The following is a 40,409-nucleotide window of genomic DNA, read 5'->3' on the forward strand; positions in this document are numbered from 1 at the left end:
GAAACGTAAAGGATGTCCCCGGTTTCAATCGTAAAGGATGTGTCCGTTTCTACACCGCGATGGCCTCAACTCGGTTTCCCTCTCTGCCCGGTCCGACGACCGGTTGTACATCCGGTCAATGCTTTCATCGGCGAAAGCTCGGTGAAAGCTTCCCCGATTAGGATCGCCCCACTACCGGCAACAGACCGGTCGGCCAATGCCAGCGTTTTATCGCTCGCACAGCCCTTTAACAACAACAATGGTGACCCTGATGTCCTTTACAACCCGCCGCTTCGCTGCAACTCCTCCCGTACGCCTCGTGCTTCCCGTTCTGCGCTGACCCACCCGGTTCGCCCATTCCCTAGCCGCGCTACGCCTGGAGTATTCCCATGCTGACTTTCCTTGGCTTCGCCATGGTCATCACGTTCATGTTCCTGATCATGACCAAGCGCCTGTCCGCGCTGATCGCCTTGATCATCATCCCGATCGTCTTCGCCCTGTTCGGCGGTTTTGCGCCGAAGATCGGCCCGATGATGCTCGAAGGCATCACCAAGCTTGCGCCGACCGGCGTGATGCTGATGTTCGCCATCCTCTACTTCGCCCTGATGATCGACTCCGGCCTGTTCGACCCGGCCGTGCGCAAGATCCTCAAACTGGTCAAGGGCGACCCGTTGAAAGTTTCGGTCGGCACCGCCGTACTGGCGCTCGTCGTCTCCCTCGATGGTGACGGCGCGACCACTTACATGATCTGCGTGGCCGCCATGCTGCCGCTGTACAGCCGCATCGGCATGAGCCCGCGGATCATGGCCGGTCTGATCATCCTCGCCGGTGGCGTGATGAACATGACCCCATGGGGCGGCCCGACCGCCCGTGCCGCGAGTGCGCTGCACGTGGACCCTTCGGCCATCTTCGTGCCGATGATTCCGGCGATGGCTGCCGGTGTCGTGGCCATCCTGGCCATCGCTTACTTCTACGGCAAGCGTGAACGTGCACGTCTGGGTGAGCTGCACCTGGTGGGCGACGAAATCGACCACAGCGAAATCAGCGTTTCGCAGTTCCCGGACGCCCGTCGTCCAAAGCTGATCTGGTTCAACGGCGCCTTGACGTTCGTCCTGATGTGCACCCTGATCGCTGGCCTGCTGCCGTTGCCGGTGTTGTTCATGGTGGCGTTCAGTATTGCGATGATCGTCAACTATCCTTGCCTGCAACAGCAGAAGGATCGCGTCGCGGCCCACGCCGGCAGCGTGCTGGCAGTGGTCGGTTTGATCTTCGCGGCAGGCATCTTCACCGGTATCCTGTCGGGCACCGGCATGGTCGATGCGATGTCGAAGAGCCTGCTGGCGGTCATCCCGGATTTCCTCGGCCCGTACCTGGCCGTGATCACCGCGCTGGTGAGCATGCCGTTCACGTTCTTCATGTCGAATGACGCATTTTATTACGGCGTGTTACCAGTACTTGCCGAAGCTGCCAGTCATTACGGTATAACCGCGGTTGAAATGGCACGTGCCTCGATCGTCGGTCAGCCCGTCCACTTGCTGAGCCCGCTGGTACCATCGACGTATTTGTTGGTGGCCCTGGCCGGCATCGACTTCGGTGACCATCAGCGCTTTACCCTGAAATGGGCAGTGCTGGTGTGCATGTGCATACTGGTTGCAGCATTGCTGATGGGGATTTTCCCACTGTTCAGCACTCTATAAGCCCAAGACTCACCATAACGGGTCCAGGCTTTGCTGTTTAAAGCCTGGGCCCGTTCTGGTTTAACACTCGCTCAAAGGAATACACATGGAATGGCTGACCAACCCTGAAATCTGGGTTGCCTTCTTTACCCTGACCGCCCTGGAAATCGTCCTGGGTATCGATAACATCATCATGATTTCGATCCTGGTCAGCCGCATGCCCAAACACATGCAGCAGCGCACCCGGATTTTCGGCCTGGCGCTGGCCATGGTCACGCGGATTCTGTTGCTGCTGTCGATCACCTGGGTCATGCGCCTCACCGCAGACCTGTTCGAGGTTTTCGGCCAGGGTATTTCCGGGCGAGACCTGATCCTGTTCTTCGGTGGTCTGTTCCTGCTGTGGAAGAGCTCGCAGGAGATGTACCACGCGCTGGAAGGTGAAGACGAAACCAACGAGGAGCCGGGCGGCAAGGGCGGCAACTTCCTCTACACCATCATCCAGATCGCGATCATCGACATCGTGTTCTCGCTGGACTCGGTCATCACCGCCGTCGGCATGGTCTCCCACGTACCGGTCATGGTTGCGGCGATCATCGTGGCCGTGCTGGTGATGATGCTGGCTTCCGGCACCATCAGCGAGTTCATCGACAAGCACCCTTCGCTGAAGATGCTGGCGCTGTCGTTCCTGTTGATCGTCGGTACCGTGCTGATTGCCGAATCCTTCGACGTGCATGTGCCAAAAGGCTATGTCTACTTCGCCATGGCGTTCTCGCTGGCGGTGGAAGCGATCAACATCAAGATGCGCACCGCGATTGCGAAAAAGAAGAAACAGCAGGATCCGGTGAAACTGCGCAAGGATATTCCGGGTCAATGACCCGAATGCTGTGCTGACAAAAAAGGAGCCTTCGGGCTCCTTTTTCTTTTTCTGCATCGAGCTGTTTTCATGACAGTTTTGTTTCAATCGTCTCTTTAGCTATGCGATGCTGGCGCGCAGACCGTTAGCCAACTACAGCTTAAGTACACAACGTAGAAAGTCGCGCGGCACCGTCAACTTGCTCCTTTGGGGCGCTACCACCACAGGGGGCCCGTATGCTCACCCTGCTCAATTTGCTATCTGCCGTGGCCTTGCTGATCTGGGGCACGCACATCGTCCGAACCGGCATTCTGCGGGTCTACGGCTCCAACCTGCGCCATGTGATCGGCCAGAACATGTCCAAGCGCTGGTTGGCGTTCATCGCCGGCATTGTCGTGACCGCCATGGTCCAGAGCAGCAACGCCACCGCGATGCTGGTCACCTCCTTTGTCGGCCAAGGCCTGATGGCGCTGATGCCGGCGCTGGCGACCATGCTCGGCGCCGACGTCGGGACCGCGCTGATGGCACGGGTGCTGACGTTTGATTTGTCGTGGTTGTCGCCGCTGCTGATCTTTCTTGGGGTGATTTTCTTTCTGTCGCGTAAACAGACGCGCCTGGGCCAGATGGGGCGGGTGGCCATCGGTCTGGGGCTGATCATTCTGGCCCTGCAACTGATCGTCGAAGCCGCGGCGCCGATTACCCAGGCCCAAGGGGTCAAGGTCATCTTTGCTTCGCTGACCGGCGACATCCTGCTCGACGCCCTGGTCGGCGCCTTGTTCGCGATGGTTTCCTACTCCAGCCTGGCCGCCGTCCTGCTGACCGCGACCCTGGCCGGTGCCAGTGTGATCAGTTTGCCGGTGGCCATCGGCCTGGTGATCGGCGCGAACATCGGCAGCGGCATTCTGGCGTTCATGAGCACCAGCATGCAGAACGCTGCGGGTCGTCAGGTGGCGCTCGGGAGCTTGCTGTACAAGCTGATCGGCCTGCTGCTGATCATTCCGGTGCTCGACCCGTTGGTGCACTGGATCGACAGCCTCGACTTCAGTCCCCAGGAAATGGTCATCGGCTTCCACTTGCTCTACAACACCGCGCGCTGCCTGATTTTGCTGCCGACGGTCGGCGTGATGGCGCGGCTGTGTGCATGGCTGTTGCCGGAGCGCCCGGAAATCAATGGCACGGCCAAACCGCGGCACCTCGATCCGACGGCGCTGGTCACTCCCAGCCTGGCGCTGGCCAACGCCGCCCGCGAAACCCTGCGTATCGGTGATCTGATCGACAACATGCTCGAAGCCATGCTCGACGTACTGCGCGGCAAGCAAACCGCCGTGACCCAGGAAATGCGCCGCCTGACTGATGATGTGGAATCGCTCTACAGCTCGATCAAGCTCTATCTGGCACAGATGCCCCGTGAAGACCTGAGTGAACATGACAGTCGGCGCTGGGCGGAAATCATCGAACTGGCGATCAACCTCAAACTCGCCAGCGACCTGATCGAGCGCATGTTGCGCAAGGTGCAACAACAGAAAACCTCGCAGCGCCGGTCTTTTTCCGAGGTCGGCCTGGACGAGTTGGCGGGTCTGCACAGTCAGCTGATTTCCAATTTGCGCCTGGGATTGTCGGTGTTCCTCAGCGCCGACAAGGAAAGTGCCCGCCAGTTGCTGCGTGAGAAACGTCGCTTTCGCGCACAGGAACGGCGCCTGGCCCATGCTCACGTCAGCCGGTTGCAACGTAAGATCGTGCAAAGTATCGAGACCAGTTCGCTGCACCTGGAGCTGATTGCCGATATGAAGCGCCTGAATTCTCTGTTTTGCAGCAGCGCTTATGTGGTTCTGGAAACGTCTGACACCGGCGCGCTCGTCGTCGATGATTTGGCTGACATCACACATTCGCCTTGAACGTCTGGCAGTGTGGTCAGTCAGTTACAGTGGTTCAGCCTCAAGACCGTCTTCGCGGGCGAGCCCACTCCCACAGGTGATCCGGGTCGGACATCATTCCAGTTGCACAAAAGATCACTGTGGGAGCGGGCTTGCCCGCGATAGCGACCTAAAGGACGACACGGATCTCCGATTGATTGCCTGGAAGCTTGCTATGCGTTGTCTGTTGTTCGCCTGCCTGTTGCTCGGATCACTGCCCTCGTTTGCCCTGGACCGATTTCAGGTTGAGGGTTACACCCTGCCCAACGGCCTGCAATTGCTGCTCAAGCCCGGCACCGAACGCGGGCATGTAGCGATTCGACTGGTGGTCGGCGTCGGTATCGATGATTTCAGCTGCGCCGAAAAAGAACTGCCGCATCTACTCGAACACCTGCTGTTCAGCGGCATCGACGCCACCGGCGAAGGCGGTCTGGAAGAGCGCATGCAGGCGCTGGGTGGCGAGTGGAACGCCTACACCAGCAATGCCGACACCACGTTCGTCATCGAAGCCCCGGCGAAAAACCAGCGCAAGGTCCTCGACCTGCTGTTGGCGCTGTTGACCCAGACCCGAATCGACGACAACGCCATCAACGCCGCCAAGCAAGTGGTCGAGCGCGAAGACGGCGGCCATTACTCGCATTTGCAACGGTGGCTGGATCGTCAGGACCTGGGCCACACCGCGAGCAATCAACTGGCCGTGGAACTGGGGCTTAAATGCCCGGAACGGGCCGAGGTCGATCACCTGACCCGCGAACAACTGGAGACGGTGCGCAAGGCCTGGTACGCACCCAACAACATGACCCTGATCGTGGTCGGCGATCTCGATCGCTTGCTGCCGGGTTATCTGGAACGGGCCTGGGGTGAACTTGACGCAATTGACCCAACCGAACACCCGCCACTCCCGCAAATCCAGGCCAGCGCGGCACATGAGCGTACCTTGAGTCACGGCTTCGTCGGTGGCGGTGCGAAGTTGCACTGGCTGGTGCCGGAGCCCGTGCTGGAGGATCAGCACGATGAAACCTTCGACCTGCTCAAGGACTATCTGGATTGGGCGCTCTATCGTCAGATGCGCCTCGCCCATGGTTTGTCTTATGGCCCCTCCGCCGAGCGCGAAGTGTTTGGCGGGGTGGGTTTCATGAGCCTCAACGCCGACCTTGAGCGCGACGCCGTGCCGGAGGCGGAGCAGGTGCTGGATGAGTTGAAAGCCAGGTTGCTCAAGGACGGCCTGGATGCCGACACCTTCAACCGCCTCAAACAGGCCGCCATCGCGCGGCAGGCTTGGGCCGTGCAAGGCAACAGTGCGTTGGCCGATTACTACTGGGGCGCGCTGGGTGACTACGAAGACGGCCGTTTCGCCGACCCGGCCAAGGAACTCCAGCGGGTCACGCTGGCAGAAGCCAACAAGGCCATGCGCGAATTGCTCTTGCAACCGGGTTATCTGCGGATCGAGAGGCCGTTGATGAGTTATGATCAGGTCATGTGGGCGATTGCCGGGGTCTTGGGGTTAGGGGTGTTTGGACTGTTGGCCTGGCGCGTCCATCGCAATCGATAACCTCCTTTGTGGGAGCCAGCTTGTCTGCGGGCTCCTACAGTTCGGTGTGTATCCATGAATGCGATTTGACCTCGCCACACCGCCCTCCTCGGCGGTAACCTGTCGGGGATATTTCCTACGACTATTGTGAATCGCCGAATGCCTACCCTGACCTTGTTCGTACAGCGCATCCTCGAGTTGATGAAGCGCTACCCAGGGGTCATTGCGCTCGGCGGTTTCATCTCCGGGGTCGGCAGCTTCATGCTGGTCGATCGCCAGCAAGGCCTGGCGACCTGGATCACCATCATCATGGTGCTCAGCTGGATCTGGCTGATGCTGGAAAACAGCCTCACCAAACTTTTCACCCGAATCTTCAAGCGCGAAATCCCCCAGCCGCTGCTGCGCTACGCCACGCAGATGATCCACCAGGAAAGTCTGTTCTTTGTCCTGCCGTTCTTTTTCATCACCACGACCTGGAACAGCGGCCAGTTGTTTTTCACCGGGCTGCTGTGCATCGCCGCGCTGATTTCCATCACCGACCCGCTCTACTACAAATGGCTGGCGCCCCGGCGCTGGGCGTTTCTGGCGCTGCACACCCTGACGCTGTTCGCGGCGCTGTTGACCGCCCTGCCCGTCATCCTGCACCTGACCACCTCCCAGAGTTTCAAACTGGCCCTGGGCACGGCTGTCGTGCTGTCGTTCCCGAGCCTGGCGTCGATCTTCCCCATTCGTACCGTGCGCAACGCGCTGGCAATCCTGAGTATCACCGTCGGCATCGGTGGCGTGGGTTGGGTGCTGCGCTCGTGGGTGCCGCCGGCCACGCTGTGGATGACCGATGTGGCGATCAGCACGCAAATGCAGGACCGCACACCCGGCAAAAGCCTGGACGAAGTCAGCGCCGAGCAGATCCGTGGAGACGGCCTGTACGCCTACACCGCGATCAACGCCCCGCGCGGCTTGGACGAGCGGATTTACCATGTCTGGCAGTTCAACGGCAAAGAGGTCGACCGCATCGCCCTGGATATCCACGGCGGGCGCAAGGAAGGCTATCGCGCCTGGACCCACAAGCAGAACTTCCCCGGTAACCCGGCGGGCAAGTGGCAGGTTCGGGTACTCACCGAGGATGGCCAGTTGATCGGTGTGTTGCGCTTCAAGATCACAGACAGCACACCGACCAAAGAAAAGTAATGGGGTTCGTGCTATTACGTAGATCTGTGTAACAGCCGAACAAGCACGGAGCTTATGACCAGCAGCACAATGGCCGGCAATGCCCAACTGGACGCCGCTCACTCCCCCGCTCAATTGCGGGTGACGGGTGATTGGACGCTTGCCCATTACGCCGAACTCAAGGACCTGAGCGAAAAGCTTCGCGGGCAATACGACGACAGCACCCACATCGACCTTAACGGCCTCGGCGCGCTCGACACCGCCGGCGCCTCGCTGCTGGTGGAATTGCTCGGTTCGGACCGCCTCGGCAAATCCGCCGAACATCCCGACTGCACCTTGTCTGTCGCCGATCGTGCCTTGTTGCAGACCGTTTATTGTTCGATGACGGACTTCTGCGTACCGATCAAGGAAGCGGAAATCGGCGTCGGCATTCAACTGCTGACCCGCATTGGCCGCGCGGTAGACGCCGTCTGGCAAGACACCCTGCAATTGCTGGGCTTCGTCGGCCTGATTCTGGAAACCATCGCCCGCGGCCTGTTCCGCCCGAAGCGCTGGCGCATCACGCCCATGGTCGCGCACATTGAACAGACCGGCCTCGACGCCGCCCCCATCGTTGCCCTTCTGACCTTTCTGGTGGGCGCCGTCGTGGCGTTTCTCGGGGCGACGGTGCTGAAGAGTTTCGGTGCGAGCATCTTCACCGTGGACCTGGTGGCGTTCTCCTTTCTACGTGAATTCGGCGTGTTGCTGACCGCGATCCTGATGGCCGGGCGCACCGCCAGTGCGTTTACCGCGCAGATCGGCTCGATGAAGGCCAACGAAGAAATCGACGCCATCCGCACCTTGGGTCTCGACCCGATGGAGTTGCTGGTGGTGCCACGCGTGCTGGCGCTGCTGGTCGCGCTGCCGATGCTGACCTTTCTGGCGATGCTATCGGGGATTGTCGGCGGTGGCGTGGTCTGCGCCGTGGCGCTGGATATCTCGCCGGCGATGTTCTTGTCGCTGCTGCAAACCGACATCGGCGTTCAGCACTTCGTGGTCGGCATCGTCAAAGCGCCGATCTTTGCGTTCCTCATCGCCGCCATTGGTTGCCTTGAAGGCTTCAAGGTCAGTGGCAGCGCCGAATCTGTGGGTGCGCACACCACGTCGAGCGTGGTGCAGTCGATTTTCGTGGTGATCGTGCTCGACGCCGTGGCCGCGCTGTTTTTCATGGAGATGGGCTGGTGAGTCGTCTACCCCGAGCGCCCTCCGAGGCGGTGATCGAAGTCCGTGGGCTGTGTAATCGCTTTGGCCGCCAGAGTGTGCACGAGAACCTCGACCTGGATCTGTACAAGGGCGAAATCCTCGCCGTGGTTGGCGGTTCCGGCAGCGGCAAATCAGTGCTGCTGCGCAGCATTGTCGGCCTGCGCCAGCCCAGCGAAGGCGTGGTGAAGGTCTTTGGCAAGAACCTGCCGACGCTGTCCGAACACGAGCGCTCGAAGATTGAACGGCGCTTCGGTGTGCTGTTTCAGAAAGGCGCCTTGTTCTCTTCGCTGACCGTGACCGAGAACGTCGCCCTGCCCCTGATCGAACACGCCGGCTTGAGCCGCAATGATGCCGAGCACCTGGCGGCGGTGAAACTGGCGTTGGCCGGGTTGCCGCTGTCGGCGGCGGACAAGTATCCCGCCTCGCTGTCCGGCGGCATGATCAAGCGCGCGGCACTGGCCCGTGCGTTGGCACTGGACCCGGACATCCTGTTCCTCGACGAACCCACCGCCGGCCTCGATCCCATCGGCGCGGCGGCCTTCGACCAGTTGATCCTGACTTTGCGTGATGCGTTGGGGTTGAGTGTGTTTCTGGTGACCCATGACCTCGACACGCTCTACACCATCACCGACCGCGTGGCGGTACTGGCGCAGAAGAAAGTGCTGGTGGCGGACGCCATCGACAAGGTTTCGGAAACCGACGACGCGTGGATTCACGAATACTTCCATGGCCCTCGCGGCCGCGCGGCGCTGACAGCCGCTCAACAGTTGAATGAGGTCTGACATGGAAACCCGAGCCCATCATGTATTGATCGGCCTGTTCACGGTGATTGTTGTGGCAGGCGCCCTGCTCTTCGGCTTGTGGCTGGCCAAGTCCAGCGTCGACACCGAGTTCAAGGATTACGAAATCGTCTTCAACGAGGCGGTCAGCGGCCTGTCCAAGGGCAGCGCCGTGCAATACAGCGGGATCAAGGTCGGTGACGTGGTGACGTTGCGCCTGGACCCGAAAGACCCGCGCCGGGTGTTGGCCCGGATTCGCCTGGGCGGTGATACGCCGATCAAGGAAGACACCCAGGCCAAACTGGCGCTGACCGGGATCACCGGAACGTCGATCATTCAGCTCAGTGGCGGTACACCGCAGAGCCCGACGCTCAAGGGTCGGGATGGCAACTTGCCGACGATTGTGGCTTCACCCTCGCCCATCGCTCGGTTGCTCAATGACAGCAACGATCTGATGGCCGGAGTGAACGTGTTGATGCACAACGCCAATCAGATGTTTTCGACGGAGAACGTCGAGCGCATCAGCAAGACCCTCGAACATCTGGAACAAACCACCGGCACCATCGCCGATCAGCGCGGTGACCTCCGTCAGGCGATGCAGCAACTGGCATCGGTCGGCAAGCAGGCCGGTGCGATGCTGGAACAAACGTCGGCGCTGATGCGCAACGCCAACGGTCTGCTCAACGACCAGGGCAAGCACATGTTCGGCAGCGCCGAGCAGGCGATGAAGTCGCTCGAGCAAAGCAGCGCGACGATCAACAAATTGCTGACCAACAATCAGGATTCGCTCAACAGCGGCATGCAAGGCCTCAATGGTCTGGCCCCCGCTGTACGTGAGTTGCGCGATACCTTGACCTCGTTGCGCGCGATTTCCCAGCGCCTGGAAGCCAACCCGAGCGGTTACTTGCTGGGCAATGACAAGAACAAGGAGTTCACGCCATGAAGCTGACTCACATCGCCCTCCTCGGCGCTTTTGCGCTGACCAGCGCCTGCTCGATCCTGCCCAAGTCCGAGCCGTCCGATGTGTATCGGTTGCCCTCGGCCCAGAGCGTTTCTCCCAGCCACGGCACGCCGCAGCGCTGGTCCTTGCGCCTGACCAAGCCGCAGGCCAGCGAGGCGTTGAACAGCCCGCAAATCGCCGTAATTCCGCAAGGCGATCTGATCAGCAGCTACAAGGCTTCCCGCTGGAGTGATCCGGCGCCGGTGCTGCTGCGCAATCGCCTGCTCGATGGTTTTCAGCGTGACGGTCGGGTTGCGTTGTTGAGCACCGACGACAGTAATTTCCAGGCGGACCTGGAATTGGGCGGGAGTTTGCAGGCGTTCCAGACTGAGTATCAGGGGTCGGCTGCCAGCGTGGTCGTGCGGCTGGATGCGTTGTTGGTTCGCGGTTATGACCAGCGCATCCTCGCCAGCCGCCGCTTCGAAGTGCGCCAGCCATTGAGCGATGTGCAGGTGCCGGCAGTGGTGGCCGGGTTTGGCCTGGCCAGTGATCAATTGACCGCGCAGGTGGTGAGCTGGGCGGTGGAACAAGGACAGAAACTCGCGCCGCCACCAAGGCCTTGAAGCCAACACAACCCCAATGTGGGAGCGGGCAAGCCCGCTCCCACAAGGGTTTTCGGTTAGCCGAAGAACCAGTAGCAGACACCGATCGCGCCCAGTACACCGGCCAATTCAGCCAGCAACGCACACCCCACCGCATGCCGTGCCCGCTGAATCCCTACGGCGCCGAAGTACACGGCCAACACATAGAACGTCGTCTCTGTACTGCCCTGAACCGTCGCCGCCACCAACGCAGGGAAGCTGTCGACCCCAGACGTTTTCATGGTTTCGATCAGCATCGCCCGTGCGGCGCTGCCGGAGAACGGTTTGACCATCGCCGTCGGCAGCGCGTCGACGAAGCGCGTGTCCCAGCCAGCCCATTCCACCAGATGACGAATCCCGTCGAGACCGAAATCCAGCGCGCCGGACGCCCGTAATACGCCGACGGCACAGAGCATCGCCACCAGATACGGCAGCAGATTCTTTGCCACGTCGAAGCCTTCTTTCGCACCCTCGACGAAGGCCTCGTAGACCTTCACTTTGCGCAGCGCGCCGATCACCAGGAACAGCATGATCAGCCCGAACAGCGTCAGGTTGCCGAGGATCGATGACAGGCCGGCCAGCGCGGTCGCCGAGAGCGTCGCCAGCAGCGCCATGAAGCCACCGAGCGCCAGGGCGCCGGGGATCAGATAGGCGAGCACCACGGGGTCCCACAGGCGCAGACGCTGCATGAAGGCCACCGACAGCAAACCCACCAGCGTCGAGCAACTGGTGGCCAGCAGGATCGGCAGGAACACCAGCGTCGGATCCGGCGCACCTTGCTGCGCGCGGTACATGAAGATCGTCACCGGCAGCAGGGTCAGGGAGGAGGCGTTGAGCACCAGAAAGAGGATTTGCGCATTGCTGGCGATGGTGGCGCTGGGATTCAGCTCTTGCAGCGCCTTCATGGCTTTAAGGCCGATCGGCGTGGCGGCGTTGTCCAGGCCCAGGCCGTTGGCAGCGAAGTTCAGGGTGATCAGGCCGATGGCGGGGTGACCGGCCGGCACTTCCGGCATCAGGCGCAGGAACAACGGGCCCAGCGCCTTGGCCAGCCATTCGACGATCCCGGCCTTCTCGGCAATCCGCAGAAAGCCCAGCCAGAGGGTGAGGGTGCCGAACAGCAGGACCATGACCTCGACCGACAGCTTGGCCATGGCGAAAATGCTTTCCACCATCGCCGCGAAGATCCCGGCATTCCCGCCGATCAGCCACTGCGCCAGCGCCGACACGGCCGCGACGATGAAGAAGCCAAGCCACAGGCCATTGAGCATCAGTTAAATCCCCCGAAGAATGCGGCGAATGATAGCGGGGTAGCCAGAAACGACAAACCCCGGATTTCTCCGGGGTTTGTTTGTGTGGCTGGCTCGGGTCACTGTGGGAGCCAGCCTGCTGGCGATGAGGCAGGCACGTTCAACATTTCTGTTGTTTGATACACCGCTATCGCCAGCAGGCTGGCTCCCACATAAAAGCCAGATTCCACAGGGTTCAGCTATCAGTTGCGGGAAATCTCGCCAGCCGGCAATTTTTCCTTGCTGCGCCAGTGCGGCAGCGAGTTCCAGTAGCGCTGGCCCTTCGCATCGTCGTACATGCCTTCCCAACGGGAGATGACCAGTACGGCGAGGGCGTTGCCGATCACGTTCAGAGCGGTACGCGCCATGTCCATGATGCGGTCGACACCGGCGATGAACGCCAGGCCTTCCAGCGGGATACCCACGCTGCCCAAGGTCGCCAGCAGCACCACGAAGGACACACCCGGAACACCGGCGATGCCTTTGGAGGTGACCATCAGCGTCAGTACCAGCAGCAATTGCTGGCTGATCGACAGGTCGATGCCGTAGAGCTGGGCAATGAAGATGGCCGCGATGCTTTGATAAAGCGTCGAACCGTCGAGGTTGAACGAGTAACCGGTCGGCACCACGAAGCTGCAAATGGCTTTCGGCGCGCCGTAGGCTTCCATCTTCTCGATCACACGCGGCAGCACGGTTTCGGAGGAGGCGGTGGAGTAGGCCAGCACCAGCTCATCCTTGAAGATGCGCATCAGTTTGATCACCGAGAAGCCGAACAGGCGAGCGATCAGGCCCAGCACCATGAAGGCGAAGAAGGCGATAGCGAAGTAAACCAGGATGACCAGTTTGGCCAGCGGCAGCAGGGACGCGAAGCCGAAGTTGGCGACGGTCACCGCGATCAGGGCGAAAACGCCGATCGGGGCGTAGTTCATGATCATGTGGGTGACCTTGAACATGCTTTCCGAAACGCCCTGGAACATCGTTACCAGCGGGTCGCGCAACTCGGGCTTGAGGCTCGACAGGCCGAGACCGAACAGCACCGAGAAGAAGATGATCGGCAGCATTTCACCGCGAGCGATGGCCGCGAAGATGTTCGACGGGATCAGGTTGAGGATGGTTTCGATGAACGCATGTTCATGCTGTACCTCGGCGGCCGTGGCCTGATACTTGGAGATATCCACAGTACCCAGCGTGCTCATGTCGATGCCGGCGCCCGGGTGGAACACGTTGGCCAGCACCAGACCAACGACGATGGCGATCGTGGTGACGATCTCGAAGTAGATGATGGTCTTGAGGCCGATGCTGCCAAGTTTCTTCGCGTCACCGACGCCTGCAATGCCGACGATCAACGACGAGATCACGATCGGGATCACGATCATCTTGATCAGACGGATAAAGATATCGCCTGCCGGTTGCAGAACGTTGCTGATCCACCAGGCCTTCTCGGCACTGAAATGGTTGAGCAGCGCACCGATTGCAATCCCCAACACCAGACCGATGAGGATCTGCCAGGCGAGGCTAAGCTTTGCCTTCTTCATATCTTTACCCTTACTTGCGTTTGACTCAGGCAGATGCAGCAACTGGAACGCCGGCGGCGAAAAAGTCTTGTGCATCTGCCCCCGTATAAGGTGCCCCGGAGCGAGTATTTATGGCTCTCTGGCAGGCGAAAAAAGGCGCAACTATTCCGATGCAAGGATGCGACGTCTAATGCCGTAAACGCCTACCCTATGCCGAATCGGCATGAGGTTTTTTTACTGAAACCGACGTCGCAATCGGTTCGAATGTGACATTTCGGCAGGCATAAGTGCCGTGAACCGGCCATTTCAGGGCCGGTCGAGTGTTTTTTGATCAGTTGTGCAGGAGGGGTATTTCAGAAAAATCGGACGATGACAGGCGAGAAATCGCTACGAAAACAGGCGTTTTTTTCTCGATGTACGGTCACGCAAGAAACACCGGGAAAAGTATTTTCCAGTGATCCTCAGTAACCCTGTGAGGGTAGAGAAGCGAAACCGAGCGGATCGCTCTAATACAACGCTTTGCGCGGATAAGCTCTTCGCAAGCCCGTCGAGCGCTGGAGGCTCGGCGAACTTGCGTCGCAGCTTTTTCCTGACCCGGCCCTTTCGCAGGTACTCCCTGTACCCGTAGGTCACTCCGCCCCTGAAACAGGCAGAACGTCCCGACCCCTTGGTCATGCGTCTACCTTCCTCGGGTAGCGCATTGGAGAGAAGCAATGCTGCTTCTTTCGTGTGACAAATTCAGTACCAGTTCGGATCTTTTTTCAGTTGTTCCATCAACAGGTCCTGCATACCTTGGTCAGGCTTGCCGAGGAAGCGGTAATCGGCGTGCCGAGTCGGCGACTTGTCGGCCGGCAACCCGGCAGGCACTTCGACCAGCATGGCATACGCATCCTTCTTGTCGAAGCTGACGGCCACGATCAGGCGTTCGTTGAGGCATGTGTCATGCGATTCGCAGAGCGGCCCCACCAGATACTTGTCGCCATCTTCTTCCACCGCATTCATTTGCTCGGCATCGCCGGACAGGTTCATCACCCATTCCGGCAGGCGTTCTTCCTTCTTCACCACGCCTTGCCAAGTGTCGTGAAACTGCGGGTCTGCGCTTAACAACTCGTTGACCCGCGCCTGGCCATCATTGGCCGCCATCACGGTGGCACTGCCGCCCAGAAGCAGGGCGGCTGCCATCGTTTTCAGTGAAACGTTCATCTTCAACCTCGACCGCGACGGCCAAAGAAGAACGAAGCAATGAACATCACCAGGAACACGACAAAGAGAATCTTGGCGATACCCGTGGCGGTGCCCGCGATACCACCGAAGCCCAGTACCGCAGCGATGATGGCAATGATCAAGAATGTGATTGCCCAGCTCAACATGGTGATTCTCCTTACGCTTCTATTTAGAGGTGTTGCTCGTGATGCTTATCCCGGCGCAGCGAGCGCGCCAAGTTCGTGTGTTTAGAACACCCAACGTTCCTGACGTGGCATCTCGTCCGCAGGCTGAGCCTGGTCGACATCCATCATTCGCATCGGGACGCTGTCGGCGAAGCTGCTGCTGACGGCGCTGAAGTGGGTTTGGGTCGGATGCTGAATCGGCACGCGTGGCACTTCTTGCTGCTGGCTCTGCTCCCAACGCTGAAACTGCTGGCCGCCGATCAAAGTGATCAAGAGCGCCAGAACAGCAAACAGACCTTGCTGGATATGCAGTGGCGAGATTCGCAATTGGGCGGCACGTTGGCGATTCATCCTGAAGCTCCTCCCACTTCTGTGGTGATCTTGTAATGGGCTAGGTGTTGCTGAATGCCCTGGTTATTCAGGTTGTTGCAGCCTGCGTGCCAGTTTTTTATGATTAAAAATTCTATAAAAATCAATTAGTTACTTTATTTATAAAAATCGTGTCGGACGCATCCTGCACGATGGCCCTTTCGCAGTCGTGCGTAATGCACGATAGATCCGTAGGTACTTTCACTTTTTTTGAATTGCGGGGAGGGCGCGGATGTCACAAGGGGAGATGGGGAATCTCCTGAAAACCGGCTATCTGATAAAAAAACAACAAAATCAGGCGATTAGCCGTAGGGTGAGGAGAGAGCTACCCTGCTGTAGTCGGAATCGACCAGAATCAACCATGCAACTTGCCCGATTATTCCGGGACTAACCAAGATCATTCTTTAAGGAGCGTAGGAAAATGGAATCAGCCACTGAGCACCAAGGCCGCATTCTGCTGGTGGACGACGAGTCCGCCATCCTGCGAACGTTCCGATATTGTCTTGAAGACGAAGGCTACAGCGTCGCCACTGCCAACAGCGCGGCCCAGGCTGATGCGCTGCTGCAACGCCAGGTGTTCGACCTGTGCTTCCTGGATTTGCGCCTCGGTGAGGACAATGGCCTCGACGTGTTGGCGCAGATGCGCATTCAGGCGCCGTGGATGCGCGTGGTGATCGTCACCGCACATTCGGCTGTGGACACCGCGGTGGATGCCATTCAGGCCGGCGCCGCTGATTATCTGGTCAAGCCGTGCAGCCCCGATCAATTGCGCCTGGCCACCGCCAAGCAACTGGAAGTGCGGCAACTGTCGGCACGTCTGGAGGCGCTGGAAGGTGAAGTGCGCAAACCCAAGGACGGTCTGGATTCCCACAGCCCAGCGATGAAAGTGGTGCTTGAAACCGCACGCCAGGTGGCCAGCACGGATGCCAACATCCTGATCCTCGGCGAGTCCGGTACGGGTAAGGGTGAACTGTCTCAGGCTATTCACGGCTGGAGTAAACGCGCGAAAAAATCCTGCGTCACCATCAACTGCCCATCGCTGACCGCCGAATTGATGGAAAGCGAGCTCTTCGGCCACAGCCGTGGCGCGTTCACCGGCGCCAGCGAAAGCACCCTCGGGCGAGTGAATCAGGCTGACGGAGGAACGCTGTTTCTCGACGAGATCGGCGATTTTCCCCTGACGTTGCAACCAAAATTACTGCGTTTCATTCAGGACAAAGAATATGAGCGCGTTGGCGATCCGGTCACCCGCCGCGCCGATGTGCGCATCCTCGCGGCCACCAACCTCAACCTTGAAGACATGGTCCGCGACGGCCGTTTCCGCGAAGACTTGCTCTATCGCCTGAACGTCATCACGTTGCACCTGCCGCCGCTGCGCGAACGACGGGAAGATATCCTGAACCTGGCTGACCGTTTTCTGGCCCGGTTCGTCAAGGAATACGCACGTCCGGCGCGGGGTTTCAGTGATGAAGCCCGTGAAGCGCTGCTCAGCTATCGCTGGCCCGGTAACATCCGCGAGTTACGCAACGTGGTCGAGCGGGCAAGCATCATTTGTCCACAGGAGCGGGTCGAAATCAGCCACTTGGGCATGGCCGAAACCCCGGTCAACAATGCGCCACGCATCGGCGCAGCGTTGAGTCTGGATGAGCTGGAGAAAGCTCACATCGGTGCGGTCCTCGCTACCGCCGACACCCTGGATCAAGCCGCCAAGACGCTCGGCATCGACGCTTCGACGCTCTACCGCAAACGCAAGCAGTACAACTTGTGAGCCTTGCACGATGAAACTGGCGATGAAGTTGCGTACTCGGCTTTTTTTGAGTATTTCCGCCCTGATCACCGTAGCGCTGCTGGGACTTCTGCTCGGCCTGGTCAGCGTGATGCAGATGGCGGGAACCCAGGAAGCGCTGATTCGCAACAACTTCGTCACCCTGGACCTGGGCCTGAAGATGCGTCAGACCTTGGGCGATCAACTGATCCTCATGCTGGGTGACAAACCCGATGCTGCAGCGTTTGAAGCGTCCAAACAGCATTATTTTCAGCTGCTGGATGAAGGCATCGCCCATGAGCAGAGCCAGGCGAGCAATCCATACGGGTTCAGAAAGGCCAAAGACGATTACCTGCGGTTTCTTGAGGCGCTTGACCAGACACGCGATCCGTCTCATGTCCTGAGTGGCAACGAAGACCTCACCGAAAAATTCAACGTGTTGCGCAACGGGCTGATTACCGAGCACAAGCGAGCGCTGGATAACATCAATCAAACGCAACGTCAGGCGCGGGAACGAGCGCTGCTGATTGCCGGCCTGCTCGGGCTGGTCGGACTGGCGGTGCTGATCATCGGTTTTGTCACCGCTCATGCGATTGCACGCCGTTTCGGCGAACCGATCGAGGCCTTGGCCCAGGCCGCCGACAACATCGGCCAAGGCAATTTCGAGGTAACCCTGCCGATTTCCTCGGCAGTGGAAATGAACCTGCTGACCAAGCGATTCGGGATCATGGCCGAGGCTTTGCGTCAGCATCAGGCCACCAACATCGACGAGTTGCTCGCGGGCCAGCAGCGTTTGCAGGCGGTGCTCGACAGCATCGACGACGGCCTGCTGATGATCGACCGCGATGGCCATCTGGAACACCTCAACCCGGTGGCGCAGCGCCAGTTGGGTTGGGACACCGATCGTCTTGGCCAAGGGCTGGGCACCGCGCTCGAACGACCCGAGCTGGATCAACAGCTGCAATTGGTGCTGCGGGGCGGTACGTTGGAGCGGGCGCCGGAGGACCTGAGTATCGAAGTCGATGGCGAGTCGCGGTTGCTCACCTACAGCCTCACACCGGTCAGTCATACGCAGGGCCATATTCTGGGCGCGGTGATGGTGTTGCATGACGTCACCGAGCAGCGTGCTTTCGAGCGGGTGCGCAGCGAGTTTGTGTTGCGCGCTTCCCATGAGCTGCGCACGCCGGTCACCGGGATGCACATGGCATTCGGCCTGTTCCGTGAGCGCGCGCATTTCCCGCAGGACTCGCGAGAAGCTGATCTGCTGGACACGGTCAATGAAGAGATGCAGCGTTTGATGCAGTTGATCAACGACTTGCTGAACTTCTCCCGCTACCAGAACGGACTGCAGAAACTCTCGCTGGCGCCGTGCTCCATCGAAGAGCTGCTGGAGCAGGCCCGGTCGCGATTTGCCGATTCGGCGCAAGAGAAGGGCATCGACCTGCTGGTCGAGGTACAAGGGCCGTTACCGTGGTTGCAGGCCGATCAGCCGCAACTGGAGCGAGTGCTCGATAACTTGATCGACAACGCTCTGCGCCATACCGGCCCTGAGGGCCAGATACGCTTGCAGGCACGGCGTCATGGGGAGCGGGTGATCATCAGCGTCGAGGATAATGGCGAAGGCATCGCCTACGGCCAGCAGGGGCGTATCTTCGAACCCTTTGTTCAGGTTGGGCGCAAGAAGGGTGGCGCAGGGCTCGGCCTGGCGTTGTGCAAGGAAATCGTGCAGTTGCACGGTGGACGGATGGGCGTTTATTCGAGGCCGGGGCAGGGCACGCAGTTCTATATGGCGCTGGCGGTTTAACGCGCGTTTACGCCTCGTCATCAAGGCGTCGCCCGGCCAGTCGCCTACCCCGGGTAATCAGCTCGATGAACTGAACGGCGCTCAATGCATGGGCGAACAACCAGCCCTGGCCGAACTTCACCCCTTCACTGCTCAAAAATTGGGCCTGGGCCTCATGCTCGATGCCTTCGGCAATCACCTTCAGGTGCAGTGACTGGGCCATGCGAATGATGTGCGGTGCCACGCCACTGCTGGCGGCGTCATGCCCCAGCGCATCGATGAAGGCTTTGTCGATTTTCAGGCAGTCCACTGGCAGGGTTTGCAGGTAGGCGAGGCTGCAATAGCCGGTGCCGAAGTCATCGATCAACACCTGATGCCCGACATCGCGCAGGGCTTGCAGGTTTTCCCGCGCCACCACCACGTCAATCAATCCCCGCTCGGTCACCTCAAAGGCAATCTGTTTGGCCGCAACCCGGTGCAAAGTCAGCAGGCGCGCCATCACCTGACCGATTCGCGGCACCATGACATCGCACGCCGCGAGGTTCACCGAAATGTACAGTTGCGGATTGGCCCGCAACAACTGCCCCAGCTGTTCCAGCAGGCGTTGCAGGACGAAGTCGGTCATCTGGCGGATCTGGCCGGTGTTCTCCGCCATCGGAATGAACAGATCGGGGCTGGTCAGGGTGCCGTCCGGCCGACGCCAGCGCAGCAACGCTTCGGCGCCGACACAGTTGCGGCTGTCGAGGTCGAAGATCGGTTGATACAACACCTGCAACTCGCCTCGTCGTATCGCACCGGTCAATTCGGCGTCCAGCGACTGCCGCTGGCGCACCAGCAAAAACACCATGAAGCCCACACACACGCCTAGTGCCAGGCTGGCCGGCAGTAACCACCACCAGACGCTCGCCACATGCTTGCCGGTGCGCGGGGTGATCAGCACCAATTGGTACTCTGGGTTGTTGGTCGGCATGCGGTAGATGAGGTGACTCTGAGTGATCTGCAAGGCATCACTGCTTTTCGGTGGCCAGGGTTCGGTCGGTGGCCAGACCTGGGACGATCCCAGAACCGGGATCGCACGTGTGCCGTGGTCGAGTACCACCAGAAGGCTGCTTCCCGGTGACAGATCGACCATGTCGGTCAAATGCCCGCGAGACGTCGCGACGCGAAAATTGCCACGCCCGAGCATCAGCGCGGCCCGGTTTTCGTCGGGTTCGGTGGTGGTGTTCAGCCAGTAGCTGTAGGTGGGGCCTTTGATGTCCGGTGCCCGGATCAGCGACAGCCCTTCCTGGCGAGGACGGTTCGAGCAGATCCGCGAGGCATCCATATAAGCGGCTTCGTAAACGAAGCGGTAATTGAAGGTGACCTGCTGCAACGTCGCGATCATTTCGTCGTCGCAGCTTCGCAGTGGTTGAGCTTCGAGATCATCCAGGCTCTCGCGCAGCTGTCCGAAAAGCTGTTCCAGGCGGGCAAGGAAGCGCTCGCCCTGGGCATTCATTTCCAGGCTTTCATTCTGCTCGACCTGATGCAAGGCCATGAAAAGGCTGCCGGTCATCAGCAATGTCGTGCTCAAGGCAGCAGCCAGTATCGCCAAAAACCAGGGGCGATAGAACCAGCTACGAAGTGTCTCTCGAGCAGCAGGCATATGGGAATATCCGAAGAATTACCAATGAGTTATAGCTGCTGATTGGGAAAAAGCCCGGACCGTCGGGCGGGCGTCATTATTTTGTCTGATTCAACACCTGAAGCAGTGCGGCGGTTTGCGCGTCTGGCAGGCCATCGAAGCGCGACGGTCGGAAATGCATTTGAAACGCTGCGATCACATGACGCGTCGCCACATCCAGTTCACCGGTTTGTGGCGTGGCATACCCCAGGCGGGCCAACTGCCCCTGAAACCAGCTGATACTCGGCATTTGTAAATCGAAACGGGTTTGTTGACGCGCCACAGCCTGCTCGTCAGGCCAGACGCCGAGGCCTTCGGCGGCAAGACGTTTCCAGGGGAAAAGCGGCCCCGGGTCAAGCTTGCGCAGCGGAGCGATGTCGCTATGGCCGATGATGCTGCGTGGGTTGATGGCATAGCGCTTGCTGATGTCTTTGAGCAAGACGATCAGAGACTGGACCTGGGCTTCGCTGTAGGGGTACCAGTAGCGCCCGCCGGTCGGGGTTTCCTTGAATCCCGGATTGACGATTTCGATGCCGATGGAGCTGGAGTTCAACCAGGTACGGCCTTGCCACTCACTTTCACCGGCGTGCCACGCCCGCTGGCTTTCATCCATCAACTTATAGAGGGTGGCGTTTGTATCGTCGCCGATCAGGTAGTGGCTGCTGACTTCGCCACGGGTCAGCAATTGCAGCGAGCGTTCGAGCGAGGCGGAGGTGTAATGCACCACCACGAACTGAATGCGGCTGTCGTGATTGACAGAGGGATGGCTGGTGTCGAACCGGGGACCGCTGGTGCAGCCGGCCAACAGGATCAGCGACACGATGAGAGCAAGATATTTCATGGCAGAAGGCAATACACGCGAGACAGTAATGCAACAGTGTAACGTACTGCCTGGCGCGAGAATGGTTGGCGCGAACTTTTAAACAAAATGGAACAATTGGCTGTCAGCCCAGTTCCACTCGGTTACGGCCAGCATGTTTTGCACGGTACAGCGCCTGATCGGCTCTTTTAAGCACCACATCGCTGTGTTCGCCGGGCTTGAACGCTGTCAGTCCCATGGAAATAGTGATGGTCACCGGCTCACTTTTGAAATGAAACGGGCAGGCTTCGATCGCCGCGCGCAAGCTTTCCAGAAGTTTCGCGCCGACGGCCGGCGCTGTGGCGGGCATTAACAGGACAAATTCTTCTCCGCCAAAGCGGGCAATGAAATCTGTCCCACGCAGGCGTTTGCGCAACACCGTGGCGATGATTTTCAGTACTTTGTCGCCCGCCAGGTGGCCATAGTTATCGTTGATGCGTTTGAAATGGTCGAGGTCGAGCATGGCCAGCAGAAGGGTGTTGCCGTGCTGCTGCCACTGTTGGATTTCGTGGTCGAGCCGTTCGCTCCAGGCCGCCCGGTTCGGCAGCCCGGTCAGCGGGTCGATCAAGGCTTTCTGGCGTTGCTCTTCGAGGTGTTCGCGATAACCCTGGGCTTCCTGCTCCATGTGCGCCACCCGTTCGGCCAGGCCTTTGAGGCGGACGGCCACTTCCTGTTCGCGTTCGTCGCGCTGTTTCTGGTGTTGGTCCATGGTACCGAGCAGGCCTTCGAGGTGGTTCTCCAGCACGTGCTTGAGGTCCTCCAGGTCTGCGGCGTCCTGCATGCTGCTCTGCAATCCGTCGACTTGCTCGCGGATCTGCGTGTCCATTTGCCGAGCGGCCGATCGGTTGTCGTCATGGCCATCGCTGGCGGCTTGCAAGTTGCTCTGGAACGACTCAAGGCGTTCGTTGAGTTGCTGCAAGTAAACTTCGAACTCGTGCTGGCCGCTGTTGTTGATTGCCAGCATCAAGGTTGCCAGGTCATCGAGGATCGGCAGCAGTTCGTACCAGTTCAAACCGTTTCGCAGGCGATCACGCATCGCTTCGGCTTGGGGGCGGTGACGCTCGGGCAGCGACAAGTCGTCGAGCAGTCCCAGTAGCGTGTCTTCGATGTGCTTGGCCACTGAGCTGTAGGATGGCTCGGGCGAGTCCGGAAGGGCGTAGAGAATATCGTGTTCTGGCTGTTCCGGATCGATGGCGGCCAGCGCTTGGGCCATGGCCGAGGGCAGTGGCAGGCTGTCGAGAAACACCACCGGAGTCAGTTCATCGGGATTGCCGGTCGGTTGAGCCTCGACAACCGGTGTGATTGCGGCGGGTGAAGGCTGGTTTGGTTGTTGAGCCTCCGGTTGTGCCGGTGTTTCCGGTTCGGGCGCTTGCAGGGGTTCAAGCACTGGTGGCACAAACGCCACGACCGTCGGGGGCGGCGGGGTGTCTATTGGCGTCTCGATCACCTGCGGCTCGGCAGCGGTTTCGGCTTCGGGCACGGTCGCTGGTGGCTCTGCAACGGCTGGCGAGGATTCGACGGTTACTCGTGGCGCCTCGGCAGGCAAAGCAGCCATGGTTTCGACAGGCACCGGAGCGGACACCTGGGCCTCAGGCGCCGCCGCTTGCGGGGTGGCTTCATCCGCTTCACGACTGCCGAACAATCGTTGCAGTAAACCCGGACGACCAGGTTCTGCCGGATTCTCCAGCTGACTCAAGGCTTTGCCCTGCAGGCCGCTCAGTTCGCTGAGCAGCAACGGGATCTCGCGCGCCTGGCTGACGCGTCCTTCCAGGGTTTTGGCGAAGTTCTTGAGTGGCCGGCTCACTTCCCGGGGCAGCGGCAACGTTTGCAGTTGTGCAACCAGCGAGGTCAGGGCGGCACTGGTCTGATTGACCCGGGTTTCGCGACGCTGTTCGGAGTCGAGTACAGCTTTTTCCAGTCGTGGAAGCAGCGCCGCCAGACCCGCATCCATATCGTTGGTGCGGATGACTTCACGCATTTCTTTCATGCACTGGTCTACTGCGCGGTCGGTGCCTTCGGCCGCTAATGTACTGCGCACCAAACCCCGGCGCAGCAGGTCGAGCCTGGCGTCCCAGCGACGCTCGAGTTTTTCCTGTTGTTCGATGCTTTTGAGGTATTTCTCTTTCCAGCGCTGTGCTTCGTCGCTCATTCAGGGGTTCCGCGAGGGGCAGGACTCAACGCGGGGAATGCATCGGCCGTGAGCGAACCCGGCAGACGAATCTCTACCGCGACCGGCAGGTGATCGGAAATAGGTTGTGCCAGCACTTCGACCTTTTCCAGTGTCAGGGTCGGGCTCAGCAGAATGTGGTCCAGGCAGCGCTGCGGGCGCCAGCTGGGGAAGGTCGCCTCCAGTTGCGGCGCGAGCAGACCGAGGTCTCGCAACGCGGAGTTTTGCAGCAGGTCACTGGCATGAGTGTTCATGTCGCCCATTAGCACCTGGTGTTTATAGCCGCCAATCAACTCGCGGATATAAGCCAGTTGCATGCTGCGGGTACGTGCACCCAGCGCCAGATGCATCATGACCACCACCAGCGCTTCCGGACCTTCGCCGAAGCGCACCAGAATCGCTCCGCGACCCTTGGGCCCCGGCAGCGGATGATCTTCGATCGCCCACGGGCGCAGACGGCTGAGCACGCCATTGCTGTGCTGGCCGAGGCGACCTAGGTTGCGATTGAGTTGTTGATACCAGTAGGGGAAGGCGCCGAGTTGCGCCAGGTGTTCCACTTGATTGACGTAGCCGGATCGCAGGCTGCCGCCATCGGCTTCCTGCAGGGCGACCAGATCGAAGTCGCCCAACAGATTGCCGATCTTTTGCAGATTGTCGGCACGCCCGGTGTGCGGCAACAGGTGTTGCCAGCCCCGGGTCAGGTAGTGCCGATAGCGCTCGGTACTGATGCCGACCTGGATGTTGAAGCTGAGCAAGCGCAGACGGCTGTCTGCGGGCAAGCCCGTCGATTCCAGGTGATGTTCGTTGACCCGCGGATCGTGCAGGCCTACGACGCGTTCAGTTCCCCAGCGGCGCATGGCAGTCGCCGCGCTTAGTTGGCAGCAGCCTTGTTAGCGGCCCGCTCTTTGTCGACCAGTTTGTCGGCCAGTTGCAACGCCTGCTCGGCGCCGCCGGCAGAACCCACGTCAAAGCGATACTTGCCGTTGACGATCATGGTTGGAACGCCGGAGATTTCATACTTTTTGGCCAGCTCGCGAGCTTTGTTGATCTGGCCCTTGATGGCGAAGGAATCGAAGGTCGCCAGGAACTTGTCCTTGTCTACGCCTTGAGTCGCCAGGAAGTCGGCCATTTCATTCTTGTCGACGAGTTTCTTGTGCTCTTTCTGGATCGCATTGAAGACCGCCGCGTGCACCTTGCTCTCGACGCCCATGGCTTCGAGGGTCAGGAACATCTGGCCGTGTGCGTCCCATGGGCCGCCGAACATCGCAGGAATGCGCACGAAATTCACGTCGGAAGGCAGTTTCTCGACCCAAGGGTTGATCACTGGCTCGAACGCGTAGCAATGCGGGCAGCCGTACCAGAACAGCTCCACCACTTCGATCTTGCCAGGCACTGCAACCGGAACCGGATTGCTCAGTTCGACATAAGGGGCGGCAGGTGCTTCGGCGGCTTGGGCAGTCATGCCGAACAGGCTGGCAGCGACGAGTGCGGCGCTGATGATCAGATTACGCATGCTTTACTCCTGGACAATTTTGGTCGCCTCGCGCGACCTGTTTTCAGACAGGTCGTGGCGGGCTTGAGTTCTGTAGTGTAACGGCAGCAGGCACAAAAAAGGGTGGCCTGAGCCACCCTTTTTATACTTGCTGCGACGGATTAATAGAGCGTTAACGTTGCAGGAGATGTACACCTCGCATAACGCCCTATCCGCCGGTCTTAGTGCAGGCCCTGAATGTAGCTGGACACCGCAGCGATGTCTTCGTCGCTCAGGCGTTTGGCAATGGTCTGCATGGTTTTGGTGTCGCCATCGTTGCTACGACCGCCTTCTTCCTTGCGGAAGTCGGTCAGCTGCTTGGCAATGTATTGCGCGTGCTGGCCACCCAGGTGCGGGAAGCCGGCGGCCGCGTTGCCTGCGCCATTAGGCGAGTGGCAGCCGGTGCAGGCTGGCAGGCCCTTGGCAATGTCGCCACCACGGAACAATGCTTCACCGCGAGCCACGACTTTCGGATCGGCGGCGCCAACGCTGCCTTTCTGGCTGGCGAAGTAGGCGGCGATATCGGCCAGGTCCTGATCGCTCAGGTTGGTCAGCAGCCCGGTCATTTCCAGTACCGTGCGTTTGCCGGACTTGATGTCGTGCAGCTGCTTGTTCAGATAACGCTCGCCCTGACCTGCCAGTTTCGGAAAGTTAGGCGCCATGCTGTTGCCATCCGGGCCATGACAGGCGCCACATACTGCGGCTTTCGCCTGACCAGCAGTCGCATCACCTGCAGCATGGGCAATACCGGAAATCCCCACGGTCAACAGCAGACTCACGATCAATTTGTTCATCAGCTAATCCAACTACGGCTAAGGGTTAAAGAGTTATGGACCGGGATCACTCGCTCATCCACTGGATGATGACTTGGTAATCCTCGGCACTGCAGTCCATGCACAAACCACGCGGCGGCATCGCCTTGAAACCCTGGGTCACGTGTTGCACCAGCGTCTCCATACCTTTCGCCAACCTCGGCGTCCAAGCTTCCTGATCGCCCTTTCTGGGCGCCATGGGGAGTTGGCCGGAATGACAGGCACCACAAACACGGTTGTACACAGCTTCCGGATCCTGTGTAGCCTGAGCGCTGTAAAGCGGCATCAAGACACCGGCAGCTAGCAGCCATTTCGTCATAAAACGACCTTTTCAGGGTTGAGAGCGTTGTGCGTTCTAATGCGCAATCAAGGTCAATCGCTCTCGTGAACTTCATCCTACGCTGGGACAAAGCGCACACAAAATCTGCGGCATTATATACTGGCGTCACTGAAACGGAAACGACACCGCTTGCCGCGTCCATTCCCGGCGCCGCCCACATCGGAAATCCCATGCAACTCAAGAACCCCATCCTCGGCCTGTGCCAACAGTCCACCTTCATGCTCAGCGCTGCCAAAGTCGACCAATGTCCCGACGACGAAGGCTTTGAAGTGGCCTTCGCCGGGCGTTCCAACGCCGGTAAATCCAGCGCGTTGAACACCCTGACGCATGCCAGCCTGGCGCGGACCTCGAAAACCCCGGGTCGCACGCAACTCTTGAACTTCTTCAAGCTAGACGATGATCGGCGTCTGGTCGACCTGCCAGGTTACGGTTACGCGAAAGTACCTATCCCGTTGAAGCTGCACTGGCAGCGTCACCTGGAAGCTTATCTGGGTGGTCGCGAGAGTTTGAAAGGCCTGATTTTGATGATGGACATCCGTCATCCAATGACCGATTTCGACCTGCTGATGCTCGATTGGGCCGTCGCCAGTGGCATGCCGATGCACATTCTGCTGACCAAAGCGGACAAACTAACCTACGGCGCGGCGAAAAACGTCCTGCTCAAGGTGCAGTCGGATATCCGCAAAGGCTGGGGTGATGCGATCACCATTCAACTGTTTTCGGCGCCAAAACGTCTGGGCCTGGAAGACGCCTACACTGTACTGGCGGGCTGGATGGAGCTGGCGGACAAGGGCGCGGAGCCCGTCGAGCAGTAAATCGCAGGCAAAAAAAACCCCGGACTTCTTATGGGGAGGGGGAAGTTCCGGGGTCCAAGTTCCGGACCGCTAGGGCGGGGTCCAGATATCTGCCAACACTTAACACAACATAGGAGCATTGAAGGGCTTCACCAGCCATTCAGTAACTCTGAGTGGCACTTCACAGGTTTAGTTCCGGCGTTTCAGAAACCATTTGAAATAAGCCGGATCGCTATCCGAAATAAGCGCCCTTCGGCCGTCTGCCGCGGCACTATGCCGCAGCATTACGATCCTGTAGATCAGTGAGCCTCATCCCAGTTATTGCCTACGCCAACCTCGACCAGCAGCGGCACATCAAGCTTCGCGGCTTCGCTCATGTGCACGCGAATTTCCTCACGAACCTGATCGATCAGGTCTTCACGCACCTCAAGCACCAACTCATCGTGTACCTGCAGGATGACTTTGGCGTCGAGACCTGATGAGGTCAGCCAGTTATCCACAGCCACCATGGCTTTCTTGATGATGTCCGCCGCCGTGCCTTGCATCGGCGCATTGATCGCCGTGCGTTCGGCGCCTTTGCGCAGGGCCGGGTTTTTCGCGTTGATTTCCGGCAGGTACAGACGACGACCGAAGAGGGTCTCGACAAAACCTTGCTCGGCCGCCTGGGCGCGGGTGCGCTCCATGTACTCAAGAACGCCTGGATAGCGGGCGAAATAGCGGTCGATGTACGCCTGGGACTGTTTGCGATCGACGCCGATCTGCTTGGCCAGGCCAAACGCACTCATGCCGTAGATCAAACCGAAGTTGATCGCCTTGGCGCTGCGGCGCTGATCAGTGGTGACCTCTGCCAGCTCGACGCCGAACACTTCGGCGGCGGTGGCTTTGTGTACGTCCAGGTTATTGCGGAAGGCGTGCAGCAAACCTTCGTCCTTGGCCAGGTGAGCCATGATTCGCAGTTCGATTTGCGAGTAGTCCGCGGCCAGCAGCTTGTAGCCTTTTGGCGCTACGAACGCCTGACGAATCCGCCGACCTTCGGCGGTGCGGATCGGAATGTTCTGCAGGTTCGGATCGCTGGACGACAAACGTCCCGTCGCCGCGACAGCCTGATGATAAGACGTGTGAATCCGCCCGGTGCGCGGGTTGATCTGCTCCGGCAGGCGGTCGGTGTAAGTGCTTTTCAGTTTGCTCATCGAGCGGTATTGCATCAGCACTTTGGGCAGCGGGTAATCCTGCTCGGCCAGTTCCGCCAGCACCGCTTCGGCCGTTGAAGCCTGACCCTTGGCGGTTTTGCTGAGGATCGGCAGACCGAGTTTTTCGTACAGGATCACGCCCAATTGCTTCGGCGAACCGAGGTTGAATTCCTCACCGGCGATGGCAAATGCCTCACGCTCCAGCGCGACCATCTTTTCGCCCAGCTCAACGCTCTGGATGCCCAGCAGGTTGGCGTCGACCAACGCGCCCTGACGTTCGATTCGCGCAAGCACCGGCACCAGCGGCATTTCGATGTCGCTCAGGACCTTGCTCAGGCTCGGAATTGCATTGAGCTTTTCCTGCAGGGTTTGATGCAGGCGAAGCGTTACGTCGGCATCCTCGGCGGCATACGGGCCGGCCAGTTCCAGGGAGATCTGGTCAAAGGTCAGCTGCTTGGCGCCTTTGCCGGCGATGTCCTGGAAGCTGGTGGTGGTGTGATTCAGGTACTTGAGCGCCAGGCTGTCCATGTCGTGGCGGGTCGCGGTCGAGTCCAGCACGTAGGATTCGAGCATGGTGTCGAAGGCGATGCCTTGCACGGTGATGCCGCAGCTCTGATCGCCGCCGATGGCGCAGTTGGCCAGGATGTTCATGTCGAACTTGGCGTGCTGGCCGACCTTGAGTTTGTTCGGATCTTCCAGAATCGGTTTCAGCGCGCGAAGTACGGTGTCGCGATCCAGCTGATCCGGCACGCCCATGTAGGAATGGGTCAGAGGAATGTAGGCGGCTTCGTTGGCTTGTACCGCGAACGACAGGCCGACCAGTTGCGCCTGCTGCGCATCGATGCCGGTGGTTTCGGTATCGAATGCGATCAGCCTGGCGTCGTTGAGTTTCTTAAGCCACAGGTCGAAATCGGCCTGGGTGAGGATCGTGGTGTATTTGAGTTCGCTCTCGACGGCCGCTTCTTCAACCACCGGCGCGGTGACTTCCTGGCCGGAACGCTTGGCGTCACGCTGGTTTTCTTCGAACCAGCTTTTGAACTCGAGCAGGGTGTAGAGCTCGGCGAGCTTGTCGTGATCCGGCTTGCCCATTTGCAGGTCATCAAGGCCGATGTCCAGCGGCACGTCGATCTTGATCGTTGCCAACTGATAGGAGAGGAAAGCCATCTCCTTGTGCTCTTCGAGCTTGGCCGGCAGTGTTTTCGCACCGCGAATCGGCAAGGTCGGGACGATATCGAGCTGGGCATACAGCTCGGTCAGGCCGCCGTTTACGCCGACCAACAGACCGGAAGCGGTCTTGGGGCCGATGCCCGGAACGCCGGGGATGTTGTCGGACGAATCGCCCATCAGTGCCAGATAATCGATGATCTGCTCGGGAGCGACGCCGAATTTCTCCTTCACGCCTTCAACGTCCATGCTGCTACCGGTCATGGTGTTGACCAAGGTAATGTGGCCGTCGACCAGTTGCGCCATGTCCTTGTCGCCGGTGGAGATGATCACTGGGCGGTCAGCGGCAGCACTGCTGCGCGCCAGGGTGCCGATCACGTCATCGGCCTCGACGCCTTCGACGCACAGCAGCGGGAAGCCCAGGGCGATCACGCTCTGATGCAGCGGTTCGATCTGCACGCGCATGTCGTCGGGCATGCTCGGGCGGTTGGCCTTGTACTCGGCGAACATTTCGTCCCGGAATGTCCCGCCCTTGGCGTCGAACACCACGGCGAACGGACTGTCCGGGTACTGCTTGCGCAGACTCTTGAGCATGTTCAGCACGCCTTTGACCGCCCCGGTCGGCAGACCTTTGGACGTGGTCAGCGGTGGCAGGGCGTGAAAGGCGCGGTACAGGTAAGAAGAACCGTCCACCAGGACGAGGGGGGCTTGGCTCATGAGCAGGATCAACCTTTTCGGCGGGTCAGGCGCTAGAATAGCGGGACCGTTGACGACAAAGGGACAAGGTTATCATGCGCACACTCAATCGCCTGTTGCTGGCTGGCTTGTTTGCAACCGTTCCACTGGCCGTCATGGCGGCGGATGATGCACCGACTCCGGAGCCGGAAGTCACGATCCGCACGGAAGGGGACAAAGTCATTCAGGAGTACCGCCAAAACGGTTTCCTGTATGCGATCAAGGTTACGCCGAAGAATGCACCGCCGTATTTCCTGGTACGCGCGGACGGGTCGGATGCGAACTTCATCCGCTCGGATCAGCCGGATATGCTGATTCCGTCGTGGAAGATTTTTGAGTGGAAGTAGTTTCTTAATTTCAATCGGCGCTGGCTCAAGCAGCGGCGCCCGTACTGGCAGTTAAAACATGTCTGTGTTCACCCCGCTGGCTCGGCCCGAGCTGGAAACCTTTCTCGCCCCCTACGGCCTCGGCCGCCTGCTTGATTTCCAGGGGATTGCTGCCGGCAGCGAAAACACCAACTTCTTTATCAGCCTGGAGCAGGGCGAATTTGTCCTGACCCTGGTTGAGCGCGGTCCGGTTCAGGAGATGCCGTTCTTCATCGAATTGCTGGACGTGCTGCATGAAGCCGATCTGCCGGTGCCCTATGCCTTGCGCACCACCGACGGCATCGCCTTGCGCGAACTGGCCGGCAAGCCTGCGTTGTTGCAGCCGCGTCTGGCTGGCAAGCACATCAAGGTCGCCAACGCACAGCATTGCGCCCAAGTGGGTGAGCTGCTCGGACACCTGCATCTGGCAACCCAGGCCAACATGATCAAGCGCAAGACCGACCGCGGCCTGGACTGGATGCTGGAAGAGGGCACGCAGCTGTTGTCGCACCTGAATGCCGAGCAGAGCGATTTGCTGCAGCGGGCGCTGGACGAAATCACACAGCAAAAAGAGAAAATCCTGGCGCTGCCACGGGCCAACATCCACGCGGACCTGTTCCGCGACAACGCGATGTTCGAAGGCACGCACCTGACCGGGTTGATCGACTTCTACAACGCGTGCTCGGGGCCGATGCTCTACGACGTGGCGATTGCCTTGAACGACTGGTGTTCGGACGACGACGGGTTGATCGATGGCCCACGAGCGCGGGCGTTGCTGGGGGCTTATGCCGCGTTGCGACCCTTCACCGCTGCCGAGGCCGAGTTGTGGCCGACCATGCTGCGTGTGGCCTGTGTGCGGTTTTGGCTGTCGCGATTGATTGCCGCAGAGACATTCGCCGGGCAGGACGTGTTGATTCACGATCCGATGGAGTTTCAATTGCGATTGGCGCAGCGGCAGAAGGTCAGTACGCCGTTGCCGTTCGCCCTCTAAAAGCATCGCGGGCAAGCCACGCTCCCACAGGGCCTGTGTTGTTCACAATATTGGCGAACGACACAGGCCCTGTGGGAGCGTGGCTTGCCCGCGATTGGGGCGACACGATTTTCTGGACTACAACGACTCCAGGCACCCCGCCAAATCATTCCCCAACTTCTCCAGCATGTGCTCGTACCCCTGAGCAGTCGCCGGCGTATACCCGCCCAGCGCATCCAGCTCCGCCAGTTTCACCGGCAAACCTGCCACCAGCGTTTCCGCCAGGCGCGGCCGCAACGGTGGTTCGCTGAATACACAGGTCTTGCCCACTTCCTGCAAACGGGAGCGCATCGCCGCGACGTGCTGGGCACCAGGCTGCACTTCGGCGGCGACGCTGAACACACCAGTGTGCTTGAGGCCGTAAGCGTCTTCGAAGTAGTCGAACGCTTCATGGAACACAAAGTACGGTTTGCCTGCGATACTCGCCAGCCGCGCCTTCAAGCGCAGGTCCAACGCGTCGAGACGGTCATCAAATGCTTTGAGATTGCTCTGATAGCGCGCCGCGTTGTCCGGATCGATAGAGCTCAGGTCCGCGGCCATTTTCGCTGCGATCACCCGAGCGTTGACCGGCGATAACCACAAATGCGCGTCCAGGCTGCCCGGACGGTGATCGTGATCATGCTCGTCGGCTTCTTCGGCGTGCGAGTGACTGTCTTCGGCGAAACGGCGCAATTTCAGTCCCGGCAAATCCTGCACGGCAACGCTCGGTAGCGTACGACCATTCAGTACGCGAGGCAGGAAACCTTCCATGCCCGGCCCGATCCAGTACAACAGATCCACCGACTGCACCTTCCGTACGTCGGACGGGCGCAGCGCATAGTTATGCGGCGAAGCTCCCGGCGGCAGCAGCACTTCCGGAATCGCCACACCGTCCTGTACCGCAGCGGCAATCAACTGCAGCGGCTTGATGCTGGTGAGGACTTTGACGTCGGCCTGGACAGAACCGATCAGCAGAAAACTGGCGACAAATGCGACAAATACAGAAAAAAGTCGGGACACGATGACCACTCGTAGAGGCGAGAACGGGTAACATAATAACGTCTCTCACAAAACTCGTCGCCGCTCATGCCTAAAACACCGATTGCCAGCCGTCCCCACGACCACTCTCATTGCGTGCATAGCGCACTGTCTGAGGCCGATGCCTTGTGCGCACGTCAAGGCCTGCGCCTGACCGCCCTGCGCCGGCGGGTGCTGGAACTGGTGTGGCAAAGCCATAAGCCGTTGGGTGCCTACGACATCCTTGCGGTGCTCAGTGAGCAGGACGGCCGCCGCGCCGCGCCGCCGACCGTGTACCGTGCGCTGGATTTCCTTCTGGAAAACGGCCTCGTGCACCGCATCTCCTCGCTGAACGCCTTTGTCGGCTGCAATCACCCGGAACACGCGCACCAGGGCCAGTTCCTGATCTGCCGCGAATGCCACGCCGCCATCGAACTCGAACAGAAATCCATCAGCGACGCGATTGTCACCAGCGCCAAGGATGTCGGGTTCGTTGTCGAAGGCCAGACCGTTGAAGTGGTCGGCCTTTGCTCGGGTTGCCAGGGGGTTTGATGAGCAACGCGCTGATCCGCCTTGAGCAGGTTGCTGTCACGTTTGCCGGGCAAAACGTGCTGGATAACATCGAGCTGAGCGTCGAGCCGGGGCAGATCGTCACCCTGATCGGCCCCAACGGTGCCGGCAAAACCACCCTCGTGCGTGCGGTGCTCGGTCTGTTGAAGCCGGACAGCGGCAGCGTATGGCGCAAGCCGAAACTGCGCGTTGGTTACATGCCGCAAAAACTTCACGTCGATCCGACGCTGCCGCTGTCGGTGTTGCGCTTTCTGCGCCTGGTGCCGGGCGTGGATCGTGTTCGCGCCTTGGCCGCCCTCAAGGAAGTCGGCGCCGAACAGGTGATCGATAGCCCGGTGCAAAGCGTTTCCGGCGGTGAAATGCAGCGCGTGCTGCTGGCCCGGGCGCTGTTGCGCGAGCCTGAATTGCTGGTGCTTGATGAACCGGTGCAAGGCGTAGACGTGGCCGGTCAGGCCGAGTTGTACAGCCTGATCACCCGTCTGCGTGACCGTCACGGCTGCGGCGTGTTGATGGTTTCCCACGATTTGCATTTGGTGATGAGCACCACCGATCAAGTGGTCTGCCTCAACCGTCACGTCTGCTGTTCCGGCCATCCCGAGCAGGTCAGCGGCGATCCGGCTTTCGTCGAGCTGTTCGGAAAGAACGCCCAAAGCCTGGCGATTTATCACCACCATCACGACCACGCGCATGATCTGCATGGTTCGGTGGTCAGCGCGGCCCCGTCGGCCCAACCTCACGTTCACGGAGATAGCTGCAAGCATGGCTGATTTTCTGCTCTACGCCCTGCTTGCAGGTCTGGCACTGGCGCTGGTGGCGGGCCCGTTGGGTTCGTTCGTGGTCTGGCGGCGCATGGCTTATTTTGGCGACACGTTGTCCCACGCCGCTTTGCTCGGCGTGGCGTTGGGCTTTCTGCTGGATGTCAGTCCGACGGTGGCGGTCACCGTCGGTTGTTTGCTGTTGGCGGTGTTGCTGGTGACCTTGCAACAGCGTCAGCCGCTGGCGTCCGACACGCTTTTGGGAATTCTCGCACCGAGCACGCTCTCTCTGGGGCTGGTCGTACTAAGCTTCATGCACGAAGTGCGGATCGACCTGATGGCGTACCTGTTCGGCGATTTGCTGGCGATCAGCCCGACCGATCTGGCATGGATTCTCGGGGGCAGCGCCGCTGTTCTGGCTTTGCTGATAACGTTGTGGCGGCCATTGCTGGCGATCACGGTGCATGAAGAACTGGCCAGGGTAGAAGGTTTGCCCGTGCCGGCGCTGCGCCTGACCTTGATGTTGCTGATCGCCGTGGTGATCGCGGTGGCGATGAAAATTGTCGGTGTGTTGCTGATTACATCGCTGTTGATCATCCCCGCCGCTGCGGCACAACGTCACGCCCGGTCACCGGAACAGATGGCACTGGGCGCGAGCCTGCTGGGCATGCTCGCGGTGTGTGGCGGGCTGGCGTTGTCGTGGTTCAAGGACACCCCGGCGGGCCCATCGATTGTTGTGACGGCCGCCGCACTGTTTCTGCTGAGTTTTGTCCTGCCCCGTCGAGGGGTGTAGACTTGCTCGTTTTTTGCGCAAATAGAGAGTCGCAGGAATGAAGCCGTTCGCCTCCCGTTATCTGCTCCTTGTCGCATTTTCGCTGCTACTGGGCGCATGCCAAAGCACGCCACCGGCGGCCCCCGAGGCCACTGATGCGCGGGCCACGGCCATCGCACAGCTTGAGCAAAGTCTCGCCAGCAGCGAACTGGCCACTGCCGAAGGTCAATTGGGCGCCTTGCAGGCCGAGTCACCCAACGATCAATCCCTTGAGCAATACCAGCGTCAATTGGCTGAAGCCTACCTGTTGCGCAGTCGCATCGTGCTGCAAAAAGGTGATGTGAATGCTGCCGCGACAGCGTTGAGCCGCGCTCGCGCGTTGATGCCCAAGGCGCCGGCGCTGACCGGCGGGGTCAACAATGCCATCGTCAATGCGCGCAAAGCTGAACTGGATAAAGCCGAAGCAGCGCTAAAGGCTGCCGAAGCCAAGCCGCAGGCAAAAGTGATTGATCCGACGGCTGAAAGCACCACGGTTGCGTTGAATCTCACCGACATGGGCAAACTTCGTCGGCAACTCGACGCTATCGCCGCCGATGTGGTGAATTATCAGTGTGATGTCAGCATTCAGGCGCCACGTACGCAGGACTACCCTTGGTTGGCGACGTTGTTGACCAAGCGAGTGAAGAAGCTGGACTCGGGGTTTGATCTGAATCTGGAAAAACAGATCCTGCGCAACATTCCGGCGCAGATGGTTTTGAGTCCGCGTAAACCCTGAAAGCATCGCGAGCAGGCTCGCTCCCACAGTGGATTTGTGGTCAACCTGTAACCCTGTGGGAGCGAGCCTGCTCGCGATAGCGTCCTTGCTATCGATACAAAACCTTAAGCCGGAATCGCCTTGGCCTTAGGCTCCCGATCCCACACCCGATGCTGCCCGATCGCGGCGAAAAACGGCTTGATCAACTTGGCATCCGTCCCCACGATCAACCCTGCATCAGCCTCCAGCTTCAGCACATCCAGCAACTGCTTCGCCTCGCCTTGCAGCGCGATTGCCTTCAAATGCTTGTAAGCCTCCAGCACGTAGTGCAGCGCCACGCCATCACCGCTCAACGCCTGGATGGATGCCGCGCCACCGGGCACGAACACCGCGTCGAATGCAATCGAAGGCAGCCCTTCCATCGAAGCATCCACGGGCAGTGACTTGCCGTCAGCGGTGGTCACCGGCGCCGAAGTCGGGCCAAGCAATTTGGCATGCGCGCCTTCTGCCATCAGCGCTTTCTTCATGGCATCGATAGCTGCGCCATCAACTCCATTGGCCGCCAGAATCGCCACTTTTCGGGTTTTGATATCGCCCGGTAGCAAGTTCGCCTGGCTCAGCGCGGGTGAGCGATCCAGTGTGACTTTGCGCACTTCGACCGTCCCGGCTTTCGGAGCGGGCAAGCCGAGGTTTTGCGCCACGCGTTTGGCCAGTTCCAGATCGATATTGGCGAGGATCTCGTTCACTTCGCGCGCCCGGATATGCTCTCGCTCCACCTTGCCCAACTCAAAACTGTAAGCCGAGATGATGTGTTCCTGCTCGTGCTTGCTCATGCTGTGGAAAAACAGCCGCGCCTGAGAGAAGTGGTCGCTGAACGACTCGCTGCGCTGACGGATCTTGTTGGCGTCGATGCGTTCCGGATAACTCTCGAAGCCGCCGTCCTGAGCGGCTGGCGGCGTCTCTTTCGGCCAGCCGCCATCAATGGAGTTGGGCTCGTAGGACGCACGACCCTTGTCGATGGTGGTGCGGTGCAACGCATCCCGCTGGCCGTTATGGAACGGCGCCACCGGACGGTTGATCGGGATCTCGTGAAAATTCGGCCCGCCGAGTCGGCTGATCTGCGTGTCGGTGTAGGAAAACAGCCGACCTTGCAGCAACGGATCGTTGGAAAAATCGATCCCCGGCACGATGTGTCCCGGGCAGAAGGCGACTTGTTCGGTTTCGGCGAAGAAGTTGTCCGGGTTGCGGTTCAGCGTCATTTTGCCCAGCGGCGTGATCGGTACCAGTTCTTCCGGGATCAGTTTGGTCGGGTCGAGGATGTCGAAGTCGAAACTGTGTTCGTTTTCCTCTTCGATGATCTGCACGCCCAGCTCCCATTCCGGGTAATCGCCCATCTCGATGGACTCCCAGAGATCGCGCCGGTGATAGTCGGTGTCCTTGCCGGCGAGCTTCTGTGCTTCGTCCCACACCAGCGAACACGTGCCGGCAGTCGGGCGCCAATGGAATTTGACGAAGCGCGATTTGCCCTCGGCGTTGATCAGCCGGAACGTGTGCACGCCAAAGCCCTGCATGCTGCGCAGGCTTTTCGGGATCGCCCGGTCGGACATTGCCCAGATCACCATGTGTGCCGACTCGGGCACCAGCGAGACAAAATCCCAGAAAGTGTCATGCGCCGAGCCGCCGGTAGGCATCTCGTTGTGTGGCTCGGGTTTTACCGCGTGAACGAAGTCAGGAAACTTGATTGCGTCCTGTATGAAAAATACCGGCATGTTGTTGCCCACCAGGTCGAAGTTGCCTTCGTCGGTGAAGAACTTCACGGCGAAACCTCGTACGTCGCGCACGGTATCGCCTGACCCGCGTGGACCCTGAACGGTGGAAAAACGCACGAACACCGGGGTTTGCTTGCCCGGATCCTGCAGGAAGCCAGCCTTGGTCAGCACTGAATGGTTTTCATAGCTCTGGAAGTAACCATGAGCGCCGGTGCCGCGGGCATGGACGATGCGCTCTGGTATGCGCTCATGGTCAAAGTGCGTGATTTTTTCACGCATGATGAAGTCTTCCAGCAGCGACGGCCCGCGAGCGCCGGCCTTCAACGTATTCTGGTTATCCGACACCTTCACGCCCTGGTTGGTGCGCAGGGCCTGTTCGGTGGCGTCGGAACGAAAGTTTTCCAGGCTGTCGAGCTTGGTATTGGTGTTGCCGCGGTCCAGGGTATCGGTTCCGGCCAGAGCGCTTTTGGGGGCGGCAGGTTTTTTAGTACTCATCAGTCGTAGACTCCTAGTTGCGATTCCTGCCGTAGCCAGGAAGTTTATGCAGGCCCAGGCACGGCACCGGGGGCGTTTTCGAGTTGCCTTATTAATGACTGATGGGGTTTTTAGCCGTTCCTTTTTTCTGACCTTTGATCGCGTTATTGCCAAATCGAAGGTTGAATGCGGAATAAATGCTAATAACCTCTATACGGACAGGCTAAAATGCGCGCCCGGCTAACCGCTGATCCTTTTTCAACGCGCCCCACAAGGTTCGCTACGTGATCGAGTTTCAAAACGTCCACAAAACCTACCGCGTCGCCGGTAAGGATATTCCCGCCCTGCACCCGACCAGTCTGTCGATTGAGAACGGTCAGGTCTTCGGCCTGATTGGTCATTCCGGTGCGGGAAAAAGTACCCTGCTACGTCTGATCAATCGCCTGGAGAACGCCAGTGGCGGCAAGATCATCGTCGACGGCGAAGAAGTCACGGCGCTGGACGCCAACGGCTTGCGACGCTTCCGTCAGCAGGTCGGGATGATTTTCCAGCATTTCAACCTGCTGGCATCCAAGACCGTGGCCGACAACGTCGCGTTGCCGCTGACCCTGGCGGGTGAACTGTCGCGCAGCGAGATCGACCAGCGTGTGGCCGAGTTGCTGGCGCGGGTAGGTCTGTCCGACCACGCCAAAAAGTACCCGGCGCAGTTGTCGGGTGGCCAGAAGCAACGCGTCGGCATCGCCCGCGCCCTGGCGACCAAGCCGAAAATCCTGCTGTGCGATGAAGCCACCAGCGCCCTGGACCCGCAGACCACAGCGTCGGTCCTGCAATTGCTGGCCGAGATCAATCGCGAGTTGAAGCTGACCATCGTCCTGATCACCCACGAGATGGATGTGATCCGTCGCGTCTGTGACCAGGTGGCCGTGATGGACGCTGGCGTGATCGTCGAGCAAGGTTCGGTCGCCGAGGTGTTCCTGCATCCCAAGCACCCGACTACCAAGCGTTTCGTGCAGGAAGACGAGCAGATCGACGACAGCGAACAGCGCGACGATTTTGCTCACGTGCCGGGCCGTATCGTGCGTCTGACTTTCCAGGGCGAAGCGACCTACGCGCCATTGCTGGGAACCGTCGCTCGGGAAACGGGCGTGGACTACAGCATCCTGGCCGGTCGTATCGACCGCATCAAAGACATTCCCTACGGGCAATTGACCCTGGCAGTCACCGGCGGCGACATGGAGGCGGCGTTTGCCCGCTTCACCGCGGCTGATGTCCACATGGAGGTGCTGCGTTGATGGACGCCCTGACAAGTTTCTTCTCCAATATCGACTGGTTCGAAATCTGGCTGGCCACCGGCGACACTCTGCTGATGCTCGGCGGTTCGCTGTTGTTCACCGTTTTGCTGGGCTTGCCGCTGGGCGTGCTGTTGTTTCTCTGCAGCCCGCGTCAGTTGCTGGAAGCAAAAGGCGTATACGCGATGTTGTCGCTGGCGGTGAACATCCTGCGTTCATTGCCTTTCATCATTTTGCTGATTGTGATGATCCCGTTCACCGTGTTGATCACCGGCACTTCGCTGGGTGTCGCCGGTGCGATTCCGCCGTTGGTGGTCGGTGCCACGCCGTTCTTCGCGCGTCTGGTGGAAACCGCTTTGCGTGAAGTGGATCGCGGCATCATCGAAGCGACCCAGGCCATGGGCGCGACGACACGTCAGATCATCACCAATGCCTTGCTGCCGGAAGCCCGTCCGGGCATCTTCGCGGCGATTACGGTGACAGCTATTACACTGGTGTCCTACACGGCGATGGCCGGTGTGGTCGGCGCGGGTGGTCTGGGTGACCTGGCGATCCGTTTCGGATACCAGCGCTTCCAGACTGACGTGATGGTCGTCACGGTGGTGTTGCTGCTGGTGCTGGTTCAAGTGTTGCAAACCGTTGGCGACAAGTTGGTCGTACACTTTTCGCGCAAATAATTTATGAGCAGGCCATTTGCTGGCGGGCGCCGCAAACAGGCGCCGCAAGCGGATATTCACAAGGAGTTAGCTGAATGAAAAAACTACTCGTCGCGTTTGCTGCCGTTGCAGCCTTTTCCGCCCATGCCGACACCCTGACCGTCGCGGCCACCCCGGTCCCGCACGCAGAAATCCTCGAATTCGTGAAACCGGCCCTGGCCAAAGAAGGCGTGGACCTGAAGGTCAAAGTCTTCACCGACTACATTCAGCCGAACGTACAAGTGGCCGAGAAACGTCTGGACGCCAACTTCTTCCAGCACCAGCCGTACCTCGATGAGTTCAACAAGGCCAAGGGCACCCATCTGGTTTCCGTGGCCGGCGTGCACCTGGAACCGCTGGGTGCTTACTCCAGCAAATACAAAGCGCTGACCGAACTGCCGGGCGGCGCCAACGTGGTGATCCCGAACGACGCCACCAACGGCGGCCGTGCGCTGTTGCTGCTGGCCAAGGCTGGCCTGATCAAGTTGAAGGATTCGAACAACATCCTGTCGACCGTCAAGGACATCACCGAGAACACCAAGGACCTGAAAATCCGCGAACTGGAAGCCGCGACCATCCCGCGCGTGCTGACCCAGGTCGACCTGGCGCTGATCAACACCAACTACGCGCTGGAAGCCAAGCTCGATCCGGCCAAGGATGCGCTGGTCATCGAAGGCAGCGACTCGCCGTACGTGAACATCCTCGTTGCCCGCCCGGACAACAAGGACAGCGAAGACATGAAGAAACTGGTTGCCGCGCTGCACAGCCCGGAAGTGAAAGCCTTCATTCTCGAGAAGTACAAAGGCGCGGTCGTGCCGGCGTTCTGATTTGAAGCTGTAACGAAAAATGGGGCGCATTCAAT

36 protein-coding genes are annotated in these 40,409 nt (G+C 59.7%); 21 read left to right on the forward strand and 15 right to left on the reverse strand.

Translation table 11 applies throughout. The features are described from left to right. The first annotated feature begins 368 nt into the window (after positions 1–368). The 9 genes from Q7W83_RS00005 to Q7W83_RS00045 all read left to right on the forward strand — a co-directional run bounded on the left by Q7W83_RS00005 (position 369) and on the right by Q7W83_RS00045 (position 10,703). Positions 369–1,676, forward strand: coding sequence for a CitMHS family transporter (locus Q7W83_RS00005; RefSeq protein ID WP_150630667.1), 1,308 nt, complete (start codon positions 369–371; stop codon positions 1,674–1,676). Positions 1,677–1,761: 85 nt separating this feature from the next. Further along, positions 1,762–2,529: a TerC family protein gene (locus Q7W83_RS00010; protein ID WP_150630668.1), complete on the forward strand. Its 768-nt coding sequence runs from the start codon at positions 1,762–1,764 to the stop codon at positions 2,527–2,529. Positions 2,530–2,744: 215 nt separating this feature from the next. Then, positions 2,745–4,403 carry a Na/Pi cotransporter family protein gene (locus Q7W83_RS00015; RefSeq protein WP_150630669.1) on the forward strand — a complete coding sequence of 553 codons (1,659 nt, stop codon included), beginning with the start codon at positions 2,745–2,747 and terminating at the stop codon, positions 4,401–4,403. Between the two features lie 193 nt (positions 4,404–4,596). Beyond that, on the forward strand, positions 4,597–5,973 hold the full coding sequence (locus Q7W83_RS00020; protein ID WP_473655520.1) for a M16 family metallopeptidase: 1,377 nt from the start codon (positions 4,597–4,599) through the stop codon (positions 5,971–5,973). A gap of 138 nt (positions 5,974–6,111) precedes the next feature. Beyond that, positions 6,112–7,140, forward strand: coding sequence for a DUF5924 family protein (locus tag Q7W83_RS00025; RefSeq protein ID WP_150630671.1), 1,029 nt, complete (start codon positions 6,112–6,114; stop codon positions 7,138–7,140). 54 nt (positions 7,141–7,194) lie between these two features. Next, on the forward strand, positions 7,195–8,343 hold the full coding sequence (locus tag Q7W83_RS00030; protein WP_150630672.1) for an ABC transporter permease: 1,149 nt from the start codon (positions 7,195–7,197) through the stop codon (positions 8,341–8,343). Next, positions 8,340–9,143, forward strand: coding sequence for an ABC transporter ATP-binding protein (locus tag Q7W83_RS00035; RefSeq protein WP_150630673.1), 804 nt, complete (start codon positions 8,340–8,342; stop codon positions 9,141–9,143). Before Q7W83_RS00030 ends, Q7W83_RS00035 begins: the two co-directional genes overlap by 4 nt. A gap of 1 nt (position 9,144) precedes the next feature. After that, entirely contained in the window at positions 9,145–10,083 is a 939-nt protein-coding gene (locus tag Q7W83_RS00040; RefSeq protein WP_150639391.1) for an MlaD family protein, read from the forward strand. Then, positions 10,080–10,703: an ABC-type transport auxiliary lipoprotein family protein gene (locus Q7W83_RS00045; RefSeq protein ID WP_150639390.1), complete on the forward strand. Its 624-nt coding sequence runs from the start codon at positions 10,080–10,082 to the stop codon at positions 10,701–10,703. The genes Q7W83_RS00040 and Q7W83_RS00045 overlap by 4 nt, the downstream gene beginning before the upstream one ends. A gap of 56 nt (positions 10,704–10,759) precedes the next feature. Here the strand turns inward: Q7W83_RS00045 and Q7W83_RS00050 are convergent, their stop codons facing one another. The 5 genes from Q7W83_RS00050 to Q7W83_RS00070 all read right to left on the reverse strand — a co-directional run bounded on the left by Q7W83_RS00050 (position 10,760) and on the right by Q7W83_RS00070 (position 15,260). After that, entirely contained in the window at positions 10,760–11,989 is a 1,230-nt protein-coding gene (locus Q7W83_RS00050; RefSeq protein WP_150630676.1) for a nucleoside recognition domain-containing protein, read from the reverse strand. 221 nt (positions 11,990–12,210) lie between these two features. Further along, entirely contained in the window at positions 12,211–13,542 is a 1,332-nt protein-coding gene (gene gltP, locus Q7W83_RS00055) for a glutamate/aspartate:proton symporter GltP (RefSeq protein WP_084317807.1), read from the reverse strand. 717 nt (positions 13,543–14,259) lie between these two features. After that, a complete protein-coding gene (locus tag Q7W83_RS00060) occupies positions 14,260–14,724 on the reverse strand; it encodes an inhibitor of vertebrate lysozyme family protein (RefSeq protein ID WP_150630677.1) in 465 nt (154 codons plus the stop codon). Positions 14,725–14,726: 2 nt separating this feature from the next. Then, positions 14,727–14,891 carry a DUF1328 domain-containing protein gene (locus tag Q7W83_RS00065; RefSeq protein ID WP_003177151.1) on the reverse strand — a complete coding sequence of 55 codons (165 nt, stop codon included), beginning with the start codon at positions 14,889–14,891 and terminating at the stop codon, positions 14,727–14,729. An 81-nt stretch (positions 14,892–14,972) separates the two neighbouring features. Continuing rightward, complete coding sequence (locus Q7W83_RS00070; RefSeq protein WP_150630678.1) at positions 14,973–15,260, reverse strand: hypothetical protein; 288 nt, start codon at positions 15,258–15,260, stop codon at positions 14,973–14,975. Between the two features lie 439 nt (positions 15,261–15,699). Here Q7W83_RS00070 and algB point away from each other — a divergent pair, with 439 nt between their 5' ends. Beyond that, positions 15,700–17,046: a sigma-54-dependent response regulator transcription factor AlgB gene (algB, locus tag Q7W83_RS00075; protein WP_084317523.1), complete on the forward strand. Its 1,347-nt coding sequence runs from the start codon at positions 15,700–15,702 to the stop codon at positions 17,044–17,046. A gap of 10 nt (positions 17,047–17,056) precedes the next feature. Continuing rightward, positions 17,057–18,847 (forward strand): ATP-binding protein, encoded by a 1,791-nt coding sequence (locus Q7W83_RS00080; protein ID WP_150630679.1) that lies wholly within the window; start codon positions 17,057–17,059, stop codon positions 18,845–18,847. 7 nt (positions 18,848–18,854) lie between these two features. On the opposite strand, the gene Q7W83_RS00085 is transcribed toward Q7W83_RS00080, so the two are convergent. The 7 genes from Q7W83_RS00085 to Q7W83_RS00115 all read right to left on the reverse strand — a co-directional run bounded on the left by Q7W83_RS00085 (position 18,855) and on the right by Q7W83_RS00115 (position 26,174). Further along, the gene (locus Q7W83_RS00085) at positions 18,855–20,468 is read right to left on the reverse strand and encodes an EAL domain-containing protein (protein ID WP_150630680.1); all 1,614 of its coding nucleotides are present in this window, start codon (positions 20,466–20,468) and stop codon (positions 18,855–18,857) included. Between the two features lie 76 nt (positions 20,469–20,544). Further along, positions 20,545–21,327, reverse strand: a complete 783-nt coding sequence (locus tag Q7W83_RS00090) for an N-acetylmuramoyl-L-alanine amidase (protein ID WP_150654676.1) — start codon at positions 21,325–21,327, stop codon at positions 20,545–20,547. A 103-nt stretch (positions 21,328–21,430) separates the two neighbouring features. Continuing rightward, complete coding sequence (locus Q7W83_RS00095; protein ID WP_150654677.1) at positions 21,431–23,494, reverse strand: GGDEF domain-containing protein; 2,064 nt, start codon at positions 23,492–23,494, stop codon at positions 21,431–21,433. Next, positions 23,491–24,369: an endonuclease/exonuclease/phosphatase family protein gene (locus Q7W83_RS00100; RefSeq protein WP_150630683.1), complete on the reverse strand. Its 879-nt coding sequence runs from the start codon at positions 24,367–24,369 to the stop codon at positions 23,491–23,493. Before Q7W83_RS00100 ends, Q7W83_RS00095 begins: the two co-directional genes overlap by 4 nt. Before the next feature lie 14 nt (positions 24,370–24,383). After that, on the reverse strand, positions 24,384–25,025 hold the full coding sequence (locus tag Q7W83_RS00105; RefSeq protein WP_150630684.1) for a thiol:disulfide interchange protein DsbA/DsbL: 642 nt from the start codon (positions 25,023–25,025) through the stop codon (positions 24,384–24,386). A 200-nt stretch (positions 25,026–25,225) separates the two neighbouring features. Beyond that, the gene (locus Q7W83_RS00110; protein WP_150630685.1) at positions 25,226–25,837 is read right to left on the reverse strand and encodes a c-type cytochrome; all 612 of its coding nucleotides are present in this window, start codon (positions 25,835–25,837) and stop codon (positions 25,226–25,228) included. Between the two features lie 46 nt (positions 25,838–25,883). Then, positions 25,884–26,174, reverse strand: a complete 291-nt coding sequence (locus Q7W83_RS00115) for a c-type cytochrome (protein WP_150630686.1) — start codon at positions 26,172–26,174, stop codon at positions 25,884–25,886. 191 nt (positions 26,175–26,365) lie between these two features. Between Q7W83_RS00115 and yihA the strand changes: the two genes are divergently transcribed. After that, the gene (gene yihA, locus Q7W83_RS00120; RefSeq protein ID WP_150630687.1) at positions 26,366–27,010 is read left to right on the forward strand and encodes a ribosome biogenesis GTP-binding protein YihA/YsxC; all 645 of its coding nucleotides are present in this window, start codon (positions 26,366–26,368) and stop codon (positions 27,008–27,010) included. Positions 27,011–27,288: 278 nt separating this feature from the next. Here the strand turns inward: yihA and polA are convergent, their stop codons facing one another. Then, positions 27,289–30,060, reverse strand: a complete 2,772-nt coding sequence (gene polA / locus Q7W83_RS00125) for a DNA polymerase I (RefSeq protein WP_150654679.1) — start codon at positions 30,058–30,060, stop codon at positions 27,289–27,291. A 74-nt stretch (positions 30,061–30,134) separates the two neighbouring features. Between polA and Q7W83_RS00130 the strand changes: the two genes are divergently transcribed. Together Q7W83_RS00130 and Q7W83_RS00135 are read left to right on the forward strand one after the other, a co-directional pair. Further along, positions 30,135–30,425, forward strand: coding sequence for a DUF2782 domain-containing protein (locus Q7W83_RS00130; protein WP_150654680.1), 291 nt, complete (start codon positions 30,135–30,137; stop codon positions 30,423–30,425). A 58-nt stretch (positions 30,426–30,483) separates the two neighbouring features. After that, the gene (locus tag Q7W83_RS00135) at positions 30,484–31,434 is read left to right on the forward strand and encodes a homoserine kinase (protein WP_150630690.1); all 951 of its coding nucleotides are present in this window, start codon (positions 30,484–30,486) and stop codon (positions 31,432–31,434) included. A gap of 117 nt (positions 31,435–31,551) precedes the next feature. Here Q7W83_RS00135 and Q7W83_RS00140 read toward each other — a convergent pair whose 3' ends face one another. Beyond that, positions 31,552–32,472, reverse strand: a complete 921-nt coding sequence (locus tag Q7W83_RS00140) for a zinc ABC transporter substrate-binding protein (protein WP_473655521.1) — start codon at positions 32,470–32,472, stop codon at positions 31,552–31,554. Between the two features lie 66 nt (positions 32,473–32,538). Between Q7W83_RS00140 and zur the strand changes: the two genes are divergently transcribed. From zur to Q7W83_RS00160, 4 genes are read left to right on the forward strand one after another with little or no spacing between them, the layout of a single operon-like run. Next, on the forward strand, positions 32,539–33,021 hold the full coding sequence (gene zur, locus Q7W83_RS00145; protein WP_150630692.1) for a zinc uptake transcriptional repressor Zur: 483 nt from the start codon (positions 32,539–32,541) through the stop codon (positions 33,019–33,021). Then, complete coding sequence (gene znuC, locus Q7W83_RS00150) at positions 33,021–33,806, forward strand: zinc ABC transporter ATP-binding protein ZnuC (protein ID WP_150630693.1); 786 nt, start codon at positions 33,021–33,023, stop codon at positions 33,804–33,806. The genes zur and znuC overlap by 1 nt, the downstream gene beginning before the upstream one ends. After that, positions 33,799–34,587, forward strand: coding sequence for a zinc ABC transporter permease subunit ZnuB (gene znuB, locus Q7W83_RS00155; protein WP_150630694.1), 789 nt, complete (start codon positions 33,799–33,801; stop codon positions 34,585–34,587). Before znuC ends, znuB begins: the two co-directional genes overlap by 8 nt. A gap of 37 nt (positions 34,588–34,624) precedes the next feature. After that, positions 34,625–35,341 (forward strand): PA5502 family lipoprotein, encoded by a 717-nt coding sequence (locus Q7W83_RS00160; RefSeq protein WP_150630695.1) that lies wholly within the window; start codon positions 34,625–34,627, stop codon positions 35,339–35,341. A gap of 104 nt (positions 35,342–35,445) precedes the next feature. On the opposite strand, the gene katE is transcribed toward Q7W83_RS00160, so the two are convergent. Continuing rightward, positions 35,446–37,584 carry a catalase HPII gene (gene katE / locus Q7W83_RS00165; RefSeq protein ID WP_150630696.1) on the reverse strand — a complete coding sequence of 713 codons (2,139 nt, stop codon included), beginning with the start codon at positions 37,582–37,584 and terminating at the stop codon, positions 35,446–35,448. Between the two features lie 263 nt (positions 37,585–37,847). Here katE and Q7W83_RS00170 point away from each other — a divergent pair, with 263 nt between their 5' ends. The 3 genes from Q7W83_RS00170 to Q7W83_RS00180 all read left to right on the forward strand — a co-directional run bounded on the left by Q7W83_RS00170 (position 37,848) and on the right by Q7W83_RS00180 (position 40,374). After that, a complete protein-coding gene (locus Q7W83_RS00170) occupies positions 37,848–38,855 on the forward strand; it encodes a methionine ABC transporter ATP-binding protein (protein WP_150630697.1) in 1,008 nt (335 codons plus the stop codon). Continuing rightward, a complete protein-coding gene (locus Q7W83_RS00175) occupies positions 38,855–39,529 on the forward strand; it encodes a methionine ABC transporter permease (RefSeq protein WP_150630698.1) in 675 nt (224 codons plus the stop codon). Before Q7W83_RS00170 ends, Q7W83_RS00175 begins: the two co-directional genes overlap by 1 nt. A gap of 74 nt (positions 39,530–39,603) precedes the next feature. After that, positions 39,604–40,374, forward strand: a complete 771-nt coding sequence (locus Q7W83_RS00180; protein WP_150630699.1) for a MetQ/NlpA family ABC transporter substrate-binding protein — start codon at positions 39,604–39,606, stop codon at positions 40,372–40,374. Positions 40,375–40,409: the final 35 nt, after the last annotated feature.

It is taken from the genome of Pseudomonas sp. 300, from assembly GCF_055803035.1.

Excerpts from the sequence above, each read along its gene's own strand:
- Q7W83_RS00005 (WP_150630667.1), top strand. The coding sequence starts at position 369 with ATGCTGACTTTCCTTGGCTTCGCCATGGTCATCACGTTCATGTTCCTG.
- Q7W83_RS00010 (WP_150630668.1), top strand. The coding sequence starts at position 1,762 with ATGGAATGGCTGACCAACCCTGAAATCTGGGTTGCCTTCTTTACCCTG.
- Q7W83_RS00015 (WP_150630669.1), top strand. The coding sequence starts at position 2,745 with ATGCTCACCCTGCTCAATTTGCTATCTGCCGTGGCCTTGCTGATCTGG.
- Q7W83_RS00020 (WP_473655520.1), top strand. The coding sequence starts at position 4,597 with ATGCGTTGTCTGTTGTTCGCCTGCCTGTTGCTCGGATCACTGCCCTCG.
- Q7W83_RS00025 (WP_150630671.1), top strand. The coding sequence starts at position 6,112 with ATGCCTACCCTGACCTTGTTCGTACAGCGCATCCTCGAGTTGATGAAG.
- Q7W83_RS00030 (WP_150630672.1), top strand. The coding sequence starts at position 7,195 with ATGACCAGCAGCACAATGGCCGGCAATGCCCAACTGGACGCCGCTCAC.
- Q7W83_RS00040 (WP_150639391.1), top strand. The coding sequence starts at position 9,145 with ATGGAAACCCGAGCCCATCATGTATTGATCGGCCTGTTCACGGTGATT.
- Q7W83_RS00045 (WP_150639390.1), top strand. The coding sequence starts at position 10,080 with ATGAAGCTGACTCACATCGCCCTCCTCGGCGCTTTTGCGCTGACCAGC.
- Q7W83_RS00050 (WP_150630676.1), bottom strand. The coding sequence starts at position 11,989 with ATGCTCAATGGCCTGTGGCTTGGCTTCTTCATCGTCGCGGCCGTGTCG.
- gltP (WP_084317807.1), bottom strand. The coding sequence starts at position 13,542 with ATGAAGAAGGCAAAGCTTAGCCTCGCCTGGCAGATCCTCATCGGTCTG.
- Q7W83_RS00060 (WP_150630677.1), bottom strand. The coding sequence starts at position 14,724 with ATGAACGTTTCACTGAAAACGATGGCAGCCGCCCTGCTTCTGGGCGGC.
- Q7W83_RS00065 (WP_003177151.1), bottom strand. The coding sequence starts at position 14,891 with ATGTTGAGCTGGGCAATCACATTCTTGATCATTGCCATCATCGCTGCG.
- Q7W83_RS00070 (WP_150630678.1), bottom strand. The coding sequence starts at position 15,260 with ATGAATCGCCAACGTGCCGCCCAATTGCGAATCTCGCCACTGCATATC.
- algB (WP_084317523.1), top strand. The coding sequence starts at position 15,700 with ATGGAATCAGCCACTGAGCACCAAGGCCGCATTCTGCTGGTGGACGAC.
- Q7W83_RS00080 (WP_150630679.1), top strand. The coding sequence starts at position 17,057 with ATGAAACTGGCGATGAAGTTGCGTACTCGGCTTTTTTTGAGTATTTCC.
- Q7W83_RS00085 (WP_150630680.1), bottom strand. The coding sequence starts at position 20,468 with ATGCCTGCTGCTCGAGAGACACTTCGTAGCTGGTTCTATCGCCCCTGG.
- Q7W83_RS00090 (WP_150654676.1), bottom strand. The coding sequence starts at position 21,327 with ATGAAATATCTTGCTCTCATCGTGTCGCTGATCCTGTTGGCCGGCTGC.
- Q7W83_RS00095 (WP_150654677.1), bottom strand. The coding sequence starts at position 23,494 with ATGAGCGACGAAGCACAGCGCTGGAAAGAGAAATACCTCAAAAGCATC.
- Q7W83_RS00100 (WP_150630683.1), bottom strand. The coding sequence starts at position 24,369 with ATGCGCCGCTGGGGAACTGAACGCGTCGTAGGCCTGCACGATCCGCGG.
- Q7W83_RS00105 (WP_150630684.1), bottom strand. The coding sequence starts at position 25,025 with ATGCGTAATCTGATCATCAGCGCCGCACTCGTCGCTGCCAGCCTGTTC.
- Q7W83_RS00110 (WP_150630685.1), bottom strand. The coding sequence starts at position 25,837 with ATGAACAAATTGATCGTGAGTCTGCTGTTGACCGTGGGGATTTCCGGT.
- Q7W83_RS00115 (WP_150630686.1), bottom strand. The coding sequence starts at position 26,174 with ATGACGAAATGGCTGCTAGCTGCCGGTGTCTTGATGCCGCTTTACAGC.
- yihA (WP_150630687.1), top strand. The coding sequence starts at position 26,366 with ATGCAACTCAAGAACCCCATCCTCGGCCTGTGCCAACAGTCCACCTTC.
- polA (WP_150654679.1), bottom strand. The coding sequence starts at position 30,060 with ATGAGCCAAGCCCCCCTCGTCCTGGTGGACGGTTCTTCTTACCTGTAC.
- Q7W83_RS00130 (WP_150654680.1), top strand. The coding sequence starts at position 30,135 with ATGCGCACACTCAATCGCCTGTTGCTGGCTGGCTTGTTTGCAACCGTT.
- Q7W83_RS00135 (WP_150630690.1), top strand. The coding sequence starts at position 30,484 with ATGTCTGTGTTCACCCCGCTGGCTCGGCCCGAGCTGGAAACCTTTCTC.
- zur (WP_150630692.1), top strand. The coding sequence starts at position 32,539 with ATGCCTAAAACACCGATTGCCAGCCGTCCCCACGACCACTCTCATTGC.
- znuC (WP_150630693.1), top strand. The coding sequence starts at position 33,021 with ATGAGCAACGCGCTGATCCGCCTTGAGCAGGTTGCTGTCACGTTTGCC.
- znuB (WP_150630694.1), top strand. The coding sequence starts at position 33,799 with ATGGCTGATTTTCTGCTCTACGCCCTGCTTGCAGGTCTGGCACTGGCG.
- Q7W83_RS00160 (WP_150630695.1), top strand. The coding sequence starts at position 34,625 with ATGAAGCCGTTCGCCTCCCGTTATCTGCTCCTTGTCGCATTTTCGCTG.
- katE (WP_150630696.1), bottom strand. The coding sequence starts at position 37,584 with ATGAGTACTAAAAAACCTGCCGCCCCCAAAAGCGCTCTGGCCGGAACC.
- Q7W83_RS00175 (WP_150630698.1), top strand. The coding sequence starts at position 38,855 with ATGGACGCCCTGACAAGTTTCTTCTCCAATATCGACTGGTTCGAAATC.
- Q7W83_RS00180 (WP_150630699.1), top strand. The coding sequence starts at position 39,604 with ATGAAAAAACTACTCGTCGCGTTTGCTGCCGTTGCAGCCTTTTCCGCC.